General features: G+C 66.9%; 55 protein-coding genes and 3 rRNA genes (1 of these 58 cut by a window edge). 25 read left to right on the top strand and 33 right to left on the bottom strand.

The genetic code is table 11. The features are described 5' to 3' along the window. Together I1A62_RS28745 and I1A62_RS28740 are read left to right on the top strand one after the other, a co-directional pair. A protein-coding gene (locus I1A62_RS28745; protein WP_219455656.1) for an enoyl-CoA hydratase crosses the window boundary here: on the top strand, positions 1–686 show its 3' portion. It extends 97 nt beyond the left edge of the window; the window shows 686 of its 783 coding nt (coding positions 98–783); the start codon falls outside the window, past its left edge; the stop codon is at positions 684–686. 11 nt (positions 687–697) lie between these two features. Beyond that, complete coding sequence (locus I1A62_RS28740) at positions 698–2,272, top strand: long-chain-fatty-acid--CoA ligase (RefSeq protein WP_219455654.1); 1,575 nt, start codon at positions 698–700, stop codon at positions 2,270–2,272. On the opposite strand, the gene I1A62_RS28735 is transcribed toward I1A62_RS28740, so the two are convergent. The 4 genes from I1A62_RS28735 to I1A62_RS28720 all read right to left on the bottom strand — a co-directional run bounded on the left by I1A62_RS28735 (position 2,269) and on the right by I1A62_RS28720 (position 5,794). Next, a complete protein-coding gene (locus tag I1A62_RS28735; RefSeq protein ID WP_219455652.1) occupies positions 2,269–3,216 on the bottom strand; it encodes an alpha/beta hydrolase in 948 nt (315 codons plus the stop codon). The two genes, I1A62_RS28740 and I1A62_RS28735, sit on opposite strands and share 4 nt — an antisense overlap. Positions 3,217–3,317: 101 nt before the next feature. Next, a complete protein-coding gene (locus I1A62_RS28730; RefSeq protein WP_219455650.1) occupies positions 3,318–3,761 on the bottom strand; it encodes an SRPBCC family protein in 444 nt (147 codons plus the stop codon). Between the two features lie 2 nt (positions 3,762–3,763). Continuing rightward, on the bottom strand, positions 3,764–5,317 hold the full coding sequence (locus I1A62_RS28725; protein ID WP_124392021.1) for a succinic semialdehyde dehydrogenase: 1,554 nt from the start codon (positions 5,315–5,317) through the stop codon (positions 3,764–3,766). A gap of 81 nt (positions 5,318–5,398) precedes the next feature. Then, a complete protein-coding gene (locus tag I1A62_RS28720; protein ID WP_072949245.1) occupies positions 5,399–5,794 on the bottom strand; it encodes a low affinity iron permease family protein in 396 nt (131 codons plus the stop codon). Positions 5,795–5,986: 192 nt separating this feature from the next. On the opposite strand from I1A62_RS28720, the gene I1A62_RS28715 reads away from it, so the two are divergent. Then, complete coding sequence (locus I1A62_RS28715; protein ID WP_124392020.1) at positions 5,987–7,363, top strand: MFS transporter; 1,377 nt, start codon at positions 5,987–5,989, stop codon at positions 7,361–7,363. A 64-nt stretch (positions 7,364–7,427) separates the two neighbouring features. Here the strand turns inward: I1A62_RS28715 and I1A62_RS28710 are convergent, their stop codons facing one another. Genes I1A62_RS28710 through I1A62_RS28700 form a run of 3 tightly spaced genes read right to left on the bottom strand, consistent with a single transcriptional unit; the run spans position 7,428 to position 11,639 of the window. Continuing rightward, positions 7,428–8,669 (bottom strand): amidohydrolase, encoded by a 1,242-nt coding sequence (locus I1A62_RS28710; RefSeq protein ID WP_219455648.1) that lies wholly within the window; start codon positions 8,667–8,669, stop codon positions 7,428–7,430. 34 nt (positions 8,670–8,703) lie between these two features. Next, positions 8,704–10,140 carry an amidohydrolase gene (locus I1A62_RS28705; protein WP_219455647.1) on the bottom strand — a complete coding sequence of 479 codons (1,437 nt, stop codon included), beginning with the start codon at positions 10,138–10,140 and terminating at the stop codon, positions 8,704–8,706. Between the two features lie 32 nt (positions 10,141–10,172). Beyond that, positions 10,173–11,639, bottom strand: a complete 1,467-nt coding sequence (locus I1A62_RS28700) for an MFS transporter (protein WP_124392017.1) — start codon at positions 11,637–11,639, stop codon at positions 10,173–10,175. A gap of 102 nt (positions 11,640–11,741) precedes the next feature. On the opposite strand from I1A62_RS28700, the gene I1A62_RS28695 reads away from it, so the two are divergent. Further along, the gene (locus I1A62_RS28695) at positions 11,742–12,755 is read left to right on the top strand and encodes an Lrp/AsnC family transcriptional regulator (RefSeq protein ID WP_219455645.1); all 1,014 of its coding nucleotides are present in this window, start codon (positions 11,742–11,744) and stop codon (positions 12,753–12,755) included. A gap of 93 nt (positions 12,756–12,848) precedes the next feature. Then, the gene (locus I1A62_RS28690; protein ID WP_124392015.1) at positions 12,849–13,229 is read left to right on the top strand and encodes a hemophore-related protein; all 381 of its coding nucleotides are present in this window, start codon (positions 12,849–12,851) and stop codon (positions 13,227–13,229) included. 185 nt (positions 13,230–13,414) lie between these two features. On the opposite strand, the gene rrf is transcribed toward I1A62_RS28690, so the two are convergent. The 11 genes from rrf to I1A62_RS28635 all read right to left on the bottom strand — a co-directional run bounded on the left by rrf (position 13,415) and on the right by I1A62_RS28635 (position 28,082). Then, positions 13,415–13,531 (bottom strand): 5S ribosomal RNA (rrf, locus tag I1A62_RS28685). Between the two features lie 140 nt (positions 13,532–13,671). Continuing rightward, positions 13,672–16,804, bottom strand: a 23S ribosomal RNA gene (locus I1A62_RS28680). Between the two features lie 356 nt (positions 16,805–17,160). Continuing rightward, a 16S ribosomal RNA gene (locus I1A62_RS28675) occupies positions 17,161–18,679 on the bottom strand. Together the 16S, 23S and 5S rRNA genes form the textbook arrangement of a ribosomal RNA operon. 614 nt (positions 18,680–19,293) lie before the next feature. Continuing rightward, positions 19,294–20,268: a 2-hydroxyacid dehydrogenase gene (locus I1A62_RS28670; RefSeq protein WP_219455644.1), complete on the bottom strand. Its 975-nt coding sequence runs from the start codon at positions 20,266–20,268 to the stop codon at positions 19,294–19,296. Next, positions 20,268–21,605, bottom strand: coding sequence for a glucarate dehydratase (gene gudD / locus I1A62_RS28665; protein WP_124395297.1), 1,338 nt, complete (start codon positions 21,603–21,605; stop codon positions 20,268–20,270). The genes I1A62_RS28670 and gudD overlap by 1 nt, the downstream gene beginning before the upstream one ends. Before the next feature lie 121 nt (positions 21,606–21,726). Then, positions 21,727–22,443 carry a sulfite exporter TauE/SafE family protein gene (locus I1A62_RS28660; RefSeq protein WP_219455641.1) on the bottom strand — a complete coding sequence of 239 codons (717 nt, stop codon included), beginning with the start codon at positions 22,441–22,443 and terminating at the stop codon, positions 21,727–21,729. After that, positions 22,440–23,450 (bottom strand): ABC transporter ATP-binding protein, encoded by a 1,011-nt coding sequence (locus tag I1A62_RS28655; protein ID WP_219455640.1) that lies wholly within the window; start codon positions 23,448–23,450, stop codon positions 22,440–22,442. The genes I1A62_RS28660 and I1A62_RS28655 overlap by 4 nt, the downstream gene beginning before the upstream one ends. A gap of 1 nt (position 23,451) precedes the next feature. Further along, a complete protein-coding gene (locus I1A62_RS28650) occupies positions 23,452–24,468 on the bottom strand; it encodes an ABC transporter ATP-binding protein (protein ID WP_219455639.1) in 1,017 nt (338 codons plus the stop codon). Beyond that, positions 24,465–25,496 carry an ABC transporter permease gene (locus I1A62_RS28645; RefSeq protein ID WP_219455637.1) on the bottom strand — a complete coding sequence of 344 codons (1,032 nt, stop codon included), beginning with the start codon at positions 25,494–25,496 and terminating at the stop codon, positions 24,465–24,467. Before I1A62_RS28645 ends, I1A62_RS28650 begins: the two co-directional genes overlap by 4 nt. A gap of 12 nt (positions 25,497–25,508) precedes the next feature. Next, positions 25,509–26,435: an ABC transporter permease gene (locus I1A62_RS28640; RefSeq protein WP_219455636.1), complete on the bottom strand. Its 927-nt coding sequence runs from the start codon at positions 26,433–26,435 to the stop codon at positions 25,509–25,511. Positions 26,436–26,501: 66 nt separating this feature from the next. Further along, complete coding sequence (locus tag I1A62_RS28635) at positions 26,502–28,082, bottom strand: ABC transporter substrate-binding protein (RefSeq protein ID WP_124395291.1); 1,581 nt, start codon at positions 28,080–28,082, stop codon at positions 26,502–26,504. A 353-nt stretch (positions 28,083–28,435) separates the two neighbouring features. On the opposite strand from I1A62_RS28635, the gene I1A62_RS28630 reads away from it, so the two are divergent. The 3 genes from I1A62_RS28630 to I1A62_RS28620 all read left to right on the top strand — a co-directional run bounded on the left by I1A62_RS28630 (position 28,436) and on the right by I1A62_RS28620 (position 30,800). Then, on the top strand, positions 28,436–29,440 hold the full coding sequence (locus tag I1A62_RS28630; RefSeq protein WP_219455635.1) for a 2-hydroxyacid dehydrogenase: 1,005 nt from the start codon (positions 28,436–28,438) through the stop codon (positions 29,438–29,440). Next, the gene (locus I1A62_RS28625; protein ID WP_219455633.1) at positions 29,437–29,832 is read left to right on the top strand and encodes a universal stress protein; all 396 of its coding nucleotides are present in this window, start codon (positions 29,437–29,439) and stop codon (positions 29,830–29,832) included. Before I1A62_RS28630 ends, I1A62_RS28625 begins: the two co-directional genes overlap by 4 nt. Positions 29,833–29,903: 71 nt before the next feature. Further along, positions 29,904–30,800 (top strand): hypothetical protein, encoded by an 897-nt coding sequence (locus I1A62_RS28620; protein WP_219455631.1) that lies wholly within the window; start codon positions 29,904–29,906, stop codon positions 30,798–30,800. Between the two features lie 33 nt (positions 30,801–30,833). Here the strand turns inward: I1A62_RS28620 and I1A62_RS28615 are convergent, their stop codons facing one another. Next, entirely contained in the window at positions 30,834–31,319 is a 486-nt protein-coding gene (locus I1A62_RS28615; protein ID WP_257890569.1) for a hypothetical protein, read from the bottom strand. A gap of 209 nt (positions 31,320–31,528) precedes the next feature. Then, a complete protein-coding gene (locus tag I1A62_RS28610) occupies positions 31,529–33,007 on the bottom strand; it encodes an FAD-dependent oxidoreductase (protein ID WP_219455628.1) in 1,479 nt (492 codons plus the stop codon). A 792-nt stretch (positions 33,008–33,799) separates the two neighbouring features. Here I1A62_RS28610 and I1A62_RS28605 point away from each other — a divergent pair. Then, positions 33,800–34,255 (top strand): hypothetical protein, encoded by a 456-nt coding sequence (locus I1A62_RS28605; RefSeq protein ID WP_219461495.1) that lies wholly within the window; start codon positions 33,800–33,802, stop codon positions 34,253–34,255. Between the two features lie 6 nt (positions 34,256–34,261). On the opposite strand, the gene I1A62_RS28600 is transcribed toward I1A62_RS28605, so the two are convergent. Next, positions 34,262–34,465, bottom strand: coding sequence for a TIGR00366 family protein (locus I1A62_RS28600; RefSeq protein ID WP_257890568.1), 204 nt, complete (start codon positions 34,463–34,465; stop codon positions 34,262–34,264). Here I1A62_RS28600 and I1A62_RS28595 point away from each other — a divergent pair. After that, positions 34,439–35,005, top strand: a complete 567-nt coding sequence (locus I1A62_RS28595) for an Lrp/AsnC family transcriptional regulator (protein ID WP_219455626.1) — start codon at positions 34,439–34,441, stop codon at positions 35,003–35,005. The genes I1A62_RS28600 and I1A62_RS28595 overlap by 27 nt on opposite strands. Before the next feature lie 271 nt (positions 35,006–35,276). Next, positions 35,277–35,666, top strand: a complete 390-nt coding sequence (locus I1A62_RS28590) for a hypothetical protein (protein ID WP_225858420.1) — start codon at positions 35,277–35,279, stop codon at positions 35,664–35,666. 293 nt (positions 35,667–35,959) lie between these two features. Here I1A62_RS28590 and I1A62_RS28585 read toward each other — a convergent pair whose 3' ends face one another. Further along, entirely contained in the window at positions 35,960–36,553 is a 594-nt protein-coding gene (locus tag I1A62_RS28585; protein ID WP_219455625.1) for a TetR/AcrR family transcriptional regulator, read from the bottom strand. A gap of 127 nt (positions 36,554–36,680) precedes the next feature. Between I1A62_RS28585 and I1A62_RS28580 the strand changes: the two genes are divergently transcribed. The 3 genes from I1A62_RS28580 to I1A62_RS28570 all read left to right on the top strand — a co-directional run bounded on the left by I1A62_RS28580 (position 36,681) and on the right by I1A62_RS28570 (position 40,213). After that, entirely contained in the window at positions 36,681–38,186 is a 1,506-nt protein-coding gene (locus I1A62_RS28580) for an APC family permease (RefSeq protein WP_219455623.1), read from the top strand. A gap of 3 nt (positions 38,187–38,189) precedes the next feature. Next, the gene (locus I1A62_RS28575) at positions 38,190–39,086 is read left to right on the top strand and encodes a carbon-nitrogen hydrolase family protein (protein WP_124395280.1); all 897 of its coding nucleotides are present in this window, start codon (positions 38,190–38,192) and stop codon (positions 39,084–39,086) included. A 71-nt stretch (positions 39,087–39,157) separates the two neighbouring features. Beyond that, a complete protein-coding gene (locus I1A62_RS28570) occupies positions 39,158–40,213 on the top strand; it encodes a diguanylate cyclase (protein WP_124395279.1) in 1,056 nt (351 codons plus the stop codon). On the opposite strand, the gene I1A62_RS28565 is transcribed toward I1A62_RS28570, so the two are convergent. Beyond that, entirely contained in the window at positions 40,101–41,189 is a 1,089-nt protein-coding gene (locus I1A62_RS28565; RefSeq protein ID WP_219455621.1) for a DMT family transporter, read from the bottom strand. The genes I1A62_RS28570 and I1A62_RS28565 overlap by 113 nt on opposite strands. 74 nt (positions 41,190–41,263) lie before the next feature. Between I1A62_RS28565 and I1A62_RS28560 the strand changes: the two genes are divergently transcribed. From I1A62_RS28560 to I1A62_RS28550, 3 genes are all read left to right on the top strand, one after another. Beyond that, positions 41,264–42,166: a LysR family transcriptional regulator gene (locus I1A62_RS28560; RefSeq protein WP_124395277.1), complete on the top strand. Its 903-nt coding sequence runs from the start codon at positions 41,264–41,266 to the stop codon at positions 42,164–42,166. An 85-nt stretch (positions 42,167–42,251) separates the two neighbouring features. Next, the gene (locus I1A62_RS28555) at positions 42,252–42,554 is read left to right on the top strand and encodes a hypothetical protein (protein WP_192582071.1); all 303 of its coding nucleotides are present in this window, start codon (positions 42,252–42,254) and stop codon (positions 42,552–42,554) included. Positions 42,555–42,666: 112 nt separating this feature from the next. Then, the gene (locus I1A62_RS28550) at positions 42,667–43,275 is read left to right on the top strand and encodes a hypothetical protein (RefSeq protein ID WP_219455619.1); all 609 of its coding nucleotides are present in this window, start codon (positions 42,667–42,669) and stop codon (positions 43,273–43,275) included. A 10-nt stretch (positions 43,276–43,285) separates the two neighbouring features. Here I1A62_RS28550 and I1A62_RS28545 read toward each other — a convergent pair whose 3' ends face one another. From I1A62_RS28545 to I1A62_RS28515, 7 genes are all read right to left on the bottom strand, one after another. Beyond that, positions 43,286–44,230 carry a dioxygenase gene (locus tag I1A62_RS28545; RefSeq protein ID WP_219455618.1) on the bottom strand — a complete coding sequence of 315 codons (945 nt, stop codon included), beginning with the start codon at positions 44,228–44,230 and terminating at the stop codon, positions 43,286–43,288. 118 nt (positions 44,231–44,348) lie between these two features. Next, positions 44,349–44,549 (bottom strand): hypothetical protein, encoded by a 201-nt coding sequence (locus I1A62_RS28540; RefSeq protein WP_219455616.1) that lies wholly within the window; start codon positions 44,547–44,549, stop codon positions 44,349–44,351. A 99-nt stretch (positions 44,550–44,648) separates the two neighbouring features. Then, entirely contained in the window at positions 44,649–45,233 is a 585-nt protein-coding gene (locus I1A62_RS28535; RefSeq protein ID WP_124395273.1) for a hypothetical protein, read from the bottom strand. Between the two features lie 200 nt (positions 45,234–45,433). Next, on the bottom strand, positions 45,434–46,504 hold the full coding sequence (locus I1A62_RS28530) for a quercetin 2,3-dioxygenase (RefSeq protein ID WP_219455614.1): 1,071 nt from the start codon (positions 46,502–46,504) through the stop codon (positions 45,434–45,436). Beyond that, a complete protein-coding gene (locus tag I1A62_RS28525; RefSeq protein ID WP_219455613.1) occupies positions 46,501–47,442 on the bottom strand; it encodes an alpha/beta hydrolase in 942 nt (313 codons plus the stop codon). The genes I1A62_RS28530 and I1A62_RS28525 overlap by 4 nt, the downstream gene beginning before the upstream one ends. Positions 47,443–47,575: 133 nt before the next feature. Continuing rightward, positions 47,576–48,352: a pirin-like bicupin family protein gene (locus I1A62_RS28520; RefSeq protein WP_219455611.1), complete on the bottom strand. Its 777-nt coding sequence runs from the start codon at positions 48,350–48,352 to the stop codon at positions 47,576–47,578. Positions 48,353–48,388: 36 nt separating this feature from the next. Next, positions 48,389–48,898: a VOC family protein gene (locus I1A62_RS28515; RefSeq protein ID WP_087555282.1), complete on the bottom strand. Its 510-nt coding sequence runs from the start codon at positions 48,896–48,898 to the stop codon at positions 48,389–48,391. 102 nt (positions 48,899–49,000) lie between these two features. On the opposite strand from I1A62_RS28515, the gene I1A62_RS28510 reads away from it, so the two are divergent. From I1A62_RS28510 to I1A62_RS28490, 5 genes are all read left to right on the top strand, one after another. Continuing rightward, positions 49,001–49,462, top strand: coding sequence for a MarR family winged helix-turn-helix transcriptional regulator (locus tag I1A62_RS28510; RefSeq protein WP_219455608.1), 462 nt, complete (start codon positions 49,001–49,003; stop codon positions 49,460–49,462). Between the two features lie 23 nt (positions 49,463–49,485). After that, the gene (locus I1A62_RS28505) at positions 49,486–49,962 is read left to right on the top strand and encodes a carboxymuconolactone decarboxylase family protein (RefSeq protein ID WP_219455607.1); all 477 of its coding nucleotides are present in this window, start codon (positions 49,486–49,488) and stop codon (positions 49,960–49,962) included. A 117-nt stretch (positions 49,963–50,079) separates the two neighbouring features. Then, positions 50,080–50,634, top strand: coding sequence for a YceI family protein (locus I1A62_RS28500; RefSeq protein WP_219455605.1), 555 nt, complete (start codon positions 50,080–50,082; stop codon positions 50,632–50,634). Positions 50,635–50,826: 192 nt separating this feature from the next. Further along, on the top strand, positions 50,827–51,066 hold the full coding sequence (locus I1A62_RS28495) for a DUF6400 family protein (RefSeq protein ID WP_072949576.1): 240 nt from the start codon (positions 50,827–50,829) through the stop codon (positions 51,064–51,066). Further along, positions 51,053–51,289, top strand: a complete 237-nt coding sequence (locus I1A62_RS28490; protein WP_124391944.1) for a hypothetical protein — start codon at positions 51,053–51,055, stop codon at positions 51,287–51,289. The genes I1A62_RS28495 and I1A62_RS28490 overlap by 14 nt, the downstream gene beginning before the upstream one ends. Before the next feature lie 19 nt (positions 51,290–51,308). Here the strand turns inward: I1A62_RS28490 and I1A62_RS28485 are convergent, their stop codons facing one another. Then, a complete protein-coding gene (locus I1A62_RS28485) occupies positions 51,309–52,091 on the bottom strand; it encodes an IclR family transcriptional regulator (protein WP_124391943.1) in 783 nt (260 codons plus the stop codon). A gap of 199 nt (positions 52,092–52,290) precedes the next feature. On the opposite strand from I1A62_RS28485, the gene I1A62_RS28480 reads away from it, so the two are divergent. From I1A62_RS28480 to I1A62_RS28470, 3 genes are read left to right on the top strand one after another with little or no spacing between them, the layout of a single operon-like run. Beyond that, positions 52,291–53,058: a CoA transferase subunit A gene (locus I1A62_RS28480; RefSeq protein ID WP_124391942.1), complete on the top strand. Its 768-nt coding sequence runs from the start codon at positions 52,291–52,293 to the stop codon at positions 53,056–53,058. Continuing rightward, positions 53,055–53,717 carry a 3-oxoacid CoA-transferase subunit B gene (locus I1A62_RS28475; protein WP_124391941.1) on the top strand — a complete coding sequence of 221 codons (663 nt, stop codon included), beginning with the start codon at positions 53,055–53,057 and terminating at the stop codon, positions 53,715–53,717. The genes I1A62_RS28480 and I1A62_RS28475 overlap by 4 nt, the downstream gene beginning before the upstream one ends. A 32-nt stretch (positions 53,718–53,749) precedes the next feature. Next, positions 53,750–54,949, top strand: coding sequence for an acetyl-CoA C-acetyltransferase (locus I1A62_RS28470; protein WP_219455604.1), 1,200 nt, complete (start codon positions 53,750–53,752; stop codon positions 54,947–54,949). Between the two features lie 32 nt (positions 54,950–54,981). Here the strand turns inward: I1A62_RS28470 and I1A62_RS28465 are convergent, their stop codons facing one another. Continuing rightward, positions 54,982–55,644, bottom strand: coding sequence for an enoyl-CoA hydratase-related protein (locus I1A62_RS28465; RefSeq protein ID WP_124391939.1), 663 nt, complete (start codon positions 55,642–55,644; stop codon positions 54,982–54,984). After that, positions 55,644–56,279 (bottom strand): TetR/AcrR family transcriptional regulator, encoded by a 636-nt coding sequence (locus I1A62_RS28460; protein ID WP_124391938.1) that lies wholly within the window; start codon positions 56,277–56,279, stop codon positions 55,644–55,646. Before I1A62_RS28460 ends, I1A62_RS28465 begins: the two co-directional genes overlap by 1 nt. Positions 56,280–56,399 lie beyond the last annotated feature (120 nt).

Genomic DNA, 56,399 nt, shown 5'->3' with positions numbered 1-56,399 from the left:
AGTCCCTCGACGCCATCGCCGACGCCTTCGACAAGCACGCCGGTGACGCGGAGGTGCGGGTCGCGATCCTCACCGGCGCCGGCCGCGCCTTCTGCACGGGTGCCGACCTGGGTGGCCTCGACATCTCCGGGCCACCGTCGTCCGCGACGATCGACGCCGCGAACCGCGCGGCGGCCGCGATCCGCGCGTTCCCGCGGCCCGTGATCGGTGCGGTCAACGGTCCCGCGGCGGGTGTCGGGGTCTCGCTCGCCCTGGCCTGCGACCTCACGATCGCCACCGAGTCCAGCTATTTCCTGCTCGCCTTCACGAAGGTCGGTCTGATGCCCGACGGCGGCGCCACCGCGCTGGTCGCCGCGTCGATCGGCCGGGCCCGCGCCCTGAAGATGGCACTCCTGGCCGAACGACTGCCCGCGCGTGAGGCTCTCGCGGCTGGGTTGATCGCCGACGTATACCCCGACGACGAGTTCGCCGCGACCGTCGACGCCCTCGCGCGACGTCTCGCCGACGGACCGTCGGAGGCCTTCCACTTCACCAAGGACGCCGTCAACGACGCGACGCTCGTCGAACTCGACAACGCGTTCGCCCGCGAGCGTTCGGGCCAGATCGACCTTCTCGCCGCCGCCGATTTCCACGAGGGTGTCGCGGCGTTCCGGGAAAAGCGTCCCGCCGTGTTCGGCCGGGCCTGAGGAACGTCACCATGACAGCGGACGCCCCCGTGACAGCGTCGCACGCGCAGCCGTCCGCATCCCGGCGGGCGCACTGGGCCAATCATGTTGCCCGGCATGCTTTCGCGAAACCCGATGCGGTGGCGCTCCGGTTCCGGGGCGCCTCGACCACCTGGCGTGAACTCGACGACCGCAGCGCGCGGACCGCGGCGGTGCTCGCCGCCCGCGGTGTCGCTCGCGGCGACCGCGTCGTGCTGCTGCTCACCAACCGCCCCGAGTTCCTCGAGGTGATGCTCGCCGCGAACCGCCTGGGTGCGATCGCCGTCCCCGTCAATTTCCGGCTGAGTCCCGGCGAGGTGAAATTCATCGTCGCCGACAGCGACGCCGCCGTCGTGGTCGTCGAGGATTCACTCGCCGATCTCGCCGCCGAGGTCGACGACGCCGTGCCGGTGCTCGTGGTCGGCGACGCCCCCGACGACGTCTCGCTCGAGAAGCAGTTGCGCGCCGCAGATCCCGACGTTCCGATCGCGGACGTACCGGAGGATTCGCCTGCCGCCATCATGTACACGTCCGGCACCACCGGGCGTCCGAAGGGCGCGGTGCTGTCGCACCTGAATCTGCAGGCGCAGGCGCTGACCCTCATCCGGGGATGGCGACTGTTCGACACCGAGTCCGAGGTCAACCTGGTCTCGTCGCCGCTGTTCCACATCGCCGCCCTCGGCAGCGTCGGGCCGTTCCTGCTGATCGGCGCGACCGTCGTGATCCATCCGACCGGTGCGTTCGACGCGACCGAACTACTCGACGCGCTCGAGCGCGAGCGGGTGACCAGTGTGTTCATGGTACCGACCCAGTGGCAGGCCATCCTCGACGACGCCGGCCCCGAGGTCCGGGATCTGGCCCTGCGGGTGCTGGGATGGGGCGCCGCGCCTGCCACCCCGACACTCCTCGACCGGCTGAACGCCGCATTCCCCGACGCCGCGATCGTGGCCTTCTTCGGGCAGACCGAGATGTCGCCGGTGACGTGCATGCTCGACGGCAAGGATGCCGTGCGCAAGATCGGCTCGGTCGGGAAGCCGATCGACACGATCGCGATGCGCGTGGTCGACGCGGCGATGAACGACGTGCCGCAGGGTGAGATCGGTGAGATTGTCTACCGCGGACCGGGACTCATGGAGGGATACTGGCGCAACCCCGAGGCCACCGCGGACGCGTTCGCCGGCGGCTGGTTCCACTCCGGCGATCTGGTGCGCGTGGACTCCGAGGGATTCGTGTACGTGGTGGACCGCAAGAAGGACATGATCATCTCGGGCGGGGAGAACATCTACTGCGCCGAGGTCGAGAATGCCCTCGCCGCTCACCCGGACATTCTCGACGTCGCGGTGATCGGGCGGGCCGACGAGCGGTGGGGCGAGGTTCCCGTCGCGGTCGTGGTCCCGCGGGCCGGGGCCGCGCCGGGGGTCGACGCCCTCGCGGACTGGCTCGACGGCCGGGTCGCCCGGTACAAGCGGCCCCGGTTCGTCGAGGTCCTACCCCAATTGCCCCGCAACGCCAGCGGCAAGGTCGTCAAAGGCGTTCTGCGCGAACAGTTCGGCGCCGTGAGCAGTTAGCCGGCCGGCGGCAGGAGGTGGCGGACCAGGAAGTCGGTCTCGTCCGCGACCACCTGCTCGAACAATGCATCGAAGTACGGGTCGAAGTGCCCGCCCGGGTACACGTGCACCTCGGCGTCGGGGGTCCTGGCCGCGGCCTTCTGCGCACTACGGGTGAACGTGACGACATCGTGGTCTGCGATGGCGAAGAAGACGGGGCAGGCGATCTTCGCGACGGTCCTCGTCGGCCGGTACAGCGCCGCCTGCAACGCCACCCGGCCCGGGGTCTCGTTACGCCACGTCGAACCGGGCGGATCCATCGCGTGATACCCCGCCTCCGCGTCGGGTGACGTCATGGCCGCGAACGAGCCCGGCGGTCCGACGACGGGGAACATGTGCGGCGGACGGTGTCGCAGTTGGGCGTACCGGTCGCGCAGGTAGGCGACGGCCATGCGGCCGAGCCCGGCCGGCCCGAGTCGCGGGAGGTTGGTCAGTCCGTCGACGTACGGAACCTGCGACACGACCGCGGCCACGCGACGGTCCCGCGCTGCCGTGGTCAGGACGAGCCCGCCGGACAGTGACGTCCCCCAGAGCGCGACCCGGCCGGGGTCGATGTCCGGGCGAGTGCACACGTATGCGACGGCGCTGTCCCAGTCGTCGAGCTGGCTGTCGATGTCGAGCAGTTGCCGGGGTTCGCCCTCGCTGGCACCGAAGTGGCGGTAGTCGAACACCAGCGCCGCGATTCCCGCGGCCGCGAACCGCGCCGCGAAGGCGTCGAGTCGCTGCTCGCGCACCCCGCTCCAGCCGTGCGCGAGCACCACACAGGGTGCCGGCGTGAGTGTTTCGGCGCGGCGACGGTACAGCCAGGCGGCGCAGCGCTGCCCTCGCGAGGTGAACGAGACGTCCTCGCGGCGGACGTCAGGGCACGACCGACCAGCTTCGACGGGTGTCGGCCGAGGATTCATGGAGGCGCCTCCGAGAGGTGTGGACACCGTTCAGTGTCGGGCCCTCCGGAGACCTGCGACAGGCACCCTAGGGTGACGAATCCGCACCCCAGGGTGGAAGATCAGCGCTCGAGGGCCACTTTCATGCGCTCGAGAGTCTGCCGCATCCCGTCCTGCATCAACCGGTCGCGGTTGCTGCCCAGCACCTTCGATTTCTGCACCAGTCGCACCCACCATACGGGCGTCGCGTAGATCTCCCGGGTCTCGGTGACGAGAGTGCCGGAGCCGGAGGGCTCGAGGTGGTACGTCCAGCGGGCCTTCGGTTCGTCCGCCTCGAACGAGAACCTCTGGTCCGGAACGACATCCACGACGGTGCAGTGCGTCTTCCAGCGCACCGGTCCATGCCGGTTGGCGCCGACGAACCGCGACCCCACCGTCGCCGGGGTGCCCGACGTCCAGCGCGCGCCGGTGTTCTCGGGACTGAACCGGCCCATGCCCTCGACGTCGGTCACCACACCCCACACTTGGGTGGGCGGAACGTCGATCAGGATTTTCGCGCTGTCCACGTCTAGCGGCCCGGAATCCACTGCAGCGCCTTCACGAAGGGCGGCATGATCTTGGCCCACACCTTCGGCGACAGTCCCCGCGGGCCACCGAGGTTGAGGACGCGGGTGGTGGCGATGGTCTGCGGCTCGGTGTACTTGAGGAGCCCGTCCTCGCCGTGGCGGCGCCCGACACCGGACACCCCCATCCCGCCCATCGGCGCTCCGGTGCTGCCCCACGCCGGTGCGTAGCCCTCGTCGACGTTGACGGTTCCGGCGTGGATCCGTGCGGCGATGGCCTCGCCCTCCGCTTTGGTTCCCGCCCACACGCTGGCGTTCAGGCCGTACTCGGTGTCGTTGGCGCGTTCGATCGCCTCGTCGACGTCGGCGACGGGGTAGATCGAGACCAGTGGCCCGAACGTCTCGTCGCGGTAGCACTCGGCGTCTTCCGGGACACCGGTCAGGACGGTCGGCTCGTAGAACAGCGGTCCGAGGTCCGGGCGCGCCTTGCCGCCCGCGACCACGGTGGCGCCCTTGACGACGGCGTCGTCGACGTGGCTGGACACGGCCTTGACCTGGTCCTCGGACACGAGGCTGCCCATTTCGATGCCGAAGTCGTAGCCGGCGCCGAGCTTCATGTTGCGGACGCGTTCGCCGAACATCCGGGTGAATTCGGGTGCGATGGACTCCTCGACGTAGATGCGCTCGATGGAGATGCACAGCTGCCCGGAGTTGGAGTAGCAGGCACGCACGGCGGCGTCGGTGACCTCACGGAGATTCGCGCCTGCGGTGACGATCATCGGGTTCTTGCCGCCGAGTTCGGCGGAGAAGCCGATGAGACGGCGACCGGCCTGCTCGGCGAGGAGCTGACCCGTCGCCGAGGACCCGGTGAACATCAGGTACTCGGTGTTCTCGACGAGGGCGGTGCCGACCACCGAACCCGGTCCGGGGACGACGGCGAACAGATCGCGTGGCAGCCCGGCCTGGTACAGCAGGTCGACGCAGGCCAGAGCGCAGTACGGGGTCTGGCTGTCGGGCTTGAGAACGACGGCGTTGCCGGCGAGGAGCGCGGCGACGGCGTCCGACACCGCGAGCGTCATCGGGTAGTTCCACGGCGAGATGACGCCGACGACGCCCTTCGGCTGGTACCGCACCACCGTCTTGGTGAGGCCGGGCAGCATGCCGGAGATGCGCCGCGGACGCAGCAGCTTGGGGGCGACGCGCGCGTAGTGGCGGGCGGTCATCGAGATGTCGAGGACCTCCTCCTGCGCGGCGGCGCGGGACTTGCCCGTCTCGGCCTGCGCCATGTCCATCAGGGCGTCGCGGTTCGCGAGCACCAAGTCGCGGTAGCGGTGGAAGATCGCGGCGCGTTCGGTGACCGGGCGGGCCGCCCATTGCTTCTGCGCCAGCCGGGCCCGCGCGATCGCGCCCTCGGCGTCCTGGGCGGTGCCGACAGGGACTGTGGCCAGTTCCTTGCCCGTGAACGCCTCGACGACAGACCGCGTCGGGCGATCCGCGGCGTCCGGGATGGCGATGAGGTCGGCGAGCCGCGCGAACGTGGCGGCGGTCGGAACAGGCATTTCGTACCCCTACTGGTTAGTAGTTTTCGCGGTTACACATAACTTACCCGTTCGGTGGCCCGTGTCACAGGGGCGGACGGATCAGTGCCGCTCCTCGAGCCCGACCGCCTCCCGCAGCTTCACCTCCGCCTTCTTCAGTTCGGGGTCGTCCTGGGCGGAGGAGTCGAGCAGGTCGGCGAGGGCCTCGGCGATGACGTTGAGTTTCTCCTGCAGCGCCTCCGACGAACGCCTGCTCGCATTCTCGAGCAGGACCACCAGCAGCAGCGTGAACACGGCGCCGACGGTGTGGATCGCGATCTGCCACTCGTGGAGGTCCTTCCACAGCGGAATGCTGACGACCCACAGGACCACGACGCCGGCGCAGATCCCGAAGAACGGCGCCTGGCTGACCCGAAGTTCGATCTGCTCGACGAACTTGTCGAACGTCGACCGTTGATCGGTGCGCTGCTCGCGTGCAGCCTTCGCACTGCGTTCCATCTTCGGAGTCTAGGCTCAGCCGCCACATCCGATATGCCCGTTTCGGCCGATCTGCCGGAGTGGCGGCAACCAGCCGATCATCGGTAAGTGATTGACATCACATCACCGATCGAAGAGACTGACCGGCACGCGGCAACTTGAAGTTGGCGTCATGTTCTAGTCCAGCGGAGACCTACCTCGAGGAGTGATCGGATGACTTCATCCGCGGTGCAGCCGGGTAAGGACGCGGCCGGCGACACGGCTGTCTCACGCACGCGTGCACATCGGAAACTGCTGGCGGCGGGACTGGTCGGCAGCTCGATCGAGTGGTACGACTTCTTCCTGTACGGAACCGCTGCGGCACTGGTCTTTCCCCACGTCTTCTTTCCCGGCGCGTCGGCGTTGGTGGGCACCCTGCTCTCGTTCAGCACGTTCTGGGCCGGCTTCGTCGCCCGCCCGCTCGGGGGCCTCGTCGCCGGTCACTTCGGCGACAAGTACGGCCGCAAACCGGCGGTCGTGACCTGCCTGCTGTTCATGGGACTGGCGACGTTCCTGATCGGCTGTCTGCCCGGCGCCGCGACCATCGGGATCGCGGCTCCGATCCTGCTGGTGGTCCTGCGGTTCGTCCAGGGCCTCGCGTGCGGCGGTCAGTGGGGTGGGATCGTCCTGCTGCTGACCGAATCGGCCAGTCCCAAGCGCCGCGGATTCTCCGGCACGTTCGGGCAGATGGGTGTCTCGTTCGGTGTCCTGCTCGGCAACCTCGTGTTCCTCGGCGCCACCGCCGCGATCTCGAACGAGGCGTTCCTGAGCTGGGGCTGGCGGATCCCGTTCTTCGCCAGCGCACTGCTGTTCCCGGTGGTGCTCTACATCCAGACCAAGGTCGAGGACACCCCCGAGTTCCGGGACCTGCAGGACCAGGCGCAGAAGAAGAACGAGACCGTTGTCCGCGCACCGCTGACCCAGGCGATCCGGGACCACTGGCGCAAGATCCTGCTCGGCTGCGGACTGCTCGCGGCCACCAACTCGCTGTTCTACATCTCCATCGCCGGGGTGCTCAGTTACGGCACCGCGGAACTGGGCATGAAGCGCAACGACCTGCTCGCGATCTCACTGCTCAGCGCGGCACTGACGGTCGGGGTGGTGCTGTGGTCCGGGCACATGTCCGACAAGATCGGGCGCAGGCCGATGATCCTGATCGGTGCGGCGATGATCATCGTGTGGGCGTTCCCGTACTTCTGGCTGATCAACACCCGGAACCTGGTGCTGTTCTTCGTCGCCGTCACGGTCGGCAGCGTCTTCCAGTCCATGACGTACGGGCCGATCGCCGCCTACATGGGTGAGTTGTTCGCTCCCAACGTCCGGTACTCCGCCGCCTCGCTGGCGTATCAGCTGGCCGCGATCACGGTGAGCGGCGGCACGCCGTTCATCATGACCGCGCTGATCGCCAAGACCGGGACCACCACGTTCGTGGCGGTGTTCGTCGCGCTGATGGGGCTGGTCACGTTCCTGTGCGCGTGGAAGCTCCGCGAGACCAACACCGCCGAGGTCCGCAACGATCCGGCTGCCGTACCCGGCGCCCAGTTCTACTAGCCGGCACGACGTTTCACGGCGATGCCCACCGCCCGATCTCGGCGGTGGGCATCGTCGTACGCTTTCAGGCCCAGTTCGCGGTCCGGGTGTATCCCTCCGGGCGTTCCGCCTGCAGCCGGAGCAGCTCGCCGCGGACGTCGGCGTCCAGTGCGGCGTCGAGGACCGTCCATGCCAGCGCCGTCGCACCGTCGATGATCGCCGTGTCGGCGGCGGGAGTCGCTGCGGCGTCGGCGAAGTCGGCGTTGTGCGGGATCGCGGTGCTCCCGAGGATGGCGATCCCCGGGTGGATCGACGGCACGACCTGGGACACGTTGCCCATGTCGCTGGACCCGCCGCCGAGCTCCGCGGAGGTCAGTTCGCGGCCGGTGGCCTGCACGTTCCGGTCCCAGAGGTCCGCCAGCACCGGGTTGTTCAGCATCGGCGCGTACGGCGGTTCCGTCGCCTCGTACGCCCACTCGCATCCGGTCGCGATCGCACCCGCCTCGAAGCAGGCGAGCACCCGCTCCTTCACCTCGCGCCACTCGTCGATCTCCGGTGCCCGCACCTCGACCTGCACGACCGTCCGGGCCGGGATGATGTTGGTGACGTCGCCGCCGTGTGAGACAAACGCGTTGACGCGCGTCTTCGCCCGGAACTGCTGACGGACCAGCCCGATGGCGTTCAATGCGATCGTCGCGGCGGCTCCGGCGTTGATCCCGTGCTCGGGTGCGCCGGCGGCGTGTGCGGCGCGGCCGGTGAACGTGACCTCGAACCGGTCGACCGCCTGCATCCACAGCGAGGCGCAGGGCATGTCCGTCCCCGACGTGCCGTGGACCATCAGCGACAGCGCCGCGTCCTCCCACGCGCCGGCCTCGAGCATGGGAATCTTGCCGCCGCCGTGCTCCTCGGCGGGTGTGCCCAGCAGTTTGATCCGGAGTCCGGCCTCGTCGGCGACGGCCGCGAGCGCGAGTGCGGTGCCGACCCCGGCGGCCGCGATCATGTTGTGCCCGCAAGCGTGTCCGACCTCGGGCAGTGCGTCGTACTCGGCGCAGATCGCGACGGTGAGGTCGCCGCTTCCGTAGGTCGCCTCGACGGCCGTGTCGAGTCCGTAGACGCCGACGGTGGTATCGAAGCCGGCGTTCCGGAGCGTGTCCCCGACGAGCGCGGCCGCGCGGTGCTCCTCGAACGCGATCTCGGGGGTGTCGTGAATACGATGGCTGAGTTCGAGCAGCTTTTGCTCGTTGTTCCGGATAATCTGCGCCGCAGCATCCTTCAGCGCGACCGCGCGCGCGTCGGTGGTGTCGCCTGCGGAGGTGGCGAGAGTCATGGGCGGGTGCCTTCCTGGTAAATGTGAACGACGGTCACTGCGTGACGACGACGTCACGCAGGGGCGGCGCGACGACCCCGTCGGGAAGCGGTGAGTCGTAGGGAGTTTGCGTCGTGCGGGTACTGAATTCCTTGCGCGCCGACGCCAGCAGCTCGGCATCCGTCAGGAGGTCCACGGCGGTCGAGGCCATGATCTTCGCGGCGTGGATCATCCCCTTGTGCGCGGCGGGCAGTTTGCCCTGCGCGACCATCTGCCACGAGTGGGCGGCCGTGCCGACACCGACGCACGCCGTGGCGCACTGCACGAGCGGCGTCACCCAGCTGACGTCGCCGAGGTCGCTGGAGCCGGTCATCGTCGGGCGCAGCGAGCGCGCGTCGAACGTGACGATCCCGGTGTGCAGAGCGTTTCCGTCGCCGTCGAATTCACCGCCGAGCGTGCTCGCCGTGCGTCCCGACGCTGTCTTGGTGACGAACGCCTCCGCGGACGCGAGATCGAAGTCGTCGAAGGGCACCGGCCCGAGCTCGCGGAGCCGCTCCTGCATCGAATCCTCGAGGACGACGTTGGGCAGGATGTCCGAGCAGCCGCCGTCGATCTCGATCTCGACCGTCGTCTCCGTCATCAGGGCGGCGCCTTCGGCGATCTTCGTCACGCGGGCGAACAGCTCGCGCATGCCGGCCACGTCGGGCGAGCGCACCAGGTAGTAGGCCTCGGCGGACGCCTGCACGACATTCGGCGAGCGGCCTCCGGTGTCGAGGATGGCGTAGTGGATCCGGCAGTCCGACGGCATGTGCTCACGCAGGAAGTTCGTGCCCACGTTCATCAATTCGAGGGCGTCGAGTGCACTGCGGCCACGTTCGGGGGACACTCCGGCGTGCGCGGCGATGCCGGTGAACCGGACGTACGCCTGGACGTAGGCGAGGGTCCGGATCCGTTGCACGGTGGTGGTGTCGCCGGGATGCCAGGACACGGCGGCGGCGACATCGTCGAAGGCACCTTCCTTGACCATGAACGTCTTTCCGGCGGCTGCTTCCTCCGCGGGACAGCCGTAGTAGCGGACGGTTCCGGGCAGGCCGTTCGCGTCGAGGTAACGCTTGACGGCGGTCGCGGCGAGGAGTGAACCGCCGCCGAGCAGGTGGTGGCCGCAGCCCTGCCCGTTACCGGACTCGTTGCCGGGTTCCGGCTCCGGCACAGCACTTCCCGACTTCTGACTCAGCCCGGCGAGGGCGTCGTACTCACCGACGATCGCGATCACCGGTTGACCACTGCCCGCTTCCGCGCTGAATGCGGTCGGGATTCCCGCCACCGACCGGGCGACGGTGAAGCCCTCCGCCTCGGCGGCAGCGATCTGCGCATCGACGGACGCGCGCTCCTCCCAACGCAATTCGGGGTTGTCCCAGATGGCATCGCTCAACGCGGCGTACTGCGGGCCGAGCTCGTCGATGGTGCCGAGGAGTTGTGGATCGACAGACACTTCGATGTCCTTTCGTTCGGTGTCACGGGTTGTCAGGCGTGTACTTGCTCGCCGTCGGCGAGTGTGGGCTTGTCGTTCTCGGTGGTCGTCGCGGGAGACCGGAGTTTGCGCGCCAGGATGGCCGTGACGACGCACAGTGCCGCGCAGACCGCCCAGACCACGTGATAGGCGCTCGCGGAGGGAATCTGCTTGCCGCCGGCGGTGAGTGCCGGGGTGACCATCGACGACATCACGAGCGCGAACACGGCGCCGGACACGGCGCCCGCCGCGGTGCGGGACGTGTTGTAGAGGCCGGACGCGATGCCGACCGAATCCGGCGGCGCCTGCTGCACGATTACGGTGGGCAGCACCCCGACCACCACTCCGCCGCCGAGGCCCGCGACGACGAGCCACAGGGCGAACAGTGGTGCGCTCCCCGGGACGACGATCATCAGTCCGTAGGCCGCCGCCGAGAGCAGCGCACCCAGCGCGAGGGATCCGGGGACGGTGAGGGCGGATCGGGCGAGCCGGTCGCTGACGGACGCGCCGACGAACATCGCGAGCGCGAACAGCGCCAGGATCAGGCCGGTCACGGACGCGGTGACACCCATCCCGTAGCCGTTCGTCTCCGGCACGGCACGCAGGAAGAGGGCGCAGGGGGTCTGGACACCGAACAACTGGGCGCCGAACAGCAACGCCATCAGCATCGGTACCCGCATCCCTCGTCCGATGACGTCGAGGTCCACGAGGGGGTGCTGGACGCGTCGTTCCACGAACACCCACACGACGAGAACCGCGGCCCCGACGCCGATGGACGACCACGTCAGCGCGCTCGTCCAACCCCAGGTGCTCGCGTTGGACACACCGCCGAGCACGCCGAGCAGTCCGACCGTGAGCAGGACCGCACCGGCCCAGTCGACTGTTCCTTCCTTCCGTACCGTCGTCTCCGGGACGAGGAAGTAGACGACGGGCAGGCAGATCGTCATGAGCACGGCGGGGACGAGCAGGACCAGCCCGACGTTGTCGACGACGGAGTCGAGGAGGAATCCCGAGAGCAGGCCGCCGACGGCGGCGCCCAGCGTCAGCGACCCGACGAGGCGGCCGATGCTCCGGCCGGCCGTGGCCGCGTTGCGGTCCCGCACGATCGCGAATTCGAGCGGCAGGAACGCCGCGAGCGGTGCCTGCAGCGCACGGCCGACGAGCAGCAGTTCGTAGGACGGCGCGAACGCGACGAGGTACGAACCGAGCGCGACGGAGGTGGTGGCGAGAACGAGAAGGCGTTTGTGCCCGAAGAGGTCCCCGAGTTTGGCGATCAGCGGCACGCAGGCGGCCGTTCCCAGCAGGTACATGGCGCTCACCCAGTTCAATGCGGCGGACGACGCGTCGAAGCGCTCGCCGATGGCGGGCAGCAGCGGGGAGAACCACCCCTGCAGCAACCCGCTCGCGAACTCCATGACCACGAGGAACCCGACCGCTGCAGTGGCAGCGTCGCCTCCCCGGATGTGGGGCGAAGAACTCATGTCGACTCCAAGAGGACGAGTGGAAAGTGACTCATCGAAGAGTGCCGCCGCGTGAATTCCGTCGTGTAAATTTGCAGCATTCTCGGCATCGAAGGGCAAACTATGCAGGATTACGAACCAGATGACGTCGACTTCGCACTCATCCATGCACTGCAAATCGAGCCGCGGGCATCGTGGAAGGCGCTCGCGCCCGCACTGGCCGTCGACCCCGTCACGTTGTCGAGGCGATACCAACGGCTCCTCAACGCCGGCCTGATCTGGATCACCGGATACGACCCCGGGACGCCCGGGCGCGGCGCACTGATCGAAATCGAATGCGCACCCGGACAATCCGTCTCCACCGCGGAGGCCATCTCCGAAGATCCGATGGTCGCGAGCATCGATTTCACGGCGGGCGGACGCGACCTGCTGCTCACCCTGATGGCAGAGGATTCTGTGGACACGTCACGATTCCTGCTCCACCGCCTCGGGGAGTATCCGGCGATCCGGCGAGCCCGGACGCACCTCATCACGGAGGTCCTCTTCGAGGCCGGGAACTGGCGGCTCCGGACGCTGACGGCGGAGCAAGTCGCCATGGTTCCCGCGGCCCGTCCGCCGCGGCCCCGCGCAGCGCGGACGGTCGCGCCCGTACTCAAGCGACTGATCCATCACGAACTGGGCATCGACGGCCGCGCACCGACCACGGCGATCGCGGAACGCGCAGGCGTCAGCAACCAGCGCATCACCGACGCGATCGCGACGATGCGGCGGGACGGCTCCCTCCGACTGCGCACCGACATCGCCCGGAGCTACTCGGAATGGCCGATCTACGCCTGGTACTTCATGCAGGTTCCCGCGCCCCTCGTCGAGCGCCTGAGGACCTCGCTGGGCAAGATCGAGGAAGTGCGGTTGGCGGTGCTCGTGGCCAGCGAATACAACCTGATCATGGCCGTCTGGTTGCGCACCCTCAACGACGTCCACCGGTTCGAACTTCTTCTGGAGAAGCTGCTGCCCGGGTCGCGGGTGGCGGACCGCTCGGTGGTCATGCAGATCGGCAAACACCTCGGGCACATCCTGGACGACCGCGGACGCGCAACGGGTCCGGTGGTGTCCATGATCTCGCCCGCCCCGACGTAACCGTGGGTCCAATTCTCAGACGGTCCTCAGAAGAATCACAACTCGTACCCCTAACGTGTCCCCGGCATACCCACCGACATTGGAGGACTCGTCATGAACGTTTCACGAGCACGTCTGCACCTCGGCATCGCAGCAGCCGGCGCCCTCGCCGCCGCCGCGCTGGTACCGGGGATCGCTTCGGCGGATCCGGCCGACACCGACTCCGCCCGCCTCGTGAACAGCACCTGCAGCTTCGCCCAGATCGATGCGGCGATGCACGACGTGACCCCGCGGCTCGCCGCGCGTCTGGATCAGGCACCCGAGCGCAAGGCTCAGCTGGCCGACTTCTTCTCGAAGTCCCCTGCCGATCGTCAGGCCGTCCTCGATTCGCACCCGCAGCTGAAGACCCGGCTGGAGACCGTCCCGACCGAGGGTCCGGCTGTCGAGTGGCGCGCGAAGGCGCTGACGATCGCCGACACCTGCGGCAACTACTGACGGACGCCGGGCACGGTCGACAAGGATCGTGCCGCAACAGTTTTCGCTGCGCCATCGTGAAAGTGTTCTGGAAATGCCGAAAGCCCCCCAACAATGTTGGGGGGCTTTCGGTAACGGATGTTCGGCCCTTTCACACAAACCACGAAAGGGGACCCAGTATATTGGGTCCCCTTTCGGTAACGGATGTTCGGCGGTGTCCTACTCTCCCACACCCTGTCGGGTGCAGTACCATCGGCGCTGGAGGGCTTAGCTTCCGGGTTCGGAATGGGACCGGGCGTTTCCCCTCCGCTATGGCCGCCGTAACTCTATGAAACTGTCACACGGAACATCAGCGAAGACACAACCCACACATCGTTGGACCGATGGTGGTGGTGGTTCTTCTTCTTCAGTTCCGAAACGTGTGTGTTGTTTCAGATACTGCACAGTGGACGCGTAGCTTCTTTGTGGTAAGTCCTCGGCCTATTAGTACCAGTCACCTGCACCCGTTACCGGGCTTCCAGTTCTGGCCTATCAACCCGGTGGTCTGCCGGGGGCCTTACCCCCTCGAGGGGGTGAGAAACCTCATCTTGGAACAGGCTTCCCGCTTAGATGCTTTCAGCGGTTATCCCTTCCGAACGTAGCTAACCAGCGGTGCTCCTGGTGGAACAACTGGCACACCAGAGGTTCGTCCGTCCCGGTCCTCTCGTACTAGGGACAGCCTTCCTCAAGTTTCTAACGCGCGCGGCGGATAGAGACCGAACTGTCTCACGACGTTCTAAACCCAGCTCGCGTGCCGCTTTAATGGGCGAACAGCCCAACCCTTGGGACCTACTCCAGCCCCAGGATGCGACGAGCCGACATCGAGGTGCCAAACCATCCCGTCGATATGGACTCTTGGGGAAGATCAGCCTGTTATCCCCGGGGTACCTTTTATCCGTTGAGCGACACCGCTTCCACTTGCCGGTGCCGGATCACTAGTCCCGACTTTCGTCCCTGCTCGACCTGTCAGTCTCACAGTCAAGCTCCCTTGTGCACTTGCACTCGACACCTGATTGCCAACCAGGCTGAGGGAACCTTTGGGCGCCTCCGTTACATTTTGGGAGGCAACCGCCCCAGTTAAACTACCCACCAGGCACTGTCCCTGAACCAGATCATGGTCCGAGGTTAGAGGTCCAATACGATCAGAGTGGTATTTCAACAACGACTCCACACTCACTGGCGTGAGCGCTTCACAGTCTCCCACCTATCCTACACAAACCGAACCGAACACCAATACCAAGCTGTAGTGAAGGTCCCGGGGTCTTTTCGTCCTGCCGCGCGTAACGAGCATCTTTACTCGTAATGCAATTTCGCCGAGTCTATGGTTGAGACAGCTGAGAAGTCGTTACGCCATTCGTGCAGGTCGGAACTTACCCGACAAGGAATTTCGCTACCTTAGGATGGTTATAGTTACCACCGCCGTTTACTGGGGCTTAAATTCTCAGCTTCGCCACAAGTGGCTAACCGGTCCTCTTAACCTTCCAGCACCGGGCAGGCGTCAGTCCGTATACATCGTCTTACGACTTCGCACGGACCTGTGTTTTTAGTAAACAGTCGCTTCTCACTGGTCTCTGCGGCCCCACCCAGCTCAGGAAGCAAGTTCCATCACCGGACGAGGCCCCCCTTCTCCCGAAGTTACGGGGGCATTTTGCCGAGTTCCTTAACCATAGTTATCTCGATCGCCTTAGTATTCTCTACCTGACCACCTGTGTCGGTTTGGGGTACGGGCCGTGTGAAAGCTCGCTAGAGGCTTTTCTCGGCAGCATAGGATCACTGAATTCGCCTCATTCGGCTATGCGTCACCTCTCAGGCTGTGTGAACGGCGGATTTGCCTACCGTTCGCCCTACAGGCTTACACCAGTATTACCACTGACTGGCTCAGCTACCTTCCTGCGTCACCCCATCGCTTGGCTACTACCAGATCAGGTCCCATGCATCCACATCCAGGGCCCCCGAAGGGACGTAAGGACGCTTCAGGATGGTTAGTATCACTGATTCACCAGGGGCGCGTTCACACGGGTACGGGAATATCAACCCGTTGTCCATCGGCTACGCCTGTCGGCCTCGTCTTAGGTCCCGACTCACCCTGGGCGGATTAACCTGGCCCAGGAACCCTTGGTCATTCGGCGGACGAGTTTCTCACTCGTCTTTCGCTACTCATGCCTGCATTCTCACTCGTGTGGCCTCCACGGCTGGGTCACCCCGCCGCTTCCATGGCCACACGACGCTCCCCTACCCACCCACACCACTGCCCAAGACTCCGCAGAATCAAGGGGTGCATTGTGTGAGTGCCGCAGCTTCGGTGGTGTACTTGAGCCCCGCTACATTGTCGGCGCAGGATCACTTGACCAGTGAGCTATTACGCACTCTTTCAAGGGTGGCTGCTTCTAAGCCAACCTCCTGGTTGTCTTCGCGACCCCACATCCTTTTCCACTTAGTACACGCTTAGGGACCTTAGCTGGCGATCTGGGCTGTTTCCCTCTCGACTACGAACCTTATCGCCCGCAGTCTCACTGCCGCGCTCTCACTCACCGGCATTCGGAGTTTGGCTGATTTCGGTAAGCTTGTGGGCCCCCTAGACCATCCAGTAGCTCTACCTCCGGTGAGAAACACGCGACGCTGCACCTAAATGCATTTCGGGGAGAACCAGCTATCACGGAGTTTGATTGGCCTTTCACCCCTACCCACAGCTCATCCCCTCAGTTTTCAACCTAAGTGGGTTCGGTCCTCCACGACGTCTTACCGTCGCTTCAACCTGGCCATGGGTAGATCACTCCGCTTCGGGTCTAGAACATGCCACTACGGACGCCCTATTCGGACTCGCTTTCGCTACGGCTACCCCACACGGGTTAACCTCGCGACATGCCACTAACTCGCAGGCTCATTCTTCAAAAGGCACGCCATCACCCCCAGCCACAAGTGGCTCGAAGGCTTTGACGGATTGTAAGCGCACGGTTTCAGGTACTATTTCACTCCCCTCCCGGGGTACTTTTCACCTTTCCCTCACGGTACTAGTCCGCTATCGGTCACCAGGGAGTATTCAGGCTTATCGGGTGGTCCCGACAGATTCACACCAGATTTCACGGGCCCGGTGCTACTTGGGTTTCCATCACGACAGTCATCATGTTTTCGTGTACGGGATTCTCACCCTCTACGACAGGCCGTTCCAGACCACTTCCACTAACACAATGATTTCTTACTGTCGGCCAACACGGCAGCATTGACAAGATGAACCCCACAACCCCACGAATGCAACACCTGCCGGCTATCACACATCCATGGTTTAGCCTCTTCCGCTTTCGCTCGCCACTACTCACGGAATCACTATTGTTTTCTCTTCCTGTGGGTACTGAGATGTTTCACTTCCCCACGTTCCCTCCACACACCCTATATATTCAGGTGCGGGTAACACGACATCACTCGTGCTGGGTTTCCCCATTCGGACATCCTCGGATCTCAGCTCGGTTGACAGCTCCCCGAGGCTTATCGCAGCCTCCTACGTCCTTCATCGGCTCCTGGTGCCAAGGCATCCACCGTACGCTCTTCATTACTTACAACAAAGATGCTCGCGTCCACTGTGCAGTTCTCAAACAACACACAACCAACCACCTCGCGCAGACACCAGACCAGACACCGAGAAGAGCCGAAACCCTCCACAACGCCCGCGGTTTGACCTGCAGTGCTTGCTTGTCGTTACTTTCCTGTAGAGGAAACACATTGCGTGTTCTCTCAGGACCCAACAGTGCATCGATATAACTCTTCCCGCCGCCGGCACTCGGGCCGGCAGTCATCGAGAAGAATGCTTGTCAGTGTTCCACCCATGAGCGTCCGCAGTCCTACTGATGAGGACTCAACGGTCTCTGCCAACCCGTTGTCACCTGTGTGACACCAGCATTGGAGATGTGCTCCTTAGAAAGGAGGTGATCCAGCCGCACCTTCCGGTACGGCTACCTTGTTACGACTTCGTCCCAATCGCCGATCCCACCTTCGACGGCTCCCTCCCACGAGGGGTTAGGCCACCGGCTTCGGGTGTTACCGACTTTCATGACGTGACGGGCGGTGTGTACAAGGCCCGGGAACGTATTCACCGCAGCGTTGCTGATCTGCGATTACTAGCGACTCCGACTTCACGGGGTCGAGTTGCAGACCCCGATCCGAACTGAGACCGGCTTTAAGGGATTCGCTCCACCTCACGGTATCGCAGCCCTCTGTACCGGCCATTGTAGCATGTGTGAAGCCCTGGACATAAGGGGCATGATGACTTGACGTCGTCCCCACCTTCCTCCGAGTTGACCCCGGCAGTCTCTTACGAGTCCCCACCATTACGTGCTGGCAACATAAGACAAGGGTTGCGCTCGTTGCGGGACTTAACCCAACATCTCACGACACGAGCTGACGACAGCCATGCACCACCTGTATACCGACCACAAGGGGGGCCGTATCTCTACGGCTTTCCGGTATATGTCAAACCCAGGTAAGGTTCTTCGCGTTGCATCGAATTAATCCACATGCTCCGCCGCTTGTGCGGGCCCCCGTCAATTCCTTTGAGTTTTAGCCTTGCGGCCGTACTCCCCAGGCGGGGCGCTTAATGCGTTAGCTACGGCACGGATCCCGTGGAAGGAAACCCACACCTAGCGCCCACCGTTTACGGCGTGGACTACCAGGGTATCTAATCCTGTTCGCTACCCACGCTTTCGCTCCTCAGCGTCAGTTACTGCCCAGAGACCCGCCTTCGCCACCGGTGTTCCTCCTGATATCTGCGCATTTCACCGCTACACCAGGAATTCCAGTCTCCCCTGCAGTACTCAAGTCTGCCCGTATCGCCTGCAAGCTCGAGGTTGAGCCTCGAGTTTTCACAGACGACGCGACAAACCGCCTACGAGCTCTTTACGCCCAGTAATTCCGGACAACGCTTGCACCCTACGTATTACCGCGGCTGCTGGCACGTAGTTGGCCGGTGCTTCTTCTGCAGGTACCGTCACTTTCGCTTCGTCCCTGCTGAAAGAGGTTTACAACCCGAAGGCCGTCATCCCTCACGCGGCGTCGCTGCATCAGGCTTTCGCCCATTGTGCAATATTCCCCACTGCTGCCTCCCGTAGGAGTCTGGGCCGTGTCTCAGTCCCAGTGTGGCCGGTCACCCTCTCAGGTCGGCTACCCGTCGTCGCCTTGGTAGGCCATTACCCCACCAACAAGCTGATAGGCCGCGGGCCCATCCTGCACCAGTAAACCTTTCCACCAACAGCCATGCAGCCATCGGTCATATCCGGTATTAGACCCAGTTTCCCAGGCTTATCCCGAAGTGCAGGGCAGATCACCCACGTGTTACTCACCCGTTCGCCGCTCGTGTACCCCGAAGGGCCTTACCGCTCGACTTGCATGTGTTAAGCACGCCGCCAGCGTTCGTCCTGAGCCAGGATCAAACTCTCCGTTGAAGACTCAAGATGGCCGGCAGAACCGGCAATCAGTCATAGACATCGAGTCAAATCACTAGCAAAAAAACTCAAACTAGCTTCAATCAAACACTGACCCCCCACCGACGGAAGAAGGAAGAGAGCCAGCAAATACCCACACCACAACACCCCGAAACCCGAAGGCCCCGAAAGCAATTCGTGATGTGGAGTACCAAAAACATTTGGCACTGACATTCATCGACACACTGTTGAGTTCTCAAAGAACACGCGCACACCATCACTTCTGGCTCACTCGCCAGCCGCTCCGGGGCAACTTTTCCAGCTTATCTCATTGGGCTGACCGGCGCAAACCGGCACCCGCTGAAGACATTCCGGGGTTGAAGCACAACCATACACGATGGTGAACTTCGGATTGGCCAGGCACTTCGTACAACCTCGTGGCATTCACCTTGCGGTGAAGGTCGGTGTCCGTGTCGCTCTGACTTGGAATAAGTTACGCGAACCGTGCGCCGTTTTCCAAATCGCCTGGTCGCAGCGATTCCGGCCGTCGATCCTTCAGGTTCTGTCACTCTCGCCGACACCGACTCCCTCTATATAAGGAGTCCTATATAGAAGGTCGCAAGACTGTGTCTTCCTCAGCCACAGGTGCGCAGGACCGTCTGCCCCGTGTCCAGCCGGCGGATGTTGTCGGTGATGTCGCGGACGCGGCCGAGGAACGTGTGGTCGGTGACGCCCGACGAGTGCGGGGTCATCAGGACGTTCGGCAGGTCGCGGAATGGCAGTGCGCTCGGCGCGCCGTGACCGCCGGCATCGGGATAGGAGTACCAGACGTCGATGGCCGCGGCCGCGATCCGGTGCGACGCCAGTGCGTCGTACAGCGGCTGTTCCCGAACGAGGGGGCCGCGCCCGACGTTGATCAGGACTCCGTCGGGCCCGAGCGCCTCGAGTTCCGGCCCGCCGATCATTCCGCGGGTGTGATCGTTCAAAGGCGCGGACACGACCACGACGTCGGACTCGGTCATGAGGCGGAGCAGCGACGTGTTGTCGCCCGCCCAGTCCAGGCCTTCCGCCTCGGCATCGAGATTTCCCCGCCCGGTGACCGCGCGGCCTTCTGCGCCGAACGCACGGAGCAGGCTCCACGACCTCCCGCCGATGTGACCGAAGCCGACGAATCCGATCCGCGCACCACGCATGGACCGGGACTGCGCGATCGCGTCGTCGTAGACCGACGTCGCCCATACGTCGCCGCGGAGGGCGCGGTCGTGACCGAGGAATCCGCGGCGCAGCATCAGCGCCGACGACACGATGTACTCCGCGATCGAGTCCTCGTGGTGGAAGGTGTTGGCGACCAGGGTGTCGGGGGGAAGGGCGTCGAAGGCCACGTTGTCGGTGCCCGCGCCGGCGACGTGCAGCAGCCGCAGCTTCGGTGCGGCGGCCGCCATCGCGGCGGTGAACCGGCCGCCCACGTACACGTCGGCGTCGGCGAGGTCGGGGACGATCGCCGACTCGTCGAACTTCCGATGCCAGGACACCACGGCGCCGGACGGCAACCCCGACTCGAACAGTTCGCGATGCGGCAGCAGATTCCGGTCGCCGACGACGATCTTCATCAGGCGCGGACCAGGGCCGGGCGCTTGCTGTCGAACGACCAGCCGGGCACCAGGAACTGCATGCCGACCGAGTCGTCGCGTGCGCCGAGACCCTTCTGGAGGTACAGCTCGTGTGCGGCCTCGACCCGGTCCATGTCGAGCTCCACCCCGAGGCCCGGCGTCGACGGCACGGTCAGGTAGCCGCCCTCGATCTCGTACGGGTCTCTGGTGATCCGCTGACCGTCCTGCCAGATCCAGTGGGTGTCGATGGCGGTGATGTCGCCCGGGGCCGCGGCGGCCACGTGGGTGAACATGGCGAGCGACACGTCGAAGTGGTTGTTGGAATGCGATCCCCACGTCAGGCCCCACGCATCGCAGAGCTGGGCGACTCGGACCGATCCGGCCATCGTCCAGAAATGCGGGTCGGCGAGGGGGATGTCGACGGCGCCGGAGCGAATGGTGTGCCCCATCTCGCGCCAGTCGGTGGCGATCATGTTGGTGGCGGTCGGCAGTCCGGTGGCGCGCTTGAACTCGCTCATCACCTCGCGGCCGGAGAAGCTGCCCTCGGGGCCGACCGGGTCCTCGGCGTACGCGAGCACGTCCTTCAGTCCACGGCAGGTCTCGATGGCCTCCGACAGCAGCCACCCACCGTTGGGGTCGAGGGTGACCCGGGCGTCGGGGAACCGCTCGGCCAGCGCCGTGACGGCCGCCGCCTCCTCGCGGGGCGCGAGGACGCCGCCCTTGAGCTTGAAGTCGGCGAACCCGTACCGCGCCTGGGCGGCCTCGGCGAGCCGCACGACAGCGTCCGGTGTCAGCGCCTCCTCGTGCCGCAGGCGCAGCCAGTCGTCGGACTCGCCCGCACCCGACTGATAATCCAGGTCGGTCTTGTTGCGGTCGCCGACGAAGAAGAGGTAGCCGAGCGCCTGCACCTTCTCCCGCTGCTGACCGTCGCCGAGCAGTGCCGCGACGGGGACACCGAGGTGCTGCCCGAGAACGTCGAGGAGCGCCGACTCGACGGCGGTGACGGCGTGGATCGCGACGCGGAGGTCGAACGTCTGGTTGCCGCGGCCTGCGGAGTCGCGGTCGGCGAACGTGCGCCGCAGGTCGGCGAGCACGCCGTTGTACTCGCCGATGCTGCGCCCGGTCACGATGGCGCGGGCGTCCTCGAGGGTACGCCGGATCGGCTCACCGCCGGGGACCTCGCCGACACCGGTGTTGCCGTCGGAATCGGTGAGGATCACCAGGTTCCGGGTGAAGTACGGGGCATGCGCGCCGGACAGGTTCAGGAGCATGCTGTCGTGTCCCGCGATCGGGACCACTCGCATGTCGGTGACGACCGGGGTGCTCGTTGTACTCATCTTCCGAAACCTTCCTTCACAGCGCAGCGCCGCCCGTGAGGCGCCTCACAACGAAAACTCTAAGTGGCCCGATCGATACATGTCCAAGACTTGTTGAGCATCGAACGATGCAGACACTGCATCAGAGAAGCTGCTGCGCGATCAGCATCAGCGCGCCCACACAGGACACCGCGATCGACGTCCGGCGCAGGCGAGACGCGTCCAGGTGGCGGTTCACGAAACGCGACGCCACGTATCCGAGCACCGTCACCGGGACGAGCAACGCGAACATCACCGCCGACTCGCGATGCACCGAACCCGTCGCGGCGAGAACGGCGACCGACAGCGTGGAGCCCACCAGGAAGAACGCGCTCATGTTGCCGCGCAGCTGCGCCCCCTTCGACCCCTGCATCACCAGCGCCATCGGTGGCCCGCCGATCGACGTGGCCGTGCCGAGAAGACCCGACGCGGCCCCGGCGACGGCGAGGTTCCGGCGTCGCGGCGGCGGCGCCCAGCCCAGGGTCGCGCAGACGACCCCGGACAGCACCACGCCCGCGAGCAGCAGCGACAACCCCCGTTCCGGCAGCACCGCCAGCAGTACCGCGCCCGCGATGGTGCCCGGCACCCGGCCGGCCAGAGCCCACCCCGTGCCGGTCAGGTCCAGGGCTTCCCGTTCCCGCCACACCACCATCACCGTCACGACCGTTGCCGTCATGATCAGCGTCCCGGGCAGCAGGCTCGGATCGACGAGCGCCACGACCGGTGCCGCGAGCATGCCCATCCCGAATCCGATCGACGCCTGCATGCACGAGGCGAGAAAGACGGCGAGCGCGATGACCGCGAACTCGGCCCCGCTCACCCGACCGCGACCGGCACGCCGAGCGCGACCGGACGGCGAGGATGGTGGCACTCGGCGACGTGGCCGCTTTCGCGCGCGTCGACGGCGGCGGGCGGCACCGTGCTCGCGCAGATGTCGGTGGCGTGCGCGCAGCGGGTGCGGAACCGGCAGCCCGACGGCGGGTTCAGCGGCGACGGGACCTCACCCTCGAGGATGATCCTCTTGCCGCGGGATCCGGCGTCCAGCTTCGGTGCCGCCGACATCAGAGCCTCGGTGTACGGGTGGGCGGGACGGTCGAAGACGGCGTCCGTCGCACCCGTCTCCACGATCCGGCCGAGGTACATCACGGCGACGCGGTCGGCGACGTGCCGGACCACGGACAGGTCGTGCGAAATGAACACGTACGAGATGCCGAGCTGTTTCTGCAGGTCGTTCAGCAGATTGAGCACCTGAGCCTGCACCGACAGGTCGAGGGCCGACACGGGTTCGTCGCAGATGACGACGCTCGGGTTCAGCGCCAGGGCCCGGGCGATCCCGAGACGCTGACGCTGACCGCCGGAGAACTCCTGCGGGTAGCGGTGCTCGTCGCTCGGCCGCAGTCCCACGAGGTGCAGCAGTTCGCGCACCCGCGCCGCCCGGTCGCGGCTGGTCTTGTACATCGTCTTGTGGGTGCGCCACGGCTCGGCGATGATGTCGGCCGCCGACATCCGGGAGTTCAGCGACGCGTACGGGTCCTGGAACACCATCTGCACCCGGCGGCGCAGCGCCAGCAGATCCTTGCCCTTGAGCGAGAACGGGTCGACGCCGTCCCACGTCACCGAACCGGAGTCGGGACGCTCGAGCATCATCAGCGTCCGGGCGAGGGTGGACTTGCCGCAGCCCGATTCGCCGACGAGCCCGAGCGTTTCGCCGCGGGCGAGGTCGAGGTCGATGCCGTCGAGCGCACGCAACTGGTTCTTGCCCGCCGCGTTGGCAGGCACCTTGAACGTCTTGGTGAGGCCCCGCACCTTCAGAATCGACTCGGACATGTCAGACCTCCTCGGGGAAATGGCACGCCGAGCGGCGGCCGGCCGCGACGCCGGCGAGCGACGGGCGGGTGGTGCGGCACAGGTCGCGGGCGAGCGGGCAGCGCGCCTGGTAGACGCAGCCGGACGGAATGGAGTGCAGGTCGGGCGGGGTGCCGCCGATCGACTTCAGGTCCTCGCCGCGGACCGCGTGCACGGGGACCGAATCGAGCAGGCCCTTGGTGTACGGGTGCTGTGGCGAGGAGAAGACCTCGGCGACCGGTCCGGTCTCGACGACGTTGCCCGCGTACATGATCGCGACGCGGTCGGCCTCCTCCGCCACCAGCGCGAGGTCGTGGGTGATGAGGATGACGGCCATGTCGTGCTCGGTACGCAGGTCCCGCAGCAGCGACATGATCTGCGCCTGAACGGTGACGTCGAGTGCGGTGGTCGGCTCGTCGGCGAGCAGGACCGTCGGGCTGAGTGCGACGGCCATCGCGATCAGCAGGCGCTGCCGCATGCCGCCGGAGAACTGGTGCGGGTAGGAGTCGACGCGCGATTCGGGTTCGGGAATCCCGACCCTCTGCATCAGCGAGATCGCTTCGCGCCGCGCCTCTTTCGCGGACAGTCCGCGGTGGATCCGGAACGGTTCGGCCAACTGCTTGCCGACGGTGTAGACGGGGTTGAGCGCGGTCAGCGCGTCCTGGAACACGATGGCGAGTTCGGTGGCGGCGAGGGCGCGGCGGGTCTTCGCCTTCGCCGTCACCAGGTCGACGTCGCCGAGGCGGACCGAGCCGTCGGTGACGTCGGCGATCGGCTCGAGCAGGCCGACGAGCGCCTGCGCGGTCATCGACTTGCCGCACCCCGACTCACCGAGCAACGCGAGGGTCTCCCCGCGTCGCGCGGTGAACGACACGTGGTCGACGGCCCGGACCGTGCCCGAGGGGGTGCGCAGGTCGACGGTGAGATCCGCGACCTCGAGTGCGACGCGGTCGGTGTCTGCGAAGTCGGGTGATTCGACAGCCGGTGCAGGTGCACTCATGAGACGACCTTTCGGGTGGGGAACAGCCGGGAGCGACGCGACCGCGGGACGGTCAGGCGCCAGCGCTGGGCGGGGTCGGTGGCGATCCGGGCCCACGCGGCGAGCACGGTCGCCGACACGGTGGTGACGACGATGGCGAGCCCGGGGAAGAAGGACAGCCACCACGCCGTCTGCAGGTATGTCCGGCCCTGGGACACCATCAGGCCCCAGCTGATGTCGGGCGGCTGGATGCCGATGCCGAGGAAGCTCAGCGACGACTCGGCGAGCATCACGTAGCAGAAGTCGAGGGTGGCGACGGTGAGCAGAGTCGGCAACAGGATGGGGAACACGTGCCTGCGGATGACGGCCCCGCTGCCGGCGCCGAACGTGCGTGCGGCGTCCACGAACAACCGGCTCTGCAGTTCCGCCGACTCCGCGCGGGCGGTGCGGAGGTAGATCGGGATGCGGGTGATCGCCAGGACCAGGACGATGTTCGCCGCGCTGGGCGAGAACACGTACAGGACGACGACGGCCATCAGCAGCGACGGGAAGCTCATGATGACGTCGGCGACGCGCATCGCCGTCGTCTCCCGCCAGCCGCGGTGGTAACCCGCCCACATGCCGATGAGCGACCCGACGATGCAGGACAGCGCGACCGCGGGCAGCGCCACCAGCAGGGTGGTGCGGCACGCGACGATCAACCGGGCCAGCATGCTGCGCCCGAGCGGGTCGGTGCCGAGGATGTTCATCCACCCGTTCGCCACGTGGAACGGGGCGAGGTTGGATTGGTCGAGGTTCTGATCGGTTGCGGCGTCGCCGACCAGCCACGGGCCGAAGACGGCGACGAGGAATACGAACACCAGGATCGCCGCCGCGACCGTGGCCATCCGGTCCCGCAGGAGCAGTTTCCACAACGGTGTCTTGTTCCGTGCGGGCTTGGGTGCCGGAGCGGCTTCTCCGCCGGGGGCGGCGAGGGTCGGGAACGTCTCGTCGGGGTCCTGGTGGACGCCGCCGGCTCCGTCGAGGCGGGGAGCGTTGTCTATGGACATGTCGGCGGCCTCCTAGACCTTGGTCTTCTCGCGGACACGCGCGTCGAGCAGTGCGTAGCCCGCGTCGATCAGGATGTTGAGGACGAAGATGCTGACCGCGGTCAGGAGCACCGCCGCCTGCAGGACCGCGAAATCGCGCTGCAGGATCGCGTCGATCATCAGCTTGCCGATGCCGGGCCACCCGAAGATCGCCTCGACGACGACGGCGCCGTTGACCAGGCCGACGGTGAGGTCGCCCGCCACCGTCAGCGCCGGGGCAGCGGCGTTGCGGAGCGCGTGATGGCTCACGACGCGCAGGTCGCCTGCGCCCTTGCTGCGGGCAAGACGTACGTATGGTGCGGACAGCGCCGACACCATCGCGCCGCGCACCACCTGGGTGAGCACGCCGAGCGGGCGGATCAGCAGGGTCGCGATCGGCAGGATCCACGCCAGTGCGCTTCCGGTGCCCGACGTGGGCAGCACCCCCAGCACCACCGCGAAGATCCACACGCCGGTGATGGCGAACCAGAAGTCGGGGATGCTGGCCGCCGTCATCGACAGCAGGCTGGAGATCCGGTCGGCGAGCGAGTTCGGCCGGTACGCCGCCCAGCAACCGATCACGACGGCACCGATGATCGCGAGCAGCATCGTGAAGAACGCCAGCTGCAACGTGGCGGGGAACGCCCGAAGCGCCATGGCCGCGGCGGATTCACCGGTGCGCAGCGACTCCCCGAAGTCCAGGTGGGCGACCCCGGACAGGTAGTCGGCCATCTGGCTCAGCACCGGCTTGTCGAGGCCGTTCTCGGCCGCGAACTCGGTGCGCTGGTCGGGGGTCGCGGAGACCGGGAGGTAGAGGTTGGTCGGGTCGCCGGTGAGGCGGGCAAGCAGGAACACACCGAAGAGGACGACGAGGAGAGGAACGAGGCTGGTGTAGACGCGTCGGCGCAGGAAGGCGAACATGACTCACCGCCTTCGGATCGGGTTCGGTTGGGACATCACAATTCCTCCGGGGGCTGGGAAGAGGGCTTAGCCGTTTGCGGATGTGTCCGCGTGGGTCATCTCGCTCAGGCGCATCTCGTCGCCGGTCGCGGAGTTGGGCGTGTACTGCACGGTCGGGGCCTTGGCGAGCACCCCGTTCATGTGGGCGATGTACGCGAACTGCCGGATCTCCTCCGGCTCGTTCGCCAGTACCGATGCGAACGCGTCCTGGCGGGCATCGCCGACGAGCTTCTCGGCGGCGTCGATCTGTGCGTCGTAACCTGCTGTGCCGAAGTAACTCTGGTAACCGTCGCTGCGCATGTACTGGTCGACGGTGAACTGGGCGTCACCCGCCTGGTTGCCGTGCTGGATCACCAGCATCACCGGCCCGCTCTGCGGGTACGGCCGGACCTGGTACTCCAACTGAGCAGCCGTGTCCATCATCTCGATCTTCACGTTCAGGCCGGCCTTGCTCAGCGAGTTCTGGATCACCTCGACGGTCTCGTTGATCTTGGGGAACTGTCCCGTGCGCCCGATCAGCCGGATCTGCTTGTCGACGGGAACGCCGTCGGCCTTGGCCTCCGCCACCAGTTGCGCGGCACGGTCGGGGTCGTAGGGGGTCGGCTGCAGGTCCGGGTCGAACCCGACGATGCTGCTGCCGACGAGTTGCCCGGCCGGCTCGCCGAGGCCCTGGAACAGCGCCTTGACGATTCCCGCGCGGTTGACGGAGAGGTCGATGGCCTCGCGGACGCGGTAGTCGTCGAGCGGCGCCTGGCTGCCGTCGATGCGCAGCGCGGTGGTTTCGTTGTTGGGGTAGGCGGCACCGAGATCGCCGGCGCCGTCCTCCGGGCCGAGCGAAGTGGCGAGTTCGGCCTCGTCGTTCACCACCATCGCCGCCCGCACACTGCCCTCGGCGCGCCACTGGTAGATCGCCCGCGCGTACTCGGGGGCCGTGCCCCAGTACGTGTCGTTGCGGACCAGGGCCAGCCGCTGGCCGTGATCCCAGTAGTCGATCTTGTAGGGGCCGGTGCCGATGGGATCGCGCACCTTGTCCTTGGTGTCGGTGGTGGACGGCACCATCTCCACGAACGAGATCCGCAGCGGCAGGATCGGGTCGGCGGCGGGCGTCTGGACCGTCACGGTCGACGAGTCGACCGCGTTCACGACGAGCGCGTCGTCGCCGAAGACGTACCCGTCGACGTCGCAGCCGATGGTCGAGTTGACGGTGCGGTCGATCGAGAACGCGGCGTCCTCGGCGTCGAACGCGCTGCCGTCGCTGAACGTGACACCGGGACGGATCCGGAACGTCCAGACCGTGTCCGAGGTCTGCTCCCACGAGTCGGCGAGCTTCGGCTCGAGGTCGCCGGTGTCGGCGTTGCGTTCCACCAGGGGCTCGGTGATGTTGGAGCGGACGACGACTCCGGTCGAGGTGAGTGACGCGTCGCAGGGCTCGAGCGTGGGCGGCTCCTGCGGGAGCACGATCCGCAACGTGTCGGGGCTGGCAGCGTCGCTGTGGCTCGAATTGGCGACCGAGCAACCTGCCGCCAGAGCCGGCACCGTCAGTGCGGCGGTGGCCACGACGACGACGCGGTATCGGGTTCCCTGCTGCAGCGAACGTGCAGGGCTCATGGTGTCCTCCGTAGGGATGTGTCGCGTACTCGACGCGAGTGAAGAGGGCCCGCCTGTGACGGTAGACACACGCTATGAGCGGCCCGGAGGGGCGTCAACAGGGGGTGACGGCACAAAACGGCTCGTGAGGGCCATCACAGGCGCGATATCGAGGAGACTGCGATCACCCCGGCGGGCCCCTGACCGGCACATACAGGACGATTCGGCATCTGCGCACGTCAGCGCGCCGCCGACCAATGCCGTTTCAGTATCGATCCATGTTATTTACGTGTTGGACAGGTATTCCGAGGGCCGCTTAACTTACGGATAACCGGCGGCGCGGACAGCCGCGTCGCCACTCGTCAGGAGGCACGATGGTGACCGCAGAGGCGTCCGTGAAAGAAGCTGCCGTACAGACTGTTTCGGGAGGCCGGGTCCTGCAGGTCGGGACGCTGAAGCCGTCGCTCACCGCAACGCTCTCCGAGAAGTACGACGCCCTCACCCTCCCGCTCGGAGAAGTCCGCAGCGGCTTTCTCGCCGAGCACGGCGAAACCGTCACCGCCGTCGTGACGTCCGGTCGCACCGGAGTCGACGCCGCGCTGATGACCGAACTACCGAACCTCGGGGCCATCGTGCACTTCGGAGTCGGTTACGACACAACGGATGTCGAGCGCGCCGAAGAACTCGGAATCGGCGTCAGCAACACCCCCGACGTTCTCACCGACTGCGTCGCCGACACCGCCGTCGGACTGCTGATCGACACACTCCGCGGATTCTCCGCCTCCGACCGTTTCGTGCGCGCCGGCCGCTGGCCCGCCGAGGGCAATTTCCCCCTCACCCGGAAGGTGAGCGGCACGCGGGTCGGCATCGTCGGACTCGGCCGCATCGGCTCCGCCATCGCCGCCCGCCTCACCGGCTTCGGCTGCACGATCTCGTACCACAATCGGCGGGAGATCCCCGGTTCGCCGTTCGCATACGTCGATTCGGCCGCCGCCCTCGCCGCCGGGGTCGACGTGCTGATCGTCGCCGCGGCCGGCGGCAAGGGAACCCAAAAGCTCGTGGACCGAGAGGTTCTCGAAGCACTCGGGCCCGACGGCTACCTGATCAACGTGGCACGCGGAAGCGTCGTCGACGAGGACGCGCTCGTCGAACTGCTCACCGAACGCAAACTCGCCGGCGCCGGACTGGACGTGTTCACCCGGGAACCCCACGTTCCCGAAGCACTCCTCGCACTCGACACCGTCGTCCTCCTCCCCCACGTCGGGAGCGGCACGACCGAGACCCGCGCCGCGATGGAGGCTCTGACCCTGCAGAACCTCGACGAGTACCTCGCCCAGGGCACCCTGACCACCCCCGTTCTCGAGCCGAGGTCACGATGAGCGTCGTTCTCAGTTACGTCCCGACCGTCGAAGGTCGTGGCGCCCTCACCTTCGGGTTCACCGAAGCACGCATGCGCGCAACAGATCTCGTGGTGATCGCCGACGGCGACAGCGCCTCGGAGCCCGGGTTCGAGGCCGAACTGCACTCCGCCAGGGAGGAAGCGGACGCGGCCGGCGTCGACTACCGCATCGCGCGGAACGAACCCGGCCGCTCCCACGCCGACAACCTCATCGACGCGTCCTACGACTCCGCCGCCGAACTCCTCGTCCTCGGCATGCGGCGCCGCTCCCCCGTCGGCAAACTCCTCATGGGCAGCGTCGCGCAGCGGGTGCTCCTCGAGGCGCAGTGCCCGGTCGTCGGGGTCAAGCCTCCCGTCGCCGCGGAGGTCTGAGCCGCCGAATCGCAGTGGATCGCGCTGCGTCGGCGGTATTCTTCCGGGCACGGGCGACGAGAGGACTGCCGATGCGCCGATCACCGTTCACCCGACTCGGCCGTCGGGCGGCCGTCGCCACCGGCGCGCTGATCCTCGCCACCGCGGTGGCCGCCGCACCCGCCACCTCGGCGGTGCCGGCCGCGACCACGCTCTACGTGACCGAGAACGGCACCGGTTCCGTGCTGTCCCTGCCCGCCACCGGCGGCACCCCGAGCACCGTGGCCACCGGGATCGCCGGGCCGGGTGGGATAGCGGTGTCCGGTGACACGCTGTTCGTCACCGCCGGCGCCTCGGTCGTGTCGGTGCCCGCCGCGGGCGGCAGCCCCACCACCCTCGCCACCGGCCTGGGTAACGCATTCGACGTGGCGGTGTCCGGCGGGACGCTCTACGTCACCGAGTTCGATTCCGGCAACGTCGTCGCCCTGCCCGCAGGCGGTGGCACACCCAGCCCGGTCGTCACCGGTCTCCAGCAACCGGTCGGGGTCGCCGTCGCAGGCAGCACCCTCTACGTCACCCTCGCAGGCGCGGGGACGCCCGGCACCGGTTCCGTCATCGCCGTGCCCGTCACCGGCGGCACCCCCACCGTGCTGGCCGCCGGCCTGAATCTCCCGGCGGGAATCGACGTCACCGGCGGCACCCTCCACGTCGCGGTCGCCGGGGACGGATCCGTGGTTTCCCTGCCGGCCACCGGCGGCACCCCCACCGTCCTGACGACCGGACTCGTCCGCCCGTTCGGTCTCACCGTCTCGGCGGGCACGGTGTACGTCGCGGCCGCGGGCATTGCAGGCTCGAGTAACGGCTCCGTGGTCTCCCTGCCCGCCACCGGCGGCACCCCCACCGTTCTGGCCGCCGGACTCGACCAGCCGTTCTCCGTCGCAGCCACCACAGCGTGCACGGGCTCTCTGTGCATCCCGTTCGGCAGCTAGGTCTCGCCGTAGAGATGCCGCCCCCGTCCGGCACTACGGCACCTGAAAGGTGCCGAGCCCCGGGCTGACCAGCATCTTGTACCCCCACAAGCCGTAAGGAACGACCGTCTCGACGTCGGCGATCGCGACGACCGTACCGCTGCCCGTGACCGCCGTTGCGGGGGCGTACCGGCACCAATCCTCCGGTGCGATGGGCCGCGTGTAGTCCCGCTCCGCGATCCGGAGCGCGGTGGTGCCGGCGGCACCGGTGCTCAGGTTCCACCAATTCACCGTCACATCAACGCAGTAGGTCCAGTCCGCCGCACGCTCCGTCGCGAAGGTCACCACGCCGGGCACACCCGCCGTTGCCGACGGCGACATGGTCATGAGCGGCGGCAGGTTCCAGCACGGGAACGTACTGCCCAGACATCCCACGACGAACCGCACCGGGACCTGGAACACCGTCGACGTCGCCGCGCTTGGAGGCGGGTTCGCCCTCGCGGCGGCGGTCGACCCGAGGGGAAGCGCGAGAATAGCCATGGCCCACACGGCCCAGGCGACGGACGACCGAGAAATCGCAGAACAGCGCATGTCGCGCCCCTCCAACGTGAACACTGTCCCGACCCTGCTGCAGGTCAGCGTACTCGCTGAGTACCAACGCCTACCGGAGAACCGGATGACGATTCGCCTACGGGATCAAGCTGCGCCGTCGCGGGTCTGCGACGTCATGAGGCGTCAGGAACTGATGATTACGCATCGCTCAGTGGGCCGCAGCGAACATCGAAACGTTCACGCACAGTGTCCAGGGTCCGCCGGAGGTGTTCGCGTCCACGGCGATGGGTGAGCATGAACCGCACCGTTCCGATCATGCGGCGTGGCAGCGGATACCAGCGATCGAGATCGAGTCCGCAATCGAGGAACACCTTGTTCGGGACGCTGTCGACGATCAGGCTGAGATTGTGCATGGCGAGCGATCCGAGCGTGTACGGAAATACCGCATTCGACTTCTTCCGTAGATCCGGCGCGTCGAGCTCGTACAGCGGGACGTCCCGGACCTTGTCCAAGAACAGTAGGTGGGGCACGAAATACCCCATGTACGATGTCAAATGCATTGTGGCCGAGCGTGGCTGCAGCGAGACGACCGCACCACTGTCGGAGACGTACGGCTCGTAGGGGTGGTCGCCGCGCAGCATGTATCCGGTGCAGTTCACTATCCAACTGCCCGGTTGAATCGTCTTGGCTGAGCCGCTGCGGAACACCAAGTCGGTCTCACCGTTGCGGTCCACGGCATCGACGACGTGATCCATGATCACCTCATTCAGGCCGGCGGCAATAGCCCTGTTCTCCGACTCGGACAGCAAACCGAGCAGGTAGTTCCCGGTAGTGGGGGTCAACCATGTGCCGTAGGTATCGCGCAACCAGGTCGCGACCTCGGTCTCGTTGGTCCCGTCGAAGCGCCGACCCAATTCCCGGAAAATCCCGGTCACCAAGATGCCACCCCACCATCGTCGGCCGCCGGCAGGGAACAACCGGTCGCGGCTCGAAAAGAACGTGCCCGAGCCTGCCACGAGGTTCACTTCCCGACCAGGGTATTCCGTGATCAGCGTGTGAGCGGTGTCCATCGCGGTCTTTCCACCCCCCACGACCCACACAGGGGTGTCGCTCGCCCGCATCTCGCCGCCCCGCATGTCGCAGAAGTCAGGTGACACCGACACCACACGTGTACTGGAGATCTCGATCGGGTCGTTGGGCACCACCCCGAATCCGCTGGCTTTGATCAGTCGCTTCGCCTCCACAACCATGAGTTGGCCGTCCGACGATGTGCAGGTGACGCGGACGATCCCGTCGGACTCGTCATGTGACTCGAGCGCCCAGCCGAAGTACTCGTCCACCTGCACTCGTTGCTTGACCACGTCGAGGCAGTGCTCGAAGTGAGCGAGCACCTCGTCCTTTGTTGCCAGGTAGGAACGATCCTGGCCGAGGGTCCACTTGATGTTGCCAGCGGTGAACAGGCCATGCGGTTGATGCAGTCGCACATACGCATAGGTGTCGACCCACATGCCGCCGGAACGATCGCGGCGATCGACCAGGATGACCTTCTGCGAGCGAGACAAGTATTGACTGGCGACGAAGAGGGCATTGAGTCCGGTGATGCCCGCTCCGACGATGCAGACGTCGCAGCGCTCTACCCGAACGGGCGTCTCGGCTGACGCGGCCTCATCTGTCACCGCAGCCTCCTGGGGAGAAGTCCTCTTTACCAGCGAGGCTGGACTGTGGTGATGTCAGGCTCCGCCTCGTCTCAGATGCGACCAGCTGATTTCTCTATTCGATCTTCCTCGCCGCCAGCACGAATGTCACCGATAGTTTGCTGCACTAAGCGCCCCGACCTGGTAGGCGGACAAGTGGTGTCCCCATGGTTCCGCGATGGTCGACAGCGTGATCCCGATCGTTCTGGGTGCCCCGATTGCGGAGCTGTACCGATCCGCCTCCGTTGGGCGATACACAGCGCAGGAGGTAATTGCTTTGGACCGTGACTTCTGGGTCCCGTTCCTGTTATTTCTGGTCGTACACGCAGCAATGAACCGACACCGTAGTCCAGACCCGATACACAGGTTGCCCGAGCCATCTTCCGACCAAGGAGTTCGTCATGTTGGACCTGGGGTTTTTCGCCGCTTTCCCTGAGATCACCGCCGCCATCATGGCACTGGGGAACGCAGTGCGGTGGTGGCAGTCGCTTCCGTTCACCTGACCCAAGGGAAGAACAGAGACGATTCCGGTCCCGCCATACGGGTTGGGCGGCAGCTGGACGGTGTGGACGCCCTGGTTGGTGCCCATCGTTCTCTGGTGGAACTCCTGGCATTGAACAGGTCGTCTCAGTCCAGCAGATTCAAGGGCGGCGTTGCCAGTCGGATGCAGCGAACCCTGCGAGATATTCCAATCGGCAAACAGGTCGCGAGACCCTACAATCGCCGGCCCGGCCCCATCCTCAACCGGGACGGCGCCGAATACCTGCCGTGGGAATGCGGATCGACGGGGCTGACGAAGGCGCACGGCTCGGCGGTCGCCTCCTGACCTTGGTCGGCGACCGCGACTTCCACGCGCTCGCCCGCGAGATCTCCCGGATCACGTGCGGCACCGGGAGCGACGCCTCGGCGTTCACCGCGGTCGTGACGTGGATGGTCGCCACCATCGCCGACCTCGTCGCGGACCCGACCGCCAGTGTCACCGACGCCGTCGACAGCTTCATCAGCGGTGTCGTACCCGTCGTGCACGACACCGCTGAGCTGAACGAGGAATTGCCCGCGCCCGCCGAGTGGCTGTTCACCGCCGTCGTGAGGCACCTGCAGAGCAGGCATCGGGAGGGATCCGATCCCCCGCCGCCCGCGCCTGCCGACACCGCACTCGTTCGCATGCAGGCCCTCGTCGAAGCACTGCTGTGGCTCGACGCCCTCCTCGAACTAGACCACAACCTGTAGCGCCGCTCAGGGTTGCACGGGCGGGTCGTAGGTGAGCGTGTTACCGAGGAACCACAACAGTCCGAGCACGATGGGCAGGTGGAAGACGAGCTGCACCGCGGTGAACCCGACGAGGTGCCGGGCGCGCAGGCCCAAGATGCCGAGGATCGGCATCATCCAGAACGGATTGACGACATCTCGCCGGTGCTCGAATACATACGTACGCTTCACGACTGGGAACCGGGGATCCTGACCGAAACACAGACCGCCCAGATCCGCCGGATCCCGAAGACCCGCTGGCCGCAATTCACCGACCCGGTCGTCCTCGACCGGGAGGACAAGGCACTGGTGCGGTTGGTCGTCGAGAACGGCCGGGCGAGTTTCGAGGAACTGTCCCGGCTCGTGGGCATCTCCGAACAGACCGTCAAACGACGCCTCGACAAGATGCGGCAGTCCGGGCTGCTCACGTTTCGCGCGGTGTTCGACCCGGCGCTGATCGGCCTACCCGTCGCCGCGCTGCTGTGGATCCGGGCCCGGCCGTCGCGGGTGTCGACGGTCGCCGAGGCGCTCGCCGGTCAGCCGTTTCTCCGGTACGCGGCGATCATCATGGGTGATTACCAGATCGTCGCGGACTTCCGGCTGCCGTCGAAGGAAGCCCTGCGCGAGTTGATGCTCGAAGCCGAGTGGCTCGAGCACGTCGACCGGCTGGAGAGCTCGCTGATCCTGGAAACCCTCAAACAGAGCCGCGTCCTCGCGAGCGATCTCGGGTAGAAGACCACCCGCGGGCGACCCCGTGTCGCGCATCCGGGCCACGCACCGTACGGTTGGTCGAAGTTGAGTACACAGCTACCGAGTTCGCGGGACGTCCGACGTGTCCGTACTCCGTTCTGGCGTAGCGATCGCGCACAGTGCGCGAGGACGCTCCTTCCTCGATCTTCTCGTGATCTGCCGGAAGTCTGTTCTTCCGGCCCATTGATCTGCGGGGTGCCTGCATGACGAAGACCGCGGGCGGCGCGACGGTCACAACAGTCGAAAGGTGCTCATGCCACTCACCGTGGAGCACACCACCCGTTATGCCGACGCACTGACGACGCTGGCCCTGGCCGCACATCGCCCGGCGACCGTGGTCAACACCGGCGCCGGCTACGCGGTCCGGGTCGATTTCGAGCGCGGCATCCATCTGCTCGCCACCAACGCGCCGGGGGATCTCAGTTCCGATCCGGACGCACAGAACCCGTGGGTCGTGCGGTTCTTCCAGCGGCAACCCGACGCCGACGACGTGCAATTGGTGGAAGTGACCGGGGAATGGCTCGTCGACGCGTTCGACCATGCCCTCGCCGTGATGCCGATCGCCGGGGTCGCCGACGACCTCGGTGCCGGATCCGGCGACCAGCACCCCACCCCACCGGGCACGCTCGATCTCGCGCAGTAGCCCCGACCGGCGTTCGTCACCGGCCGGCCGCGGACCGTCTCCCTCACCCGGGTAGACGGTCCGCGAGCCGTCCCAGCCGCTCCACCGCGGGCAAGGCGTGCGCGATCTTCTCCGCGTCACGGGCAATGATCTCGGCGCTCTGATCGATGCCCTTCGCGCTGACGGCGAGCCCTTCCGCGGTCTCCGCGATCTGCTTCGCGGCGTCGAGTAATTCGGACAGGTCGTCGAGGGCGGGCCCCGGGGCGGTGACGGGCGTCCAACCTATCCGTTACTCCCAGTATCCCGTACTTCGCCTAGCTCAGATCGTGGCCCGTCGCCGCGCGCGCGTAGGAGTGAAGGCTGGCGATCACTTCGCCGCGGCTGCGCCGCCCGGCCAGCACCTCCATCTGGTAGCCGTCCTCCATCGCGACGAAATTGGCGGCGAGCATGCGCGGCGGGTCGGTGAGCGCGAAGTGCCCCTGCGTCTGCCCGATGACGAGAATGCCGTAGTAGACGGCAATTTGACGCTCGGTCAAGGAACTGTCCAGGGCCGCGGCCTTGGCGTCGCGCAGCGATCGCGGCCAGCACTCGAACAGCAGCCGGACCAGTTCGTCGTCCGGCCCGCTGGCGACGCCGTGGTCGATGCAGGCGCGGAGGCGGTCACGCGCGTCGGAAAACTGTTCGGCGACGCGCTCGCGCTCCTGACTGAAGCGCTCGATGGCACGCTGGTACGTCTCGTAGATCAGCGCATCGAGGTCGCCGTAGTAGAGCACCGCCGCGGGTGTGACCCCGGCCTGCTCCGCGATGTCGCGCAGACGCACCCCCTCCAGTCCGCGCGCGAGCACCGCCCGCTGGACGGCATCGCCGAGTTCGGCCCGGCGTGCTCCCTGGTCCTTCTTCCGCGCCACTGCCTTCGCCCCATTCTCACCGAGTTCTTATACAGAAATTTAGACAATACCTGCCCAGCTGTTGACAGGTAGATCACACTGTTCTTAAATTTCTGTTTAAAGAATCCATTCGAGCTCAGGAGTCACCGTGCCGACCAACCCCACCGACGCCGAGACAAGCCTCGACCCACCGCAGGCACCCACCGGGAAGGGCCTGCAGGGCGGTTCCGTCGGCCTGCTCGCCGCCGTCGCACTCGGCCTGTCGTCAGTCGCGCCGGCCTACAGCATCGCCGTCACCCTCGGTTTCGTGACGATGGTCGTCGGCAACCTCGCCCCCGCCGCCCTGCTCCTCGGCTTCGTGCCGATCCTTCTGACCGCGTTCGCTTTTCGCGAGCTGAACCGGGAAATGCCGGACTGCGGCACCACGTTCGTCTGGACCACCCGCGCGTTCGGCCCGCACGCGGGATGGCTGTCCGGCGGCTGGGTGGTGCAGATCGCGACGCTCATCGCGATGACGGCACTCGCCCGGGTCGGAGCCGGGTACCTCTTGACGCTGCTCGGCCTGGACTCGTTGGCGACCGACGATGTCGCGGTGATCGTCACGGCCGTCCTGCTCGTCGCCGCGGTCACCACGATCGCCTACCGCGGTCTGCAACTCGCCGCGTCCGTGCAATACGTGCTGCTGGGGCTGCAACTGGTCGCCCTGTTCGGCTTCGGAGCGGCCGCGTTCGCGCGTGACGGTGCGTCCGCGCCGAGCCTGTCCTGGCTGAACCCGTTCGCGTTCGGCGGCTTCGGCACCTTCGCGGAGGCGGTGCTGCTGTGCCTGTTCATCTACTGGGGGTGGGACGCGCTGATCACCGTCAACGAGGAAACCCGCGACAGCGACCGCATCCCGGGTCAGGCCGCGGTGATCTCCACCCTCGTCCTGCTGGGCACGTACCTCTTCACCGGATTCGCCGCGATCAGCTTCGCCGGCATCGGCACCGACGGTCTGGGCCTGGGCAATCCCGACAATGCGGGCGACGTACTCGCCACGCTCGGGCCACCGGTTCTCGGCGCGGGCCTGTCGAAGGTGGTCGAACTCGCCATCTGCGTGTCGGCGATCTCGGCGCTGCTCACCTGTGTCATCGGGAGTTCACGCGCCACCCTTTCCATGGGCGCTCACGGCGCACTGCCCCGCGCCTTCACCCGAATTCACCCCACCTACCGCACCCCCGCGTTCGGCACCGTGTTCTTCGGGGCGACCGCCGCGGTCCTGCTCACCGCCCTCACGCTCGTCTCGGGTAACTTCCTCGGCGACGCCATCCTGTCGATCGGCCTGCTCATCGCGTTCTACTACGGCGTCACCGGTCTCGCCTGCGTCTGGCACTTCCGGCACCGCCTGAACGACTCCCCGCGCGACCTGTTCCTCCGAGGCATCCTGCCCGCACTGGGCGCTGCGATCATGCTCGCCGCCTTCGCGCGCAGCGCCCACGACATGCTCGCCCCCGACTACGGGGCGACCTCGTTCCACGGCATCGGCGGGGTGTTCCTGCTCGGTGTCGGTTCGATCGCGGTCGGTGCCGTCGCGATGGTGCTCGTCCGCACCCGCTTCCGCCGCTTCTTCCGAGACGGCCGCACCGCCGTCACCCGACTGACCGTCACAGAGGACTGAACCATGCGCACACTGACCATCGCCGCCATCCAGACCGCCCCGATCCCCTTCGACGTGGAGGCCACCTGGCAGCGGTTCGCCGACCAGATCCGCGCCGTGCGCGACACCTTCCCGCACGTCGAACTCGTCGTGGTCCCCGAACTCCTGCTGGCCGCCGAGGCGCCCCTCCTCGAGTCCCGCTCCGACTGGATGGACCGGGTGGCCCTGCCGCTCGACGGCCCCTACCTCGACCGGATCTGCGCGCTCTCCGAGGAGACCGGCCTGTGGCTGGTGCCGGGAAGCCTCTACGAACGCGACGACAACAGGATCTACAACACCGCCGTCGCCGTGTCGCCGCTCGGCGAGGTCGTGGCCCGCTACCGCAAGATCTTCCCCTGGCAGCCCTACGAGCACACCGCACCCGGCAGCGAATTCGTCGTCTTCGACATCCCCGGCACCGGCCGGATCGGGCTGGCGATCTGCTACGACGGTTCCTTCCCCGAAACCGCACGCCAACTCGCGTGGCTCGGCGCCGAAGTGATCATCCAACCCACCCTCACCACCACCCGCGACCGCGAGATGGAACTCGTCTGTTCGCGGGCCAACGCCTGGACCAACCAGGTCTACGTCGTCAACGTCAACGGCGCCGACCCGGCCGGCGTCGGTGCGAGCGTGGTGGTCGACCCCGAGGGCATCATCCGCCAGCAGGCGGGCTCGGGCGAGGAGATCCTCGTCGACACCCTCGACCTCGACGTCGTGACCCGGGTCCGCACCTACGGCACGTTCGGTCTCAACCGCCCCTGGCACCAGATCGCCCGGTACGGCAGCGACATTCGACTCCCGATGTACGAGGGCGCCGGAATCCAGGCACCGCCGTGGCACGACGACGCCGCGCCGATCCCGGCGGCCACGACCCGCTGACACGTTTCCCCGGGAGGGGCGGTGACCAAAGGACCCGCCTTTCCCGGGACCGGTCCTGGATAATTACCAGAGTGAGGCCCCTCGCTGCTTCGTCCGTCGACACGGTCCTTCAGGACTATCAGCCGCGCATCCTGCGCCGCTACCTGTGGATCACGACGGCGCTGCACCTGGCCGGGTTCGTCCTGCCTCCGATGGTCGGGTTGCCGATCCGGCCGGAGACCGTCGCCGCGCGCTCGGCAGGCATCCTTCTGGGACTGATCGCACTCGTGGTGCTGTACCGAGGCGGACGCAGGCCGGGACGGCGGGCCTACCAGGTCAGCACCGCGGCGGCACTGCTCGCCACACCGATCGTGATGTCGGGTCTCATTCTTGCCGCCGCCCAATTGCTCTGCGCGATCGCGGCGATGTTCCTGGCGATGTATTTTGTCGTGTTCTACCCGAAACTGCAGGCGAGGCTCCTCGTTGGTTGCCTCACCGGATTCATGGCGGTCGGGGTCGTTCTCGCCCCCACCGCCTTCACACTGGTACCCGTCGACGTGGGCACCGCGACCGTGAAGGCCGCCGTTCTCGTCGTGGCGGTCACCTGTGTGCTCGGTGCGGCCGAGATGTTCGGATCACTGACCCGCACCCTGATCGAATCGGCCAGCACCGACGCACTGACCGCCCTGCTCAACCGCGCCGGGTTCGAACTCGCGTTCCGGGACGCGCGCGAGGGCGCGGGCACGGAGCAGGCCGCCGTCACATTGGCGCTCATCGACGTCGACCAATTCAAGTCGACCAACGACCACTACGGCCACGCCGCGGGGGACGCGGTTCTCGTCGATCTGGCGAACTACCTCGCCGCGCACCTGCCGCGCGGCGCCCTGCTCGCCCGGGTCGGCGGCGACGAGTTCGTCACCTGCATGGTCGGCGAACACCACGCCGAGCTGCCCGAGGTGATGGCGCGACTCGCGCGGCGGAGCCCCACCTCGTTCAGCTTCGGCGTCGCGTCGTGCACTGGAGAGTCCGACCCGCTCACCGCGCTGTATCGACGGGCCGACCGTGAGCTGTACACCGCGAAGCAGCGACACCACCCGCCCGAGCCGCCGGCCGACGAACCGACACTGCGGACCGGGTGGAACGCCTGACCACGGGTCGTGCGGCGGGTGCTTCGGCGATTCCTGCGGTCACCGAACGACGGCCCGCCGGCCGCACCCGGGTGACCATCCACACCGCCGCGACGACCAGTGCGCAACCGGCGAACTGCCCGATGCTCGGACGCTCGTGCACGATCACGATGGAGAACATCATCGCCAGGACCGGCTGGAGCAGCAGCAACGTGGCACCGACCTCGGCGGCGAGCCTCGGCAGGGCGAATCCGATGAGGACCCAGCCGAGCACCTGGCTGCTCAGCGACAGCGCCGCCAACCATCCCAGCGCGGGCCAGCCCGGCGTGAGGTCCACCGTTCCCCAGAGCGATCCCACCGCGGTCCCGACGACGCCCGCCGCGATCGTCGACACGAACACCTGCGACGACGCCCGGTGCGCGGATCCCGCCCGGCCGATGACGAAGATGTAGATCCCGTAGGCCACGCCCGCGGCCAGCGACAGCAGGGTTCCGAGGAACAACTGGTCGCCGTCACCGCTGCCGCCGAGGATTCCACCGGCGAGGGCGACTCCCGCGAACAGGAACGGCACCGCCACCACGAACCGGAGCGGCACCCGCGCACGGAAGACGATCCACGCCAGCAGTGGCACGACGATGACCTGGACGTTGACGACGACCGTCGAGATCCCGGCGCCGATCATCTGGATCGATCGCGCCCACAGCGCGAAGTCGACTCCGAGCATCATCCCGCCGAGCACCTGGGCGGCGATCACCCGGAGGGGAATGCCGCCGTGCCGCCGAAACTCCTGGAGGGCGAGGAAACCGAGGATCGGCAGCGCCAGCGCACACCGGAAGAACGTCGACGTGGCCGGTTCCACCCCGGACAATTTGATGAGACTGCCGGTCAGCGAAGTTGCCACCGCACCCGCCAGAACGAGCAGTCGCGGATCCACGGACGCGATGCTGAACGAGGGGCTGACGAGGGCACGGGGACGCACACGGAGGGCAGTAGTCACATCGAGAATTCTCCGAGCCCCCAACCATTACAACAAGTGAATAGTCGTGTCATGAAAGCAGTAGCATCACTACCATGTTGAGTCTGGAGCGCCTCCGCGCGCTGTGCGCCGTCGCCGAACACGGTTCGATCGGTGCCGCAGCGCGTGCCCTGCACGTCACACCGTCCGGGGTGTCGCAGCAACTCGGCAAGTTCGAACGCGAGGTCGGCGTCACACTCCTGGTGCCCGCCGGCCGCGGCGTTCAGCTCACCGACGCCGGCCGGCTCCTGGCCCGCCGGGGACAGGAAGCGATATCGCTGCTGGCGCAGGCCGAATCCGAGGTCGTCTCCCTCGATCGCGACGTGGTCGGAGAACTGCGCATCGGATCGTTCTCCTCCGCAGGCAGGGTCGTCGTGCCGACCGCGGTGGCCACGCTGCGCAGGCGGCACCCGCAACTCACGGTCAGCTTCTCCGCCGGCGAGACCGAGGAACTCATACCGGCGATCGTCCGCCGTGAACTCGACCTCGCCGTCGTCGACAGCTGGGTCACGATGCCCCTGCACCTGCCCGAGGACGCCGTGCACACCCTGGTGCACCGGGACTCGGCCGATGTCGCACTGTCCCGGGACCATCCCCTCGCCTCCCGCGACCACGTCGACCTCGACGAGATCGCGGACATGCCGTGGACGACGTGGAAGAAGGGGGCGGTGTTCCATACCTGGCTGGTGCAGACACTCCGCAGCCGCGGCGTCGAACCGGACATCCGATACGAAGTACCGGAATTCGCGGCGCAACTCGAATTCGTCGCACACGGCCTCGCTGCCGCCCTCGTGCCGCGCCTGGCCCGAGTCTGGGTGCCGGACACCATCGCGATCGTCCCGGTACGTCCCACACTCGAGCGGGAGATATACGCACTCCGCCGCGCCGACAACGACAGGCCCACGGTCCGCGCGGGCATCGAGGCGTTGACCGAGGCCTTCGCCGGCATCGGTGCCTGACGCGCGATCCCGGAATGCCGCGTCGGGGGCAGGCCCGAGTGCCATCATGAGAACGGTCTTCGGCCGAACGGTGAGAGGGGTCGCGGTGAAAATTCGGGACGTGGTGAACCAGTCGGAGGCGAACGCCACCGCTGCGCGGATCTACGGCGAGCCCTACGAGACGACCGACGGAGCCACCATCCTCACCGTGACCAGATATCGCGGCATCCTGGGCCCCGCGCCGGTCGGCGTCTTCGTCGTCCACGGCGGCACTGTGTCGTGGGAGCCCGCCGTCGACGGCAGCCGGGTAGCGCTCTTCGGCGAATTCATCGGACTGGCGGCCGCCGTGATCGCCACCCTCGCCATGCTCCGCCGTCCTCCGTGGCCGGACCTCGTGCAAAAGGTCTGACTCGGCGGGCGGGGCGTGAATGGACGCCAGGCAGGAAGACCTGACAGAAGGCCCTACACGCGCAGGCGTTTCGGTTGCACAATGGTGGTGGGCAACCACCCGGAGGTGCGCGATGAGCGAAACGTGTGCAGCGCCGATACGCCTGTGGCGTCTGGGTCCGTGGAGCCGAAACCCACTCATGCGGGGTTGCGACCGACTGCAATCCGCGCTGGTCCTCGTCGGGGTGGTGTTCGTGCTCCTGATGATTCCACTGGCCGCGGCCGTTGGAACCGAGACGTACTCTCGGCTGGACAATCAGACCCAGGTCGAACTCGCCACCCACCACTCGACCCCCGCGACGCTCATGGAGGACTCCCGCGCAGGGAGCGCCGGCGAGGGGGCCCTAGCCGCGTCACCCCAATACCAATCCCACGCGAAGGTGCAGTGGTCGGCGAACGGGCAGATGCACACCGCCGACGTTCCCACCGCGGCGGGCGCGAAGGCCGGCCAGACCGTCATCGTCTGGCTCGGCCCGAACGGCGACCTCGTCGCCGCACCGGAGACCGGTTCGCAGAACGCCGCCACGGCGGTGAGCGTCGCGTGCGGGATCTGGGTGGCGTCGACCGGCGGCTACTGCGTCCTGTTCCTGATCGTCCACTGGATTGCGTCCCGCCGCCAGCAGGCCCGGTTGACCCGCGAATGGAACGAGCTCGACCGGCCTCCGGGGTGGCACGTCAGCTGACGGACCGGCGCTACCGGCCGGGCGCTCCTGCCGGCGGCTGTCCGCCGCCCCCACCCGGACCGGCCGGAGCGGACTGCGTGTTCGCCGACTTCTCGGCGACGCCGATCGTGATCGCGATGGTCATACCCGTGGCGGGTTCGCCGGTCACGGTGGCCAGTTCCGCATCCCAGCCGTCGCCGAACACATTGTCCGAATCGAGCGAGACCTTCGACAGGTTGGAGACGCTGTTCGCGTAGCCGGTGTCGTAGGCGAAGACCGTGGCGCACGCGTCCTGCGGGACCGCGATCTGCGACGTCAGGCGGGCGTCCTCCCCGGCCACCGCAGATTCGAGCGTGTCGAACACCTCGAAGTGGATGTGCGGCCAGCGCCCGGAGTAACAGGCCGGGAAGATCGACGTGAACGACACCTTGCCCGCCGAATCCGCCACCTGGACACCGCGCAGGTAGTTCTGCTCGGTGATGCCCTTGCCGTAGAGCGAGTACTCGCCGTCCCGGTCGCAGTGCCACAGGTAGACGGCCATTCCGGCGCCCGCCGCACAGTCCTTCGTCAGGTCCTGCAGGTCGAGTTCGATGGTGGTCGCGACACCCTCCGCCGTCCCGGAGTACGCACCGAAGCTGCTGCGGATGTCCTGGCGCACGATCCCCGATTCGACCAGGACGTTCGGGCCGTTGGACCCGTCACCGGGATAGGGTCCGGCCGTTTCCTGCGGCGCCGCCGCGACGCACGTGCCGTCGGTCGCCGTGTCCGCCGTGGTCGCTGCCGCGTCCGTCGTCGAGGACGAGCTCGCCGCCCGCTCGCCGCCGGCCGTCGAGCAGGCGGCGAGCGCGGTCGCTCCCGCGGCGCCGAACACGAACAGGGCGCGGCGACGCGAGAACATCGACTTCAGGTCGTGGCTGAGACCGCGGTCGTGCTCGTGCACTTCTTCGGCGTGGTGGTGACGCGGGCGGTTCGTCATGGGGACCTCCAAGGGCTGTTAGGGGATTGGGACCCATACAAACGGCCCCCGGTGCGGGCACTCTGGAGATTCGCCGTGAAGTCACTGTGAGCAGCACAACGAAGTCACTGTGAGCAGGTCACAACGCTTCGGCACCGGCCGTGCCGGAGAGCGTCTCGTTGCCGGTACCCCGGACGAGGGGGATGCCGAGCGCAGCGAGCAGCATCCGGCAGTCGTCGGCGTCGATCGAGTGGTGGGCGACGGTCCGCTGAGCGTTCCGGACGGAATCCTCGTCGAGTTCCCGCTCGCTCTCGAATATGGAAGCATCCCTGTCGGACATGGCTCCACCTTTCCTCGGCATCACCTGAATAGCCCGGAGCGAGGGCACCGAAACCGCCGTGGGGACGGCGCAATCAGGAGGTGACCTTCGAGGGAAGGATCAGCGACTGTAGGTGGCGAACAGCCTGCGGATGCTCTCGTCCCAGTACTGCTGGCGGCGGCGTTCGACGGCGCGTGCGCACATCGCCCACACCATGCCGAGGAGCAGCGCACTGGCCGCGAGGGTGAGGAGCACGGCCGCGACCGCGCCGCTGACGACGTCCGAGGTGGTGACCCTCGGGCCTGCCCAGTTGCCGTCCGCGTCGACGGCGATGGTCTTCTCGGTGCCCGCAGGCGTCCCCGAGGGGACCTCGATGCGCTGAGTGCGCGACTCGGCGGTCCAGGACCACGTCGCCTCGACCATCGGAGTGGTCCGGACCGAGCCGCGGGGCGACATGGTGATGGGGGCGTCGGTGCTGGTGACGGCCGTGACGAGGGTGGTGGTGGCGCGCTGCTGCGCGGCCTTTGCACTCTCCTGGTTCCATTGCCAGGTGCCCATCACGGCGGCGAGCACGATCGCGATACCCGCGAGTGCGGCGATGACGGATCTCAGGGTGGCCGCGTAGCGATCGACCGGTCGTGCGAACGGGTTGGACGGTCGACCCGACACCGAGTACACCACGGTTGCCTTCGAGCGCCCCAACACGATTCACCTCATTGTTTCGTCCACGTAAATTGCCTGCTTCACCAGTGTCGCCACTGATAAGGCAACAAGGAAACCGAAAAGGGCAAACTTGACGAGTCTCACACTCCGAGGTCAGAGGCGTGCGCAGCCCGCACGGGCCGGATTCGGCCCCTGAATCGTCGTCGATGTTCGGCAGCACGGTGTGCAGCCGACGCAGACACTCACCTGCCGCCGCCGCGGGCCGGTGGCGGTCCGACGACCTCGAGGTCCAGCTCGGCGCGCGCCCGCGCGAACCCCTCGGCCGGGAACTGCATGTCGCCGCCCTCGGTGTGCACGTGCGCGTTCGTCGGGGTGTTCATGTACTCGAAGAACTTCTCGAACACCCCGGTGGTCAGCAGGCCGAGCATCTGCGTGTCGTGGCTGTCGAACGCGAAACTGTGGATGGTCCCGGCCGGAGCGTGCAGGAAGTCGCCCTTGGTCAACATGATCTCCCGGCCGTTGGCGTGCAGGAGGATCCGTCCCTCGATGCAGACGAAGTTCTCGGTGTGCTCGCGATGGAAGTGCCGGGGAATGTACGCACTCTTGCCGCCCATCGTGTGCATCGCGAAATACGTTCCGCCGGTGTTCCGGGGCCGTGCTAGGTACGTGTTCAGCTGGTCGAGGCTCGCCCAGCGGTCGCCTTCGCCGGCCTCCAGCACATACGGCGTCTCCCCTGCCGGCAGCGTCGCGGCCGTCACCGCGGGCAGGTCCTTCTTCTCGAGATCGTGGAACCGGACGCCGAACCGGTCTGCGAGTTCGGACTGTCGTGCGTCCGACATCGGCGCCGCCGCGGCGTCGAAGACGTGCGACTGGGTGGCGTGACCGGTGGCCTGCGACCACCGGTGTGCGTCGCCGACGGTGAGCCAGCTCAGGAACCGGGTCCGGTGCGCGAGCATGCGGTACGCGTACGGCGTCCCGGCCGGGACGGTGACCGAGTCGCCCGGCACGAGCAGGTGCGATTCGCCCGGCAACCACACCTGCAGCCGTCCGTCGGTGACGTACAGGAAGCGGTGCTCGCGATCGTGGGCGAGGAACGGGGTCTCGGTTCCCTTGCCGCCGTACACATATGCGGCGCCGAACTGTCCTCCTGTATCTTCCGGACGGGCGATGACGGTGATCAGTTGCCCGCCGAGTTCGTGGCGCTCGCCTTCACCGGCGGCCATGGCGTAGGGCACGCACCGCCCGGGGAGGGTGTCGAGTTGCGGAGCGGCGGTGTGGACGTCGTCCAGAGCGGGGATGTCGAAGATGGTCATGCGTGTGTACCTGATTTCAGAGTGTGCGAAAAGAACGCCTCGACCGCCGCGAACGACGCGGTGGGGTACCGCTCGGTGAAGGCACGCCCGAAGTCGCTCACTGCGTGGGTCGAGGCCGACGCGTGCGGATCTCGCTCGAGATGCCCTTGGTCGAGGGTCTGGTCGGGACCCAGTTCGAGGACGTGGCCGGGATTGAAGAACCCGTGCCCGAATCCCTCGATCAGGTAGAGGACGGCGTCGTTGCCGTGGGCGACGAGCGCGTCGTACAACGCCACGCTCTGCGTGGACGGCACCAGATTGTCGCCGAGTCCGTGCATGATCAGAAACGGCGGCGCTCCGGGCGTCACCTGCAGTGCGGGGCTGGCGGATCGCGCCGCGTTCAAGCGGTCGCGGATCGCGCCGCCGAGTAGCGACGCCTCCGGGGACTGGTCCTCGGCCGGTGCCCGCTGGGCGGAGTGGTCGACGAGACCGGGCAGGTCGGTGGGTCCGTAGCCGTCGACGACGGCCTGTACCGCACTGTCGACGGTCACGGGATCTTCCCCGGGCAATCGTGTTGTGGCCGAGTGCACTCCGGCCAGCGCGGCGAGGTGCCCGCCGGCCGAAGAGCCCCACACACCGATCCGGTCGGGGTCGATGCCGTGGCCGGCGGCGTTGGCGCGCAGCCAGCGCACCGCCCGCCGGACGTCGAAGAGCTGGCCGGGGTGGCACGTGCCGGGCGCAAGCCGGTAGTCGATGCCGACCATGACGTAGCCATGTCTTGCGAAGTGCTGCACCAGATCCGGGCATGCAGTGCGGTCTTGAAGCCGCCAACCTCCACCGTGAAGCCACACGATCGCAGGCAATGGATGCGCTGCCTCGGCGGGGCGTACGAGATCGAGTAGCAGATCGGGGGCGTACTCGACGGTGGATCGGCGGACGACGGTCGAAGCCGTGTCCAAGGGACTGAACTCCTTCGGATGCAGGACCCGGGCCTGGGTCGCCGCTCGCGCGGTTGTAAGGCCCTTCCTTAGATCACTGCTGCCGGGCACTGTAGCAGCTTCCGCAACCCCAACGGAAGCAGCCGCGGCGGCGCTACCCGGCGATCTGCGCGTGCATTTCCCACACGATGATCTCGGCGCCGGTGTCGGTGCTCATCTGCTGTCCACCGCCACCGCTCAGCCGGACGGCGTCCCCTTCGGCCAGGATGCCGACACCCTCCAGCGAGGCTTCGCCGCGCGCGACGAAGACGTGGAGGAACGGGGAGTCGGGCAGGGTGATGGGCGCCTGGCCGGGCTGCAGCCGTGCGACGTGCATCGCGGCGTACTTGTTCTTGATGCGGATCGCCGAGTGATCGGCATGGTCCGGCATGCCGGACGCGACGGGAACCAGTCCGCCGGTGAGCAACTCGTGGTCGATCTCGAGTTGCTCGTAGCCCGGTGTGATCCCGGCTTCGTCGGGGACGACCCACATCTGGATGAAGTGGACCGGATCGCTGTGCTCGTCGGCGTCCCCCTGCAGTCGCCACGAGTCGTTCTTCTCCGAGTGCAGGATTCCGGTTCCCGCGCTCATGCGCTGGGCGAGTCCGGGGTAGATGACGCCGGAGTGGCCCATCGAATCCTGGTGCACGAGCGAACCCTGGAGCACCCAGGTGACGATCTCCATGTCCTGGTGCGGGTGGGTGTCGAAACCCTGTCCGGGGACGACGATGTCGTCGTTGTTGACCATCAGCACCCCGTGGTGGGTGTTGGCCGGGTCGTAGTGGTTGCTGAACGAGAAGGAATGCTTGGAATCGAGCCAGCCCGCGTTCGTCTTGAAGCGGTCGTCGGCGCGGCGGACGTCGAGGCGCGGCGGGGTCAGGGCGGCAGTCATGAGTGAATCCTTTCCAGAGTTTTCACAGCAGGGTTTTCACAGAACGTGTGAGCCGTACATTTCGCCGAGCGGGTCGGCGATGAGTTCGAGGCGGGCACCGTCGGGGTCGCGGAAGTACAGCGACACCTCGCTGTGTTCGATGAGTTCGACGCCGGCGTCGACCAGTTTCGTGCGCAGGTGATTCCACCGGTCGGGTTCGACGCTGATCGCGATGTGATGGAGTCCGCCGAGCACTTCCTGGTACGGCCCGATGTCGAGGCCCGGGAAGTCGAAGAAGGCGAGCAGGTTGCTGTTGCCGATGTCGAAGAAGAAGTGCGAAGACCCGGGGTAGTCGCGATTCTCGATCAGTTCGGTCAGCGGGAACTCGAGGAGATCCTGATAGAACCGGACGGTGCGCTCGACGTCGCTGCTGATCAGCGCGGTGTGGTGAAGCCCGCGGGCCGAGGAGGCCGGCCGCGACGACACGGGCTTCAGGTGCTCGGCGCGGATCCGGTCGCGTTGCGCCGCGAACCTCTGGGAGCGCTCCTGCTCGTCTGTGGTGCTCATTGCCCAAACCCCTCTCCGCGAAACGCCGATGATTGCGCTTTCAACTATCACCACCGTACACCAAGTAGTTGCGCTGTCAACTACTTGAGATATGCTGGTCCCGTGGAACCGACCAGATGGCTCAGCGCCGAAGAACAGAACACGTGGCGCGCCTACCTGGACGCCACCCGACTACTCCTGCAGGCGCTCGATCGGCAGCTCACCCGCGACTCCGGCATCTCGTTCACGGATTTCGAACTTCTCGTCGTGCTGTCGGAGGCGCCGCAGCGGCAACTGCGGATGCGCGAACTCGCCGACGCGGTCACCACCACCCGCAGTGGCGTGACCCGGGCGATCAGCCGGCTGGTCGAGGCAGGCTGGGTGCGGCGGCTGGAGTGCAAGGACGACAAGCGGGGAATGCTGGCCGAACTGACCGACGCCGGCGCCGAGAAGCTCGCCGCCGCCAGCCCCGGACACGTGGCGGAGGTGCGCCGCGACATGTTCGACCTGCTCAGCCCCCGGGACGTCGCCATCCTCGGGCACGACTTCGGCGAAATGCGCGCCCACCTGCTGGAAAACCCCTGATCCACCCACCGGAAAGGCTGGTCATGAGCAGCACCTCAGCGCAGAACGACTACGTCCACATCGACAAGCAGAGCCCAGCCGTCTATCAGGCGCAGATCGGCGTCGCCAAGGCCATCCGTCACGCGACCATCGAGGCCGGCATGGAGCGTCGGTTCGTCGAGTTGATCAACGTGCGCGTCTCCCAGATCAACCGCTGCGCGTACTGCCTGGACGTACACGTCGCCGCAGCGCTCGCGGCGGGCGAGACCCAGCAGCGCCTCGCGGTCCTGCCTGCCTGGCGGGAGACGGCACTGTTCTCCGAACGCGAGGTCGCGGCTCTCACCCTGGCCGAGTCGATCACCACCCTCCCGGACGCACACAGTCAGGACGCCGACTACGCCTTCGCGCGGCGGTATCTGTCCGAGCAGGAGATCTCCACGGTGAGCTGGATCGCCGTCACGATGAACGCCTTCAACCGGATCTCCATCGTCAGCCGCCACCCGGTCCACCCGAAGCCGTAACCGCACTTCACCCACCTTTCCCAGATTTTAGTTGACATTGCAACGACTTCTCTCTAACTTAGTAGTTGCAGATTCAATTACCTCGATTCGAGTGCCGTTCACCGTCAAGGAGTTTTCATGACCACCGCCACCGCCACCCTCCCCAACCTCACCGCCGGAACCTGGACCATCGACACCGTCCACTCCACCGTCGGCTTCTCCGTCCGCCACCTCGTGGTCAGCAAGGTCCGCGGCACGTTCAACGACTTCGCCGGCGCGATCACCGTCGCCGAGGACGGCACCACCGCCGTCACCGCCGAAATCCAGGTCGCCTCCATCGACACCAAGAACACCGACCGCGACGCCCACATCAAGTCCGCCGACTTCTTCGACGCCGAGCAGTACCCCACCGCCACCTTCACCTCCACCGCCGTCCGCACCAAGGGCGACGACTACGTCATCGAGGGCGATTTCACCCTCCACGGCGTCACCCGGCAGGTCGAGCTGGCCCTCGAGTTCAACGGCGTCAACCCCGGCATGGGCAACGGACCGGTCGCCGGCTTCGAAGCCACCACCGTCCTCAACCGCAAGGACTTCGGCATCACCATCGACATGCCCCTCGAAGGCGGCGGCGCCGTCGTCGGCGACAAGATCACCATCACCCTCGAGATCGAGGCCGGCCTTCAGGCCTGACCCACCCGCACCACCGGAACACCCGCGCCCCGTCGTCCACCCGGACGACGGGGCGCGTCGTTGTGAACACGACGCAACACTTTCGATCGACGTGATCCAGGTCATTGTGATCTTGGGCAGGCTCGAGTGACCCTGGCCCCTTCGACGTCGGAGCCCGTTCGATGTCGGCGACTGCGAAACGAAGGTGACCACATGGGTAGCGACTCCGAACTCTCGTTCGCTCTCGACCTCACGCTGGACGAAGCGCGTCGGCGCACCGCTGTCCTCGAAGCGATCGGCGAAGACTGGGATCCCGTAGCCGTGCTGGCGGAGGAAGAGCGGGCCTACGACATGCTGTATTCCGGGCTCGACCCCGAGCAGCAGCGCATCTACGACGAACTGGTGCAGGCAGGTGTGCTCCCGGATCGGACGGTGGGCCGTGTTGCCGATTGATCCCACCGCGGACTTCTCCCGTCGTGCCTGGTTGCCCTGCCCGGGCTGCGACCACGGCTCGTCCTGCGGCGACTGCGGGTCCGGCCGCAACTGCCACCGGCACTGGCAGTACCTGCTGAGCAATCAGGGAACCACCGTGCACCTGCAGTGCCCCGACTGCACGCACGTGTGGACCATCGACACCCGCCACGGGCGGCCGGGACGTCGTCGGAAGGCCGCGTAGGCGGGGCCCGACCGCTGGTTCAGCCGCGGCTCCGCGGCCGGTCGGCAAGTAGCTGGGTGAGCCGGTGCGCCTCGCGGAGGAGGAATTCTCCCAGTTCGCGGCGTCGTTCCTCACGGAACCGGCTCTCCACCCCGGTGATACTCAGCGCCCAGGCCGGTGATCCCTGGGTGTCGAAGACGGCGGCGCCCATCCCCCAACTGCCCTCGACGAGCAGCCCGGGGTTGACGGTGTAGCCGTTGAGGCGGGTCTCCGCGATGCGCTCGGCAATCTTCTCCCGGCTGTGCTGCGGCCCCCATTCGCCGGTGACGTCCGCGCGCGCCAGGTACTCGTCGATCTCGCGGTCCGGCAGGTGCGACAGGATGACCATCCCCGCCGTCGCCACCCCGAGCGGAAATCGGATTCCGATGTGCAGCACGTGCGAGCGCAGCGGGAAGCTGCCCTCCTCGCTCGCAATGCAGACCGTCTCGTCGCCGCGGCGAGCGGACAGGAACACGCTTTCGCCGGTCTCGCGGGCGAGATCGCGGAGGATGTCGCGGGAGCGGTCCGTGATGTCGTACCTGCTGGCGGCGAGCGAGCCGAGCAGGTACAGCTCGGGTCCGAGCGACCATTTGCCCGACTTCAGGTCGCGGTCGACCAGCCCCTCCTCGGCCAGCGAGACGAGGAGGCGATGCACGGTGGGGCGGGCGAGGCCTGTCTCACGCGCCAGGGCGGACGTCGAGGCTCCCGACGATTCGAGCGCCGCGACGGCCCGCAGGATCGATCCCACCCGGTGGATGACCTGTGGCCGCTGCGCCTCGTTCATGACCGGAGTATACGTCCACTCAGTGAACGCTCTAGTCCACGACGTCCAGACCGCGAACAACATGTCCGAACTCCTTGAAATGCATGAAGCGAGCCCTTTTAGTGGAGCAAAGCCCGTCGCAGAGGCCGTCCACTGGATGGACGAAAATGTCGCGGGAAGGCGGTATCGCCGGGTTCGGCGGCCAGAAGAAAGGATGCACATGGGATCGAGAGTGTTCGACACCCCGGAAGAAGCTGTCGCGGACGTGTCCGACGGCGCGACGATCGCCGTGGGCGGATTCGGCCTGTGCGGAATCCCCGACGCGCTGATCCGCGCGCTCGCCGACTCGGGTGTCGGGAACCTCGAGGTCTTCTCCAACAACTGCGGTGTGGACGACCACGGGCTCGGGATCCTGCTGGGCAGTCGCCAGATTCGCCGTGTCACCGCGTCCTACGTCGGCGAGAACAAGGAATTCGCCCGCCAGTACCTCTCCGGCGAGCTCGAGGTGGAACTCACCCCGCAGGGCACGCTCGCCGAACGCCTCCGGGCCGGCGGTGCGGGCATCCCCGCGTTCTTCACCCCTGCCGGTGTCGGCAGCCCGGTCGCCGACGGCGGCCTGCCGTGGCGCTACGCCGCCGACGGTTCCGTCGCGCTCGCGTCACCCGCGAAGGAAACCCGGCAGTTCGGCGACAAGCGCTACGTCCTCGAACTCGGCATCACCGCCGACTTCGCCCTGGTCCACGCGCTGCGCGGCGACACCGCCGGCAACCTGGTCTTCGACAAGACGGCCCTGAACTTCAACCCCCTCGCGGCCATGGCCGGGAAGGTGACCATCGCGCAGGTCGAGGAACTCGTCCCCGCGGGCACCATCGATCCCGCCCAGGTGCACCTGCCCGGAGTCTTCGTACAGCGCATCGTCGAGACCGGCCCCCAGAACAAGCGGATCGAGAAGCGGACAGTCAGCAGCACGGAAGGAGCCACTCGATGACCGGCACCAACGGATGGACACGTGACCAGATGGCCGCCCGCGCGGCCGCGGAGATGGTCGACGGCGAATACGTCAACCTCGGCATCGGACTGCCGACGCTCATCCCCGGATACCTCGGCACCGACGTCACCGTCACCCTGCACTCGGAGAACGGGATCCTCGGCACCGGCCCGTACCCCACCGACGAGAACGTCGACGCCGACCTGATCAACGCGGGCAAGGAGACGGTCACCGTCAACGCCGGCGCCGCGTTCTTCGATTCGGCGCTGTCGTTCGGCATGATCCGCGGCGGCCACATCGACACCGCCGTCCTCGGTGGCATGCAGGTTTCCCGCACCGGCGACCTCGCCAACTGGATGGTCCCCGGCAAGATGGTCAAGGGCATGGGCGGCGCGATGGACCTCGTGCACGGGGCGAGCCGCGTCATCGTCCTCATGGAGCACACCGACCGGGACGGCAACCCCAAGATCATCGACACCTGCACCCTGCCGCTGACCGGCCAGGGCGTCGTCAACCGCATCATCACCAACCTCGCCGTCATCGACGTGGTCGGCGACGGCACCCTCGCCCTGCGTGAGGTCGCGCCAGGTGTCACCGTCGACGACGTCGTCGCCGCCACCGGAACCCCGCTCGAAATCCGCGAATCCGCGCTCGTCTGACCGACATCCGACACGAAACCAAGGACATACCCATGACTGCACGCACCAGGTCCGTCATCGTCGCCGGGGCCCGGACCCCCGTCGGCCGGCTGACGGGTTCGCTCGCGACCCTCTCCGGATCCGACCTCGGCGGCATCGCCATCAAGGGCGCCCTCGACAAGGCCGGGGTGGCACCGGAACTGGTGGAGTACGTGATCATGGGGCAGGTCCTCACTGCCGGCGCCGGTCAGATCCCGGCTCGGCAGGCCGCGGTCGCGGCGGGCATCCCGATGTCGGTGCCCGCCGTGACCGTCAACAAGGTGTGCCTGTCCGGTCTCGACGCCATCGCGCTCGCCGATCAGCTGATCCGCGCCGGCGAGTTCGACGTCGTCGTCGCCGGCGGGCAGGAGTCGATGTCCCAGGCGCCGCACCTGCTCCCGGGTTCACGGGGCGGTTTCAAGTACGGCGACACCACCCTCGTCGACCACCTCGCGTACGACGGCCTCTACGACATCTTCACCGACCAGGCGATGGGCGCACTCACCGAGACCCGGAACGTGAACACCGACAAGATCGGCCGCGAGGAGCAGGACGCTTTCGCCGCCGCCTCGCATCAGCGCGCCGCGGCAGCGTGGAAGAACGGCCTCTTCGACGACGAGGTCGTTCCCGTCACCATCCCGCAGCGCAGGGGTGAGCCGGTCGTCGTCACCGAGGACGAGGGCGTCCGCGCCGACACCACGGCGGAGTCTTTGTCGAAGCTGCGTCCCGCGTTCAGCAAGGACGGCACCGTCACCGCAGGGTCCGCGTCGCAGATCTCCGACGGCGCCGCGGCCGTCGTGGTGATGAGCAAGGCCAGGGCCGAGGAACTGGGACTCGAATGGATCGCCGAGATCGGCGCCCACGGCGTCGTCGCCGGTCCGGATTCGACGCTCCAGCAGCAGCCCGCCAACGCCATCGACAAGGCCTGCGCCCGAGAGGGACTCGACGCCGCCGCCCTCGATCTCGTCGAGATCAACGAGGCCTTCGCCGCCGTCGGCATCGAGTCGACCCGGCAACTCGGAATCGACCCGTCGAAGGTCAACGTGAACGGCGGCGCCATCGCCATCGGACATCCGCTCGGCGCGTCGGGTGCGCGGGTCGTGCTGCACCTCGCGCTCGAGCTGAAGCGACGCGGCGGTGGAACCGGCGCCGCCGCACTGTGCGGCGGCGGCGGACAGGGCGACGCCCTGATCCTCCACGTGCCCGGAGAATGACCCCTACTCTCGCCCAGTAGGTTTCGCGTCGGTCACGACCGCCCCGAGGCGAGCGCGGCGACGGCCGTCGCGAACATGGTCGACTTGATCGCACCGAGCGTGCCGGCGTCCTTCCCCGCGAGCGGCGAGATCAGGTCGACAGCGGCACCCAGGACCGCGCCTTCGGGCGCGGTCCCGTCGACCAGCCCGCTGGTGTGCGCCTCGGTGCCGCCGTACCGGTGGCCGGTGGTCATGGCGGTGATCGCGGTCTGCGGCGTCAGCTTGGCCTGGATCAGCGCCGCCATGCCCGGCGTGAACGGAATGTGGATGTCGACCTCGGGGAAGCAGTAGAACCCACGGTCCGACCGCATCACCCGGTAGTCGTGGGCGATCCCCAGCATGGCGCCGGCGCCGAACGCGTGCCCGTTGACGGCGGCCACCGTCGGCAGCGGCAGCGTCAGAATTCGGCTGAACAGGGCCTGCACGCGCCCGACGTACCAGTCGGCGCGGTCGCCGTTGGCCAGCAGCCAGTCCAGATCGAGGCCGTTGGAGTAGAACTTTCCGGTGGCCGTGGTGACCAGGGCCTGCGCGCCCTGCTCGAGCACGTCGTCGAGGAGACCGTCGACGGTGTCGAGCCACTCGGGGGAGAAACGGTTCTCGTCTTCGCCGAGGTCGAGGACGGCAATCTTGTCGCGGTAGGTCAGAGTGGCGGTCATCAGGAACCTTTCGTGGTGCTGTCGTGACGTTTCCCCGGGGACGGGGGGTCGAGAGCGAGGACGGCCCGGACCGCCGCCTCCAGGCGTCGGCGCATGGCGTCGTCCGGTTTCCGCCGGGCACGGAGCAGCAGTCCGGTAGGGAGTCCGACGACGCACGCTTCGATCACCTCGACCGCGCGACCGTCCCTGCGCCCCCACAACGCCTGTGCCAACCGGACGAACAGTTCGACGAGCACGGAGTCGAGGCGCGCCAGCTCGTCCGCAACGTCCTCGGGGACGTCGGATCCGAGCAGTTCGTCGCGCCGCACGGTGAGCAGGAGCCGCGACGACTGCGGGAACTTCTCGGCGAAGACGGCCGGGGTGTCGGCGGCCGCGACGACGGCGTCCACGGGACCCCGCTCCAGCGCGTGCTCGACCGATTCCTGTTGCAGGTCGAGAAAGCGGTGCGCCGCCCGCAACCATGCGCGTCCGACGAGCCCTCCGCGGGAGCCGAATGCGTGATAGATGGCGCCGTTGGACATTTCCGTGGCGGCGGCGACTGCCCGCAGTGTCACCGCACTCGGTCCGCCGTCGACGGCCAGCCGTTCGGCGGTATCGAGCGCGGCGTCGAGGTCGTGGACGCGTGGCCTGGGCATACGGCGAACGATAACAGATCATTCGTTCTATTACTCGTCGGTAGGTAGTGGTCGATCGTGCCGTGAGAGCCACCCGACGATCGGCCAGCCGTTGTGCCCCGAGTCACAATGGGTTAGCTT

Origin of the sequence: Rhodococcus sp. USK10 (genome assembly GCF_019378875.1) — a bacterium.
Taxonomy (GTDB): domain Bacteria; phylum Actinomycetota; class Actinomycetes; order Mycobacteriales; family Mycobacteriaceae; genus Rhodococcus_F; species Rhodococcus_F pseudokoreensis.
Note: the sequence above shows the minus strand (reverse complement) of the source record. Positions and strands in the feature narration are given on the sequence as shown.

Bases quoted from the DNA above. Each gene is read 5' to 3' on its own strand.
- I1A62_RS28740 (WP_219455654.1), top strand. From the start codon at position 698: ATGACAGCGGACGCCCCCGTGACAGCGTCGCACGCGCAGCCGTCCGCA.
- I1A62_RS28735 (WP_219455652.1), bottom strand. From the start codon at position 3,216: ATGAATCCTCGGCCGACACCCGTCGAAGCTGGTCGGTCGTGCCCTGAC.
- I1A62_RS28725 (WP_124392021.1), bottom strand. From the start codon at position 5,317: ATGCCTGTTCCGACCGCCGCCACGTTCGCGCGGCTCGCCGACCTCATC.
- I1A62_RS28720 (WP_072949245.1), bottom strand. From the start codon at position 5,794: ATGGAACGCAGTGCGAAGGCTGCACGCGAGCAGCGCACCGATCAACGG.
- I1A62_RS28715 (WP_124392020.1), top strand. From the start codon at position 5,987: ATGACTTCATCCGCGGTGCAGCCGGGTAAGGACGCGGCCGGCGACACG.
- I1A62_RS28710 (WP_219455648.1), bottom strand. From the start codon at position 8,669: ATGACTCTCGCCACCTCCGCAGGCGACACCACCGACGCGCGCGCGGTC.
- I1A62_RS28700 (WP_124392017.1), bottom strand. From the start codon at position 11,639: ATGAGTTCTTCGCCCCACATCCGGGGAGGCGACGCTGCCACTGCAGCG.
- I1A62_RS28695 (WP_219455645.1), top strand. From the start codon at position 11,742: ATGCAGGATTACGAACCAGATGACGTCGACTTCGCACTCATCCATGCA.
- I1A62_RS28690 (WP_124392015.1), top strand. From the start codon at position 12,849: ATGAACGTTTCACGAGCACGTCTGCACCTCGGCATCGCAGCAGCCGGC.
- I1A62_RS28670 (WP_219455644.1), bottom strand. From the start codon at position 20,268: ATGAAGATCGTCGTCGGCGACCGGAATCTGCTGCCGCATCGCGAACTG.
- gudD (WP_124395297.1), bottom strand. From the start codon at position 21,605: ATGAGTACAACGAGCACCCCGGTCGTCACCGACATGCGAGTGGTCCCG.
- I1A62_RS28655 (WP_219455640.1), bottom strand. From the start codon at position 23,450: ATGTCCGAGTCGATTCTGAAGGTGCGGGGCCTCACCAAGACGTTCAAG.
- I1A62_RS28650 (WP_219455639.1), bottom strand. From the start codon at position 24,468: ATGAGTGCACCTGCACCGGCTGTCGAATCACCCGACTTCGCAGACACC.
- I1A62_RS28645 (WP_219455637.1), bottom strand. From the start codon at position 25,496: ATGTCCATAGACAACGCTCCCCGCCTCGACGGAGCCGGCGGCGTCCAC.
- I1A62_RS28640 (WP_219455636.1), bottom strand. From the start codon at position 26,435: ATGTTCGCCTTCCTGCGCCGACGCGTCTACACCAGCCTCGTTCCTCTC.
- I1A62_RS28635 (WP_124395291.1), bottom strand. From the start codon at position 28,082: ATGAGCCCTGCACGTTCGCTGCAGCAGGGAACCCGATACCGCGTCGTC.
- I1A62_RS28630 (WP_219455635.1), top strand. From the start codon at position 28,436: ATGGTGACCGCAGAGGCGTCCGTGAAAGAAGCTGCCGTACAGACTGTT.
- I1A62_RS28625 (WP_219455633.1), top strand. From the start codon at position 29,437: ATGAGCGTCGTTCTCAGTTACGTCCCGACCGTCGAAGGTCGTGGCGCC.
- I1A62_RS28620 (WP_219455631.1), top strand. From the start codon at position 29,904: ATGCGCCGATCACCGTTCACCCGACTCGGCCGTCGGGCGGCCGTCGCC.
- I1A62_RS28615 (WP_257890569.1), bottom strand. From the start codon at position 31,319: ATGGCTATTCTCGCGCTTCCCCTCGGGTCGACCGCCGCCGCGAGGGCG.
- I1A62_RS28605 (WP_219461495.1), top strand. From the start codon at position 33,800: ATGCGGATCGACGGGGCTGACGAAGGCGCACGGCTCGGCGGTCGCCTC.
- I1A62_RS28590 (WP_225858420.1), top strand. From the start codon at position 35,277: ATGCCACTCACCGTGGAGCACACCACCCGTTATGCCGACGCACTGACG.
- I1A62_RS28575 (WP_124395280.1), top strand. From the start codon at position 38,190: ATGCGCACACTGACCATCGCCGCCATCCAGACCGCCCCGATCCCCTTC.
- I1A62_RS28560 (WP_124395277.1), top strand. From the start codon at position 41,264: ATGTTGAGTCTGGAGCGCCTCCGCGCGCTGTGCGCCGTCGCCGAACAC.
- I1A62_RS28550 (WP_219455619.1), top strand. From the start codon at position 42,667: ATGAGCGAAACGTGTGCAGCGCCGATACGCCTGTGGCGTCTGGGTCCG.
- I1A62_RS28545 (WP_219455618.1), bottom strand. From the start codon at position 44,230: ATGACGAACCGCCCGCGTCACCACCACGCCGAAGAAGTGCACGAGCAC.
- I1A62_RS28540 (WP_219455616.1), bottom strand. From the start codon at position 44,549: ATGTCCGACAGGGATGCTTCCATATTCGAGAGCGAGCGGGAACTCGAC.
- I1A62_RS28530 (WP_219455614.1), bottom strand. From the start codon at position 46,504: ATGACCATCTTCGACATCCCCGCTCTGGACGACGTCCACACCGCCGCT.
- I1A62_RS28520 (WP_219455611.1), bottom strand. From the start codon at position 48,352: ATGACTGCCGCCCTGACCCCGCCGCGCCTCGACGTCCGCCGCGCCGAC.
- I1A62_RS28515 (WP_087555282.1), bottom strand. From the start codon at position 48,898: ATGAGCACCACAGACGAGCAGGAGCGCTCCCAGAGGTTCGCGGCGCAA.
- I1A62_RS28505 (WP_219455607.1), top strand. From the start codon at position 49,486: ATGAGCAGCACCTCAGCGCAGAACGACTACGTCCACATCGACAAGCAG.
- I1A62_RS28500 (WP_219455605.1), top strand. From the start codon at position 50,080: ATGACCACCGCCACCGCCACCCTCCCCAACCTCACCGCCGGAACCTGG.
- I1A62_RS28495 (WP_072949576.1), top strand. From the start codon at position 50,827: ATGGGTAGCGACTCCGAACTCTCGTTCGCTCTCGACCTCACGCTGGAC.
- I1A62_RS28485 (WP_124391943.1), bottom strand. From the start codon at position 52,091: ATGAACGAGGCGCAGCGGCCACAGGTCATCCACCGGGTGGGATCGATC.
- I1A62_RS28480 (WP_124391942.1), top strand. From the start codon at position 52,291: ATGGGATCGAGAGTGTTCGACACCCCGGAAGAAGCTGTCGCGGACGTG.
- I1A62_RS28475 (WP_124391941.1), top strand. From the start codon at position 53,055: ATGACCGGCACCAACGGATGGACACGTGACCAGATGGCCGCCCGCGCG.
- I1A62_RS28470 (WP_219455604.1), top strand. From the start codon at position 53,750: ATGACTGCACGCACCAGGTCCGTCATCGTCGCCGGGGCCCGGACCCCC.
- I1A62_RS28465 (WP_124391939.1), bottom strand. From the start codon at position 55,644: ATGACCGCCACTCTGACCTACCGCGACAAGATTGCCGTCCTCGACCTC.
- I1A62_RS28460 (WP_124391938.1), bottom strand. From the start codon at position 56,279: ATGCCCAGGCCACGCGTCCACGACCTCGACGCCGCGCTCGATACCGCC.